The sequence below is a fragment of the Acinetobacter sp. YH12134 genome (assembly GCF_013418555.1).
Taxonomy (GTDB): Bacteria; Pseudomonadota; Gammaproteobacteria; order Pseudomonadales; family Moraxellaceae; genus Acinetobacter; species Acinetobacter indicus.
On sequence record NZ_VPBT01000005.1, the window covers coordinates 1 to 57671 of the forward strand.

56 protein-coding genes and 1 rRNA gene (1 of these 57 running past the window's edge) are annotated in these 57671 nt (G+C 45.5%); 24 read left to right on the top strand and 33 right to left on the bottom strand.

The features are described from left to right. Positions 1–7 precede the first annotated feature (7 nt). A 5S ribosomal RNA gene (rrf, locus tag FTU69_RS05010) occupies positions 8–122 on the top strand. 266 nt (positions 123–388) lie between these two features. Further along, positions 389–712: an ankyrin repeat domain-containing protein gene (locus tag FTU69_RS05015; RefSeq protein WP_075166981.1), complete on the top strand. Its 324-nt coding sequence runs from the start codon at positions 389–391 to the stop codon at positions 710–712. A 68-nt stretch (positions 713–780) separates the two neighbouring features. Here the strand turns inward: FTU69_RS05015 and FTU69_RS05020 are convergent, their stop codons facing one another. Together FTU69_RS05020 and FTU69_RS05025 are read right to left on the bottom strand one after the other, a co-directional pair. After that, the gene (locus FTU69_RS05020; RefSeq protein ID WP_016658048.1) at positions 781–1329 is read right to left on the bottom strand and encodes a type 1 glutamine amidotransferase domain-containing protein; all 549 of its coding nucleotides are present in this window, start codon (positions 1327–1329) and stop codon (positions 781–783) included. A gap of 151 nt (positions 1330–1480) precedes the next feature. Beyond that, positions 1481–2023, bottom strand: coding sequence for a lytic transglycosylase domain-containing protein (locus FTU69_RS05025; protein WP_005178276.1), 543 nt, complete (start codon positions 2021–2023; stop codon positions 1481–1483). Positions 2024–2335: 312 nt separating this feature from the next. Here FTU69_RS05025 and FTU69_RS05030 point away from each other — a divergent pair, with 312 nt between their 5' ends. Both FTU69_RS05030 and ybaK read left to right on the top strand, forming a co-directional pair. Next, on the top strand, positions 2336–3961 hold the full coding sequence (locus tag FTU69_RS05030; protein ID WP_127801478.1) for a Na/Pi cotransporter family protein: 1626 nt from the start codon (positions 2336–2338) through the stop codon (positions 3959–3961). A 75-nt stretch (positions 3962–4036) separates the two neighbouring features. Then, complete coding sequence (gene ybaK, locus FTU69_RS05035; RefSeq protein ID WP_005178272.1) at positions 4037–4507, top strand: Cys-tRNA(Pro) deacylase; 471 nt, start codon at positions 4037–4039, stop codon at positions 4505–4507. A gap of 33 nt (positions 4508–4540) precedes the next feature. On the opposite strand, the gene FTU69_RS05040 is transcribed toward ybaK, so the two are convergent. Both FTU69_RS05040 and FTU69_RS05045 read right to left on the bottom strand, forming a co-directional pair. Continuing rightward, a complete protein-coding gene (locus tag FTU69_RS05040) occupies positions 4541–5233 on the bottom strand; it encodes an LrgB family protein (protein ID WP_127800718.1) in 693 nt (230 codons plus the stop codon). 1 nt (position 5234) lies between these two features. Then, complete coding sequence (locus FTU69_RS05045) at positions 5235–5648, bottom strand: CidA/LrgA family protein (protein WP_075166986.1); 414 nt, start codon at positions 5646–5648, stop codon at positions 5235–5237. A gap of 101 nt (positions 5649–5749) precedes the next feature. Here FTU69_RS05045 and FTU69_RS05050 point away from each other — a divergent pair, with 101 nt between their 5' ends. After that, entirely contained in the window at positions 5750–6649 is a 900-nt protein-coding gene (locus FTU69_RS05050; protein WP_035363092.1) for a LysR substrate-binding domain-containing protein, read from the top strand. Positions 6650–6728: 79 nt separating this feature from the next. On the opposite strand, the gene FTU69_RS05055 is transcribed toward FTU69_RS05050, so the two are convergent. From FTU69_RS05055 to tusD, 4 genes are read right to left on the bottom strand one after another with little or no spacing between them, the layout of a single operon-like run. After that, complete coding sequence (locus FTU69_RS05055) at positions 6729–7040, bottom strand: TusE/DsrC/DsvC family sulfur relay protein (protein WP_005178263.1); 312 nt, start codon at positions 7038–7040, stop codon at positions 6729–6731. Positions 7041–7058: 18 nt separating this feature from the next. Further along, positions 7059–7343 carry a DsrH/TusB family sulfur metabolism protein gene (locus FTU69_RS05060; RefSeq protein ID WP_045794818.1) on the bottom strand — a complete coding sequence of 95 codons (285 nt, stop codon included), beginning with the start codon at positions 7341–7343 and terminating at the stop codon, positions 7059–7061. 17 nt (positions 7344–7360) lie between these two features. Continuing rightward, entirely contained in the window at positions 7361–7711 is a 351-nt protein-coding gene (locus FTU69_RS05065) for a hypothetical protein (RefSeq protein ID WP_005178260.1), read from the bottom strand. 43 nt (positions 7712–7754) lie between these two features. Then, positions 7755–8123 carry a sulfurtransferase complex subunit TusD gene (gene tusD, locus FTU69_RS05070; RefSeq protein ID WP_005178259.1) on the bottom strand — a complete coding sequence of 123 codons (369 nt, stop codon included), beginning with the start codon at positions 8121–8123 and terminating at the stop codon, positions 7755–7757. Positions 8124–8194: 71 nt separating this feature from the next. Here tusD and FTU69_RS05075 point away from each other — a divergent pair, with 71 nt between their 5' ends. The 3 genes from FTU69_RS05075 (at position 8195) to FTU69_RS05085 (ending at position 11604) form a co-directional block, all read left to right on the top strand. Further along, positions 8195–9202 carry an SDR family NAD(P)-dependent oxidoreductase gene (locus FTU69_RS05075; RefSeq protein WP_104484100.1) on the top strand — a complete coding sequence of 336 codons (1008 nt, stop codon included), beginning with the start codon at positions 8195–8197 and terminating at the stop codon, positions 9200–9202. A gap of 135 nt (positions 9203–9337) precedes the next feature. Further along, complete coding sequence (gene fumC, locus FTU69_RS05080) at positions 9338–10732, top strand: class II fumarate hydratase (protein ID WP_104488909.1); 1395 nt, start codon at positions 9338–9340, stop codon at positions 10730–10732. Between the two features lie 419 nt (positions 10733–11151). Beyond that, positions 11152–11604 carry a DUF2147 domain-containing protein gene (locus FTU69_RS05085; RefSeq protein ID WP_104505473.1) on the top strand — a complete coding sequence of 151 codons (453 nt, stop codon included), beginning with the start codon at positions 11152–11154 and terminating at the stop codon, positions 11602–11604. Between the two features lie 1586 nt (positions 11605–13190). Here FTU69_RS05085 and FTU69_RS05090 read toward each other — a convergent pair. Next, complete coding sequence (locus tag FTU69_RS05090) at positions 13191–13367, bottom strand: hypothetical protein (protein ID WP_155757084.1); 177 nt, start codon at positions 13365–13367, stop codon at positions 13191–13193. Between the two features lie 703 nt (positions 13368–14070). On the opposite strand from FTU69_RS05090, the gene FTU69_RS05095 reads away from it, so the two are divergent. Continuing rightward, positions 14071–14562: a hypothetical protein gene (locus FTU69_RS05095; RefSeq protein WP_104471392.1), complete on the top strand. Its 492-nt coding sequence runs from the start codon at positions 14071–14073 to the stop codon at positions 14560–14562. 106 nt (positions 14563–14668) lie between these two features. Here FTU69_RS05095 and FTU69_RS05100 read toward each other — a convergent pair whose 3' ends face one another. Further along, complete coding sequence (locus tag FTU69_RS05100) at positions 14669–16456, bottom strand: acyl-CoA dehydrogenase (protein WP_127800243.1); 1788 nt, start codon at positions 16454–16456, stop codon at positions 14669–14671. A 114-nt stretch (positions 16457–16570) separates the two neighbouring features. Between FTU69_RS05100 and FTU69_RS05105 the strand changes: the two genes are divergently transcribed. Further along, the gene (locus FTU69_RS05105) at positions 16571–17551 is read left to right on the top strand and encodes a GlxA family transcriptional regulator (RefSeq protein WP_180103563.1); all 981 of its coding nucleotides are present in this window, start codon (positions 16571–16573) and stop codon (positions 17549–17551) included. 14 nt (positions 17552–17565) lie between these two features. On the opposite strand, the gene FTU69_RS05110 is transcribed toward FTU69_RS05105, so the two are convergent. Together FTU69_RS05110 and FTU69_RS05115 are read right to left on the bottom strand one after the other, a co-directional pair. After that, complete coding sequence (locus FTU69_RS05110) at positions 17566–18774, bottom strand: MFS transporter (protein ID WP_180103564.1); 1209 nt, start codon at positions 18772–18774, stop codon at positions 17566–17568. After that, positions 18771–19214: a MarR family winged helix-turn-helix transcriptional regulator gene (locus tag FTU69_RS05115; RefSeq protein ID WP_127801474.1), complete on the bottom strand. Its 444-nt coding sequence runs from the start codon at positions 19212–19214 to the stop codon at positions 18771–18773. The genes FTU69_RS05110 and FTU69_RS05115 overlap by 4 nt, the downstream gene beginning before the upstream one ends. 417 nt (positions 19215–19631) lie before the next feature. Here FTU69_RS05115 and FTU69_RS05120 point away from each other — a divergent pair, with 417 nt between their 5' ends. The 3 genes from FTU69_RS05120 (at position 19632) to FTU69_RS05130 (ending at position 22249) form a co-directional block, all read left to right on the top strand. Continuing rightward, positions 19632–21077 carry a cytochrome ubiquinol oxidase subunit I gene (locus tag FTU69_RS05120; RefSeq protein ID WP_180088328.1) on the top strand — a complete coding sequence of 482 codons (1446 nt, stop codon included), beginning with the start codon at positions 19632–19634 and terminating at the stop codon, positions 21075–21077. Next, complete coding sequence (cydB, locus tag FTU69_RS05125) at positions 21074–22078, top strand: cytochrome d ubiquinol oxidase subunit II (protein ID WP_180103565.1); 1005 nt, start codon at positions 21074–21076, stop codon at positions 22076–22078. Before FTU69_RS05120 ends, cydB begins: the two co-directional genes overlap by 4 nt. 63 nt (positions 22079–22141) lie before the next feature. After that, entirely contained in the window at positions 22142–22249 is a 108-nt protein-coding gene (locus FTU69_RS05130) for a hypothetical protein (protein WP_005178219.1), read from the top strand. Positions 22250–22289: 40 nt separating this feature from the next. Here FTU69_RS05130 and FTU69_RS05135 read toward each other — a convergent pair whose 3' ends face one another. Together FTU69_RS05135 and FTU69_RS05140 are read right to left on the bottom strand one after the other, a co-directional pair. Continuing rightward, entirely contained in the window at positions 22290–22847 is a 558-nt protein-coding gene (locus FTU69_RS05135) for a thermonuclease family protein (protein WP_180055017.1), read from the bottom strand. Positions 22848–23067: 220 nt separating this feature from the next. Continuing rightward, positions 23068–23985 (bottom strand): LysR family transcriptional regulator, encoded by a 918-nt coding sequence (locus tag FTU69_RS05140; protein WP_180088326.1) that lies wholly within the window; start codon positions 23983–23985, stop codon positions 23068–23070. Positions 23986–24079: 94 nt separating this feature from the next. Here FTU69_RS05140 and FTU69_RS05145 point away from each other — a divergent pair, with 94 nt between their 5' ends. The 6 genes from FTU69_RS05145 to FTU69_RS05170 all read left to right on the top strand — a co-directional run bounded on the left by FTU69_RS05145 (position 24080) and on the right by FTU69_RS05170 (position 29490). After that, the gene (locus FTU69_RS05145; RefSeq protein WP_168408177.1) at positions 24080–25321 is read left to right on the top strand and encodes an acyl-CoA dehydrogenase family protein; all 1242 of its coding nucleotides are present in this window, start codon (positions 24080–24082) and stop codon (positions 25319–25321) included. A gap of 91 nt (positions 25322–25412) precedes the next feature. Then, complete coding sequence (locus tag FTU69_RS05150; protein ID WP_104487283.1) at positions 25413–26534, top strand: phosphotransferase family protein; 1122 nt, start codon at positions 25413–25415, stop codon at positions 26532–26534. Beyond that, a complete protein-coding gene (locus FTU69_RS05155; RefSeq protein WP_016658073.1) occupies positions 26531–27229 on the top strand; it encodes a histidine phosphatase family protein in 699 nt (232 codons plus the stop codon). Before FTU69_RS05150 ends, FTU69_RS05155 begins: the two co-directional genes overlap by 4 nt. Positions 27230–27244: 15 nt before the next feature. Further along, a complete protein-coding gene (locus FTU69_RS05160; RefSeq protein WP_016658074.1) occupies positions 27245–27988 on the top strand; it encodes an SDR family oxidoreductase in 744 nt (247 codons plus the stop codon). A 167-nt stretch (positions 27989–28155) separates the two neighbouring features. Then, positions 28156–28884, top strand: coding sequence for an SGNH/GDSL hydrolase family protein (locus FTU69_RS05165; protein WP_160243115.1), 729 nt, complete (start codon positions 28156–28158; stop codon positions 28882–28884). A 15-nt stretch (positions 28885–28899) separates the two neighbouring features. Next, complete coding sequence (locus FTU69_RS05170; protein WP_171065083.1) at positions 28900–29490, top strand: uracil-DNA glycosylase family protein; 591 nt, start codon at positions 28900–28902, stop codon at positions 29488–29490. Here the strand turns inward: FTU69_RS05170 and FTU69_RS05175 are convergent. From FTU69_RS05175 to FTU69_RS05185, 3 genes are all read right to left on the bottom strand, one after another. After that, positions 29487–29996, bottom strand: coding sequence for a pyridoxamine 5'-phosphate oxidase family protein (locus FTU69_RS05175; protein WP_127801466.1), 510 nt, complete (start codon positions 29994–29996; stop codon positions 29487–29489). The two genes, FTU69_RS05170 and FTU69_RS05175, sit on opposite strands and share 4 nt — an antisense overlap. Before the next feature lie 196 nt (positions 29997–30192). Beyond that, entirely contained in the window at positions 30193–30630 is a 438-nt protein-coding gene (locus tag FTU69_RS05180) for a hypothetical protein (protein WP_005178205.1), read from the bottom strand. A 195-nt stretch (positions 30631–30825) separates the two neighbouring features. After that, positions 30826–32394, bottom strand: a complete 1569-nt coding sequence (locus FTU69_RS05185) for a phospholipase D family protein (RefSeq protein ID WP_180088322.1) — start codon at positions 32392–32394, stop codon at positions 30826–30828. Positions 32395–32517: 123 nt separating this feature from the next. Between FTU69_RS05185 and FTU69_RS05190 the strand changes: the two genes are divergently transcribed. Then, positions 32518–33633: an S-(hydroxymethyl)glutathione dehydrogenase/class III alcohol dehydrogenase gene (locus FTU69_RS05190; RefSeq protein WP_016658079.1), complete on the top strand. Its 1116-nt coding sequence runs from the start codon at positions 32518–32520 to the stop codon at positions 33631–33633. 313 nt (positions 33634–33946) lie between these two features. After that, positions 33947–36055 carry an EAL domain-containing protein gene (locus tag FTU69_RS05195; protein WP_180088320.1) on the top strand — a complete coding sequence of 703 codons (2109 nt, stop codon included), beginning with the start codon at positions 33947–33949 and terminating at the stop codon, positions 36053–36055. A 73-nt stretch (positions 36056–36128) separates the two neighbouring features. On the opposite strand, the gene FTU69_RS05200 is transcribed toward FTU69_RS05195, so the two are convergent. From FTU69_RS05200 to hppD, 3 genes are all read right to left on the bottom strand, one after another. Continuing rightward, a complete protein-coding gene (locus FTU69_RS05200; RefSeq protein WP_180088318.1) occupies positions 36129–37349 on the bottom strand; it encodes an amino acid aminotransferase in 1221 nt (406 codons plus the stop codon). Between the two features lie 14 nt (positions 37350–37363). Next, entirely contained in the window at positions 37364–38746 is a 1383-nt protein-coding gene (locus tag FTU69_RS05205) for an amino acid permease (protein WP_005178192.1), read from the bottom strand. Positions 38747–38897: 151 nt separating this feature from the next. Next, positions 38898–39956 carry a 4-hydroxyphenylpyruvate dioxygenase gene (gene hppD / locus FTU69_RS05210; protein ID WP_016658083.1) on the bottom strand — a complete coding sequence of 353 codons (1059 nt, stop codon included), beginning with the start codon at positions 39954–39956 and terminating at the stop codon, positions 38898–38900. Between the two features lie 874 nt (positions 39957–40830). Here hppD and FTU69_RS05215 point away from each other — a divergent pair. Both FTU69_RS05215 and FTU69_RS05220 read left to right on the top strand, forming a co-directional pair. Then, positions 40831–41886 carry a 3-deoxy-7-phosphoheptulonate synthase gene (locus FTU69_RS05215; protein ID WP_180103566.1) on the top strand — a complete coding sequence of 352 codons (1056 nt, stop codon included), beginning with the start codon at positions 40831–40833 and terminating at the stop codon, positions 41884–41886. 253 nt (positions 41887–42139) lie between these two features. Beyond that, positions 42140–43333, top strand: a complete 1194-nt coding sequence (locus tag FTU69_RS05220; protein ID WP_045794791.1) for a PilT/PilU family type 4a pilus ATPase — start codon at positions 42140–42142, stop codon at positions 43331–43333. A 58-nt stretch (positions 43334–43391) separates the two neighbouring features. Here the strand turns inward: FTU69_RS05220 and FTU69_RS05225 are convergent, their stop codons facing one another. The 5 genes from FTU69_RS05225 to FTU69_RS05245 form a co-directional block, all read right to left on the bottom strand. Next, positions 43392–44573 carry an MFS transporter gene (locus FTU69_RS05225; RefSeq protein WP_180103567.1) on the bottom strand — a complete coding sequence of 394 codons (1182 nt, stop codon included), beginning with the start codon at positions 44571–44573 and terminating at the stop codon, positions 43392–43394. Between the two features lie 255 nt (positions 44574–44828). Beyond that, entirely contained in the window at positions 44829–45203 is a 375-nt protein-coding gene (gene gcvH, locus FTU69_RS05230; protein WP_005178176.1) for a glycine cleavage system protein GcvH, read from the bottom strand. Positions 45204–45271: 68 nt separating this feature from the next. Next, positions 45272–46300 carry an AraC family transcriptional regulator gene (locus FTU69_RS05235; RefSeq protein ID WP_005178175.1) on the bottom strand — a complete coding sequence of 343 codons (1029 nt, stop codon included), beginning with the start codon at positions 46298–46300 and terminating at the stop codon, positions 45272–45274. A 103-nt stretch (positions 46301–46403) separates the two neighbouring features. Continuing rightward, positions 46404–46853 carry a MaoC family dehydratase gene (locus tag FTU69_RS05240; protein WP_180088314.1) on the bottom strand — a complete coding sequence of 150 codons (450 nt, stop codon included), beginning with the start codon at positions 46851–46853 and terminating at the stop codon, positions 46404–46406. A 1-nt stretch (position 46854) separates the two neighbouring features. Beyond that, positions 46855–48708 (bottom strand): ABC transporter ATP-binding protein, encoded by a 1854-nt coding sequence (locus FTU69_RS05245; protein WP_005178171.1) that lies wholly within the window; start codon positions 48706–48708, stop codon positions 46855–46857. Positions 48709–48737: 29 nt separating this feature from the next. On the opposite strand from FTU69_RS05245, the gene FTU69_RS05250 reads away from it, so the two are divergent. After that, complete coding sequence (locus FTU69_RS05250; protein ID WP_155757083.1) at positions 48738–48902, top strand: hypothetical protein; 165 nt, start codon at positions 48738–48740, stop codon at positions 48900–48902. 84 nt (positions 48903–48986) lie between these two features. Here the strand turns inward: FTU69_RS05250 and FTU69_RS05255 are convergent, their stop codons facing one another. From FTU69_RS05255 to plsB, 8 genes are all read right to left on the bottom strand, one after another. Continuing rightward, on the bottom strand, positions 48987–49349 hold the full coding sequence (locus FTU69_RS05255; protein WP_075166578.1) for a NirD/YgiW/YdeI family stress tolerance protein: 363 nt from the start codon (positions 49347–49349) through the stop codon (positions 48987–48989). 204 nt (positions 49350–49553) lie between these two features. Beyond that, positions 49554–50792, bottom strand: a complete 1239-nt coding sequence (locus tag FTU69_RS05260; protein ID WP_016658089.1) for a mechanosensitive ion channel family protein — start codon at positions 50790–50792, stop codon at positions 49554–49556. Between the two features lie 178 nt (positions 50793–50970). Continuing rightward, positions 50971–51504, bottom strand: coding sequence for a DUF2058 domain-containing protein (locus FTU69_RS05265; protein WP_016658090.1), 534 nt, complete (start codon positions 51502–51504; stop codon positions 50971–50973). A gap of 15 nt (positions 51505–51519) precedes the next feature. Next, complete coding sequence (locus FTU69_RS05270; protein ID WP_005178167.1) at positions 51520–52194, bottom strand: YoaK family protein; 675 nt, start codon at positions 52192–52194, stop codon at positions 51520–51522. Positions 52195–52229: 35 nt separating this feature from the next. Continuing rightward, complete coding sequence (sstT, locus tag FTU69_RS05275) at positions 52230–53423, bottom strand: serine/threonine transporter SstT (RefSeq protein ID WP_104470169.1); 1194 nt, start codon at positions 53421–53423, stop codon at positions 52230–52232. A 229-nt stretch (positions 53424–53652) separates the two neighbouring features. Continuing rightward, positions 53653–55377: a SulP family inorganic anion transporter gene (locus tag FTU69_RS05280; RefSeq protein WP_104494982.1), complete on the bottom strand. Its 1725-nt coding sequence runs from the start codon at positions 55375–55377 to the stop codon at positions 53653–53655. Between the two features lie 73 nt (positions 55378–55450). Beyond that, on the bottom strand, positions 55451–55768 hold the full coding sequence (locus tag FTU69_RS05285) for a helix-turn-helix transcriptional regulator (protein WP_005178157.1): 318 nt from the start codon (positions 55766–55768) through the stop codon (positions 55451–55453). A gap of 161 nt (positions 55769–55929) precedes the next feature. Beyond that, positions 55930–57671: the 3' portion of a glycerol-3-phosphate 1-O-acyltransferase PlsB gene (gene plsB, locus FTU69_RS05290; protein WP_180103568.1), read on the bottom strand. 754 nt of this gene lie beyond the right edge of the window; the window shows 1742 of its 2496 coding nt (coding positions 755–2496); its start codon lies off the right edge, out of view — the gene reads right to left on this strand; the stop codon is at positions 55930–55932.

Below are 57671 nucleotides of genomic sequence, written 5' to 3' on the forward strand. Positions count from 1 at the left end.
CAGTTGTGCTGGCGACAATAGCAAGAGTGAACCACCTGATCCCTTCCCGAACTCAGAAGTGAAACCTCTTAGCGCTGATGGTAGTGTGGGGTTACCCATGTGAGAGTAAGTCATCGCCAGCTCATTAATTCAAAATCCCCCGAGCTTAAACAGCAGGGGGATTTTTTTATGGGCGTAATTTCTAGTTTCTACATCTTGTTTAAGGTCGCTTTTGATTTTTTGCTGATCATTCCTGCCTCTATTTAAATAAATGCTTCATCAATCAGAATAATTAATACTCAATTTATTATTCAAAAATTAAAGCTAACAATTTAAATCCATATATATCCCCAGATTCAGCTAAAATCTTAAGATCAATATGATCAAATTACGATTCTAAGAGCACTTTATGAAACTGAATTCATTCTCTCCGATCCCTGAAGATGATGATGAGCTACATCTTCCTGAAATTGTATATTGGGCGTCACTGGGTGAGTTGGAGCAGGTACAGCAAGCCTTACAGCAAGGTGCAGATGCCAATGGTAGTGATGAGGAAGGCTATAGTGCCTTGCAGGCGGCGGCAGAAAATGATCATCTGGACGTGGTGAAACTGCTGATGAGCAAAGGGGCGGATATGGAGCATCGTAGTCCACATACGGCACTGGAGCTTGCTGAAATGGCTGGCAACGAGGAAGTGGTGGCTTATTTAAAACAGCTCAAAGGGCTTTCTTAATCTCCTGATTCTGATAAAAAAATCTCATCCGAAGATGAGGTTTCTTTTATAGATATGATTAAAAATCTTTAGGTTTCAGCTTCCAGTTCTTGCACAATCGCCTGGTTAAATGCAGGAATATCGTCCGGATTACGTGAGCTGATCAATACCCATCCACCGGTATTGCAGCGATGGACTTCTTCATCGACCCATTTCGCGCCGGCATTTTCCAGATCCAGTTTGATGGTTTTATAAGACGTCAGATTTTTATCGCGAATCCGTTCGGCATTAATTAAAACCCACGGACCATGACAGATTGCGGCAATCAGTTTGCCCTGATCAGTAAAGTGCTGGATGATTTTATGCGCTTCGGGGTTGATCCGCAGCGTATCGGCATTGACCGTTCCACCGGGAATGACCAGTGCATCGTAATCTTCCGGATTGACCTTATCTAGCGTTGTTTCCGGTTCGGTACTTAGACCAGGATCTTTATCAGCCTTGACCGTTTGAACTTCTTTTTGTTCTTCTGCTGCATGTATGGCTTCAATGCCTTTAGATTTCAAATATTCAAAGGGTTTGATCAGCTCATCCTGCTCCACACCCTGATTGGACGTAATGAATAATACTTTCTTTGGCATTTTCCCATCCTCGTTTCATGAATTCTTTTGCTACGTTAACAACTGAGGCTCAAGGCACTGTACTGGTTTTGACGGGAATATGTAATTACTTGGCAATTATGTAAAAAAAGCTCCATCAGGAGCTCTAAAAAAAATCGCAGGATAAAAAGGTTTATAGCGCGCCTTTTAAATCATTTTGGTGCTGTTTAACCTGTTTGGCATAGCGTTTGCCTTGGCGTTTCATCTTCCAGCTGGAATGATAACCGGTAGGGCCAACATTATAATAAGCGAGGGCTTTAGGCCAGCTGCCGGCTTTCGTGTTATAGCGATTTAAAATGTAAGAACCGCATTGAATATTGGAAGATTCATCAAACAAATTACTGCCACAACTTTGCTGCCAATAACGCGGAATGACTTGGGTTAAGCCCACCGCACCAGCCGGTGATACCACATGACTGCGGTAGCTGGATTCCTGGCGAATCAGCGCGGCCAGTAACAGTGGATCAATTTCATAACGTTCTGCATGTTGCACAATCATCGGCGCAACACGGTTAGCGGTGTCAGGTGCAACCGAATAGGCTTTTTGGATACCGACTGAAAGTTTAGCGGAACGTTTGGCAACGGAGCCGCCTCCTAAAGGTGAGCAGGCAATCAGGCTAAGAGCACTGAGGCCAATAAAAGAGGTTTTCAATAATAATGGGATGGTCAGTTTCATTTTAAAATCAGAAAAAAGCAGTGATGCTGCACCAGATTAGCCAGTGCTCGCGAATATGTTTAAGGATGTTAGTGAGCTGGGCGATATCCGTCAAGCCAACGGCGGCCTGGAACCGCCGCTGTTTTGTTAAGTTTTCGCTCCAATACTACGTGTTTGAAATATCTTTAGAGTGCATTGGAAGATCATCTTTCTACTTATTGTGCTGTTCACGTTTAGGTCACTATGCAACTTTTAGGGTATAAAGCGGATTTCATCGCATAATCTCTTATATACTTAGATGGTTGAAAATAAAAATATTTATTGGGTAGTTACATGCTAGAAGTGATTGCACAGTTGTGTGGCGGGATCGGTTTATTCCTGATCGGAATGACCTTAATGACAGACAGTCTGAAAGAGATGGCCGGGGAGTCATTGCGTTTATGGCTGTCTAAATTTACCGGTTCACCGATTAAAGCTATTTTTTCTGGCATCGGTCTGACTTTGGCTGTGCAATCCTCAACGGCAACCACATTGGCCACCATTGGCTTCGTTAGTGCCGGTATTCTGACTTTTAGTCAGGCCATTGGTGTGATTATTGGCGCCAATATTGGCACCACCAGCACCGGCTGGATGGTGGCTTTTCTCGGGGTTAAATTTTCCATTGCCCATATTGCCTTGCCACTCATTGGTTTAGGGGCCATCTTTAAATTATTCAGCCGTGGGCGACTGTCTTTATTCGGTTTAACCATTGCTGGTTTCGGCCTGATTTTCTTTGGGATTGACTTGCTGCAGGTGGCAATGTCCGGTTTTGCCGAGCGGGTTGATTTATCGGTTTTCTCCAATAATTCTTTTACCACACAGCTGATTTTAGTGCTGGTCGGGCTGGTGATGACCGTGCTGCTGCAATCTTCCAGTGCAGCCATTACTGCAACCTTGGCGGCTTTGGCCAGTGGAGCGATTGATTTGTCCCAAGCCTTAGGCCTGGTGATTGGACAAAATATTGGTACAGTGGCTACCGCGATTCTGGCGGCCATGGGCTCGACTGCCAATGCCAAACGCACCGCAGCCGTGCATGTGGTGTTTAACGTAATTTCGGCCGTGTTGGCTTTTATCTTGTTGAAACCGGCTTTTTTGTGGCTGGCGGAACATTCACAGGTCGGCACTTGGGATGATGTGATTATTGTCGCTGCGTTTCATACCGCCTTTAGTGTGCTGGGAACCTTATTTTTATTGCCCTTTTTAAAACAGTGTGAACAGTTGATTGTCGGTTTAATTCCAGACCGCACCCCTTCAATTTTATGTTATCTGGATCAGGCCAGTTTTTCGGTGCCGGCTTTAGCGATTAATGCCGCTTCTAAAGTGATTTATTGGTCGATTGGGCATATCCTAATTTTGTTGAAACGCGCGATTCAGGAAGGTCGTTTGCCCTCCAATAGCGAATTACAGCAACTGGATGAAATCTTAAAACGGGTGCAGCAGTATCTGGAAGATTTATCGGTTAGTGAAAATGAGCTGGATCAGCAGCGTTTAATGGCGATGCTGCGCCTGATGGTGTATTTACGTGTGCTGCGCAGCGATCTGGAAGCGGTGGAACATGCCGAGCATATCCGCACCCAGCCGACTATTTATCAGATGGGGCTGGATTATATTCATGTGCTGGACAATCACTTTCAGTATGTCGATGAGTTTAACCGTCTGACCGAAGTGGCATCTTTAAATCGTGAGCTGTTAAACCTGAAACAATGGGTGGAAGAGCAGCGTGCCGAAGCGCGTGAAAAAGTGATTGAATATGCCACGGTGCAGCATCTGAGTGCGGCACGCAGTCTGGAATTACTGGCCGCACAGCGCTGGCTGGACCGTTTGATTGCGCATACCCAGCGTTTGGCCAATGTCTTGCAGGAAACCGAGAGCATGCTGGATGATGTGGAAAAGCGGAAATATCATGCTGCCACTCAATAGCCTAAGCTATACAGTGATTAACTTCTGCAGCAGAAGCTTTTATACTGCGAGGATGTTTATCACTGGGCAACTAAAATGACACCGGCCTGTAAAATTTTAAAATCCAATAAAATTGACTATAGCATTCATGAATATGAGCATGATCCGAACGCCAAAAGTTTTGGGCTGGAAGCAGCGGAAAAGCTGGGTTTAGCCCTGGCCGAAGTATTTAAAACCTTATTGGTAACTGATGATAAACAGTATTATGTGGCGATTTTACCGGTGCATGTGCAGTTAAATTTAAAGAAAGTTGCTACCGCGGTGGGCTGTAAAAAACTGCATATGGCAGAGCCTAAAGATGCTGAACGTTTAACCGGTTATCTGGTTGGCGGAATTAGCCCGATTGGGCAGAAGAAACGTTTAAAAACCGTGATTGATCAGAGTGCGCAAAGTCTGGCAAAAATCTATGTCAGCGGTGGCAAACGTGGACTGGACATTGGTTTAAAGCCGGATGATCTGGCCCGGGTGTTAAATGCCCAGTTTGCCGATGTGGTGGATGAGTCTTAATCTGCACTGATTTTATTTTAGCAGCGGATTCAGTTATAAAAACCGGACCACGCCATGAATCAGGGCAGGTCCAAAAATCACCATAAATATGCCAGCCAGTACCATACTTAAGCAGGCGGCCACACCTTCTTCACGATGGCGCATAAAGGCTTTAGAAGTACCAAAACCATGCGCGGCATTACCTAAGGCTGCACCTTGAGCAAAATGTGAATTCAGTTTGAGTGCGAGTAAGACGGCATCTGCCATAAAACCGCCGGCAAAGCCGGTCATCATGGTGAACAGGATTACCAGTTCAACCGAGCCGCCCACCTGTGTACTTAACTCCATCGCAAAGGGTGTAGAGATAGAGCGCGCCATCAGGCTATATGTGGTTTCCTGATTCAGCTGAAACAGCTGCGCCAGATAAAAAGCACTGATAATGCCGACACACATACCGATCACAATACCCATGCTGATGGCCAGCAGATGGCGTTGAATCAGCGCGCGATATTCATAAATCGGAATGGCAAAAGCCACCGTGGCTGGCCCGAGCATCCAGACAATCCAGTGGCTGTACTGCATATAGCTGTCATAGGAAATCCCGAAATAGAGCAGCATGCAGATTAATCCAGCCGGAACCAAAATGGAGGGCAAAAACAGCAGCACCCGATAACGACGATACAGCTGTTTGGCCACGATATAGCCCAGCAGGGTGAAGATGAAGCACAGGCTTGCGATCAGGTTCATCTTAATCTCCTGACACATATGTGGTATTGTTGGTATTTTTCCTGAGCCGCTGTTCCAGTTTAAAACCCCAGCACACGCTATAGGCTGTGGCGACCATTACCGCACAGGTGCCGAGCGTAATCGAGAGCAGCAGTTGCCAGCCTTGGCTTAGCAGTAAGTCTAGATCATTGATAATGCCGACCACACAGGGAATAAACAGCAGCATCAGCTCGGCCAGCATAAAATCGGCGCCTTGCTTGATCCATTGCAGTTGAAATATGCCACTTAACAGCGCCAGCAGTAACAGGATCAGGCCAATCACACCCGCTGAAACCGGCAGCTGGAATATCTGTTGGATCAGCGCACCGAGCCACCAGATCAGGATCAGCAGCGCAATTTGTATGCTGAGGACGGCAACACGGGAAAGAGACCACATCGCTGAATTGCCCTAAAGGTTAAACACGACTGTATTTTAGATTTGACCTACCAGGATGATTATGAATAATAAAAAAATAATTATGCTTATTGGGAATGATGGTGGATTTAAAAAGTCTGAAAATACTGGTCAAACTGGTGCAATTGCAAAGTTTTACCCGCACAGCAGATGCTTTGTGTCTGACCCAGCCTACAATTAGCAAGGCCATTCGTGGGCTGGAAGATGAGTTAGGCACTGCGCTGTTTCACAAAGGTGAAGCTGGGCGTAAACGTGAAGTGCAATTGACTTACCTGGGCGAGCAGATTTATCAGCATGCGCTACAAATGCTGCAACTGGAGCAGGCGATTTATGATTCGGTGGCGGAAGTTCGTGCGCTAGAACGTGGTAAATTGACACTGGGTTTGCCGCCCCTGGGTTCGGTGCTATTAAGCCGGTTAATTGCCAAGTTTCATCAGCAGTACCCGGCTATTGAACTGAGCTTTTTAGAGGTAGGTGCCAGCGGGATTGAAGCCGCTATTCTGGATAAACAGATTGATGTCGGGATTGTACTCGGTCATTTAAAACCGGCATTGGGCGGAATTCCAATTATGGATTCGCCACTGTGTTTGTTATCTGCCCGAAATTCTGCATGGCAGGGACGCGAAACGGTGTCGTTGCTGGAACTGAAAGATGAGTCTTTTTTACTGTTTGCCGACAGCTTTACTTTAAACCAGATGATTCTACAGGCCGCACAGCAGCTGGGTTTTGAACCGAAAATTGTCTGTAAAAGCAGCCAGTGGGATTTTATTGCCAAAATGGTGGATTCCGGCATGGGGATTGCGCTGTTGCCTCAGGTTTATTGTGAGCAGTTGCCTGCCGAGCGTTATCAGATCAGCCGTTTGTGCCAGCCTGAGCTGAACTGGACCTTGCGAATGGCCTGGAATACGACAGTCGCCATGAGTCCAGCCACCCGGGCCTGGTTAAGAATTATTGAAACGCATCCTGATGAGATTCATTTCTAAAGTAAGAATTAAAGGATTATCGTGTGAAATCAGATTCATCTACAGCGCTAAACCTCTGAACAGATGAATCTTCCTCCAATTACAGGCAATTCGCCGGTTTGGGAATACCGGCCAGACGGCTTAAATGCCGCGCCACCAGTCCGGTGTTAAAACGCTCTTGCAAGAGGGCATTATTAATCTCAGGGCTGACCGTTTTCATCAGAAACTTGATTAACGGGCGAGTCGCCGGAGAATGACCAAACTGCTGATAAAACTGGCGCACAGCCTGCAAAATTTCAAAATGCCAATCTTCCAGTTCCAGCTCCAGGCTTTTGGCCAGCTCTTGCGCCACAGTTTCATTCCAGATGGTGTAATCGACCAAATGACCATCTTGGTCCAGTTCAAGATTCATAACACACTCAAAGCTTGTTTATTTTAAAGAGATACAACGGCTATAAGCCAGACACAGCTCGGCAAAGGTAGCATAGTTTAAACTGTGCAGATGGGCAGGCAGTGGCTGGGCCAGCAGCTCAAGATCATGCTCCAGTGCAAACAGGGTGCTGCATTGCTGGCAAAATGGATGTTCAATGGCCAATACTGCATCACCCATCAGCACCACTGCATCGCCTTCACTATACAGACGTGAAACTTTGTCCAGCATGGCCGGGGTAGTATGGAAGCCGGATTGCAGCAAATATAAAGTATTTTGTGACATAACAGATTCCTTCCGGCTTACCAGTACAGCACGTGGTCAAAACGCTGGATAAAGTCCGCATTCAGTTCAATAAACTCGATTTCCTGCTGCGACTGGCTGACATAAGCTGAATGTTGATGCTGGTGTTCTACCAGAATCGGGCTTAAATCATAAAACTCAAAACTTTCGACCATATTCGAGGCCAGCTTGAAGGCGTGTTTGAGCTGGTCAAAAGCCAAATCGCTTTTGAGCAGACTTAGGGCAGCATCCTGTAATAACACTTTGACTTCACAGCCAAAAGTGGCCAGTACCATAGTCGCAGACAGGCTTTCATGTACCTGCTGGCTGCTTAAATTGGCTTGGCTTAAAATGACGAGTACAGTTTTCACACAATTTACCTTTTAAATGCAACAAATTCTCAAATAGAACCACTTAGAATTGAAGAAGGCGATCTGCAGATTGCACTGCATCGGCAAGTTCGCCCAGACCAACCAATTCAAAGCCCGCGGCTAAATTGTGTTGATGAAGTTGATGACGTTTGGCATTGTCCTGATCGGTAATCCCGCGTAACAGTGCCGCACTGACACAAACCGGCAAACGAATCGACAGTTTTTGCCATTCCGATTTTAACTGTCGCTGATCATCGGGTAGCCATTGTAAATCGTTAGCGACCATAACAGCGTCCTGATAGAAGAACACCCGGAAATCTTCATTCTTGCTCTGCAAGGCTTGAGCCAGACCCAACGCATGCCAGGCATGAATCGAGGTCGGCGCGGAGGTAATTAGTAATAAGGTACTCATCAAAATTCACTAATGAAATGTTCCCGCAACACAGGGGGCATTCAGACTTCATAAGAAAAAGGTAGTATACAATGATTTTAGTGACTGGTGGTTTAGGCTTTATAGGCTCGCATATTGCATTAAGTCTGATGGCTCAAGGGCAAGAAGTCATTATTGTCGACAATTTATCCAATGCCAATTTACAAACCTTAGAACGACTTGAATATATTTCGGGCATGTATGTGCCTTTTGCCAAAATTGATATTCGTAACACCCCAGCCTTAAATAAAGTCTTTGAACAGTATTCGGTCGATGCAGTGGTGCATACGGCCAGCTTTAAATCGCTGGAAGAATCGGTCCTGAAACCGCTTGAATATTATAATGATAATGTCAGCTGTATCATGAGTCTGCTGCGTGCCATGCAGCGTACCGGGGTACGTGTGCTGGTGCATTTATCCAGCTTAACCGTGTATGGCCAATCTAGCCTGCAACTGAAAGAAGATCTGCCATTTCAGTATGCCTATCCGAATCCGTATATCAAATCTCAGCAGATGGCTGAGGAAATTATTCAGGATACTTTTAAAACCGACAATGAATGGAAAATTGCCTTATTGCGCTTGGGCAATATTGCTGGTGCCTTTGAACATGGGGTACTGGGTGAGATGGTACCGCCACTGCCAAAAAATATTGTACCCCTGGCGATGCAGGTCGGGGCGCGGCAACGCGAATTTATCGAGCTGCGCAAGCAGGCCCAAACTGAAGACAAGACTGTAGAGCGTAGTTTCCTGCATGTACTGGATTGTTGTGAGGCCGTATCTTTAACCCTGCAATGGCTATTCCAGCAACAGCATGTTTGTGAAGCCTTTAATATTGCCGGCGAGGCGATTTCGATCCAGCAACTGTTAAATGAAATTTCGAGCGTCACCGGCACTGAAATTAAAACGGTCGATGCTGATGTATATCCCTATGCTGAACTGGATCAGGTCGCGGCCGATATTAGTAAAGCCAAAGAGGTACTAGGCTGGCAACCGAAACGCTCGATTCAGCAGATGCTAGAAGATGAATGGCGCTTTTATCAGCATACCTTACGCGGGCAATGATATATCTAAATATGATAATAATTATCATTTACAATTTTATCCGCCTGACCTAAGATGACTATATTCGCCATAGCCGCTGCCTCAGGGCAGCGTTATAACAGCATTGAGAACAGTAAGAATAGATAGAGGTTGAGTATGCAAACACGTATCGAACACGACACCATGGGCGAAGTTGAAGTCCCGAGTGAGGCCATGTGGGGTGCACAGACTCAGCGCAGCTTACAGAATTTTAAAATCGGGCAGGAACGTTTGCCTCGTCCCATGATTCGCGCTATGGGCTTGGTAAAAAAAGCCGCGGCCATCACCAATGCTGAACTGAACCAGATTCCTCAAGAACTGTCGCACTATATTGTTGATGCAGCTGAAGAAGTGATTGAAGGCAAATGGGATAGCCAGTTTCCGCTGGTGGTATGGCAGACTGGTTCGGGCACGCAAAGCAATATGAACTGTAATGAAGTGATTGCCAATATTGCTAACCAGAAACTTGGCAATCCGCTGGGTGCACAAAAGCCAGTCCATCCGAATGACCATGTGAACCGTGCCCAATCAACCAACGATTCTTTCCCGACCGCGATTCATGTGGCTGCCAGTTTACAGATCAATGAACTCTTAATTCCGGCAGTGACCCGTTTAAGAGATACCTTGCAGGCCAAAAGCGATGCCTTTGCCGATATTGTGAAAATTGGCCGTACCCATTTACAGGACGCAACGCCTTTAACCCTAGGGCAGGAATTTAGCGGCTATGTCTCGCAGCTCGATCATGGTTTAAAACGTTTGCATCAGGCCCTGGACGGTTTATATGAACTGCCGTTGGGCGGTACCGCTGTCGGTACCGGTTTAAATGCCCATCCGGACTATGCGGAAAAAGCCGCACAGCAACTGGCCAGCCTGACCGGTTTGGCTTTCGTTACTGCGCCGAACAAGTTTGAAGCTCTGGCTGGACGTGATGCTGCAGTATTTGCTTCCGGTGCCTTAAAAACTCTGGCCGTGAGCTTAAATAAAATTGCCAATGACATACGCTGGCTGGCCAGTGGGCCGCGCTGTGGTTTTGGTGAAATCCGCATTCCGGAAAATGAACCGGGTTCAAGCATTATGCCGGGCAAGGTCAATCCGACCCAGAGTGAAGCCATGACCATGGTGGTGGCGCAAGTGCTGGGTAATGATACGACAATTAATGTGGCTGGGGCTTCAGGGAATTTCGAGCTAAACGTATTTATGCCAGTGATTGCCTATAATCTGTTACAGTCGATTCAGTTATTGGGAGATGCCTGCAACAGCTTTAACGATCACTGCGCTGTCGGAATTGAACCGAACCGTGACAAGATTGATCATTTCCTGCATAACTCGCTGATGTTGGTGACAGCACTGAATCCGGTAATTGGTTATGAAAATGCTGCCAAAGTCGCGAAAACGGCCTATAAAGAAGGGAAAACCTTAAAACAGGTGGCGGTGGAGCTGAATCTGGTCACTGCTGAACAGTTTGATGACGTGGTACGACCAGAAAATATGGTTTCACCGAATGCGAAATAAGTGTTGCATCTACCGGGATGGAATATGAGCAGCCATCCCGGTGGGCTAAAAAATTTTGCTTCATCACAACTATTTTTCCATCAGAACCTGTGCATGAAAGTGCAAAGTACCTATAAAAGAAAACCCAACATATGGATTGCTATATGCTGGGTTAGTTTGCGCTACTTAGTTATTACAGGCCATCTTCTCGTTTTTAATGACCTTGACTGCATCATAAGCCCTGAATGTGACAATAAAAAGAATTGCTAAAATTCTGGAAAAGAAATGTGAAGTATCTAGCAAAAATTGGATCTAAATACCACATAGATATTTAAAATTTATGAAATTATTATGATTTAGTTTAGGAAAATGAATATAATTCAGGCCGCTGGGAAGCGTATCTCATTTCTTTATTGACTCTTTTGAAACTCTTTTTGCTTATGAATTTTAGATTGTTGGGGGCTGCGGCTCTATTGGCGGGTTTAACCAAAACTGTAGTGGCAATGCCGTTTGATCCTTTAATCGGGACATGGAAAGTGATTGATGATCGAACCGGGTATTATGTGTCGGAAATTGTGATTCGTAAAAACTCCAAAACACAGCAGTATAGTGCAGTAGTGAGCAAGCATTATCCGGCGGCGGGAGCGGTGAATCCGGACGTTTGTGGCAAATGTGAAGGGGCTTTAAAGAACCAGCCGATTTTTGGTATGGAAGTGCTGAAAGGCATGACCGGCAACCATAAGCAGTTTAAGCAAGGTCAATGGCTGAATACCCAGGATGGCCGGACCTATACCATTGAAGCGCAATTGAATGATGGCAAAGACCAGATGAAAGTATTTGGTAAAGCGCAACAGAGCAATACAACCAGTGCCATGACCTGGAAAAAGCTCTAATGAGCTTTGGCTGTTGAGCTGATTCTAAAAACCATTTAACTTCGTGTTAGATGGTTTTTTCTTTTTTTAAGAATCTAAGAATTCAAAATATTTCAATTCCCCCATTTTTCTTCCTCTCAATTGAGTTGCTGCATTTTCTAGATCTGCCAGAAAAACCAGAATAATTTTTTAAATAGACATAAAGTTATGTTATAACATAACACTTTTTAAAAGGGGGCTCGCATGAAATACAGCACACTCATGACTTTAATTTTATTGGCGATACAACAGGCACAGGCTGAAGAGCCGATTACAATTCTGGAAGGCTTTGTTGCATAAATATGTAAGCATCTGATTTAAATAAATTTAATTTTGGATCAAAAAATAATCAAAAATTTTAAAATCATATAGTTATGAAATCTTTGTGCAACAAAGCCGATTAGGTTCACAAAACCAGCTTTGTCATTAGGTTTGCAGTATAGCTCAACTCCGGTTTAACAACTATGCGTTGAATATTGGGTTTGGGTGGTTTTTCTTAAATTGCACTTTACAATGACAGCGAGGCAGTCGATTCGAGGTTGAGGATGCCTCCGAGTTTTGAATACTATTAAACTTATCTTAAAATTATAATAATTTTCTATTAATAATTCATTTAAAACGGCTTGGGTTGGCTAATTTTTGGCATAAAATATGTAATATTATGCAAATATATAAATTATAAATTTATATATAATTTCCAGCAGAATCTATCGCTGTAGTTTCTTTCTTTTTTTACTGCCTCCTCCTCTAGGGAGGCATTTTTTTTGAGGAGAAAATTATGCTCCATCTTCTATTCACTTTATTTGGCCTGCATGAGGTGACTGAAATCGACTACCTGCTCGATGAAGAAGAGAATGAAACGTGTAGCAATGGTTTAGATCAAGAGTATTAACAGCGCTCATCCCTATTGCTTCTTTCTCTTGGTCAAGACCTAAAAAGCTCAACCCACTGGTGGGCTTTTTTATGGCTTTATACATTGCTCCGGAAATTACAATCTGTACAAAAAATGATCAAAATTGAATGTGAAAGCTACAAATTTGAATGATAGTTTAAATCCAGATCTTCCAATAGGTGAGGTGAGCAATGAAACTATTAGCTTTGATTGGTGTAGGACTTGCAGCAAGTTATTGTTATATCAATATTAAGAACAAAAACTTAAATCTATCCAATACGGATTTCGATGAAAGCATCCACAAAGTCGTTATTCAGGACTTCTGGGTTTAGTGGGTAATTTTTTATTTAGATTATCGAAATGAGATAATTTAAATGAATGTTAATTTTTATGAATGTCATATTATGACAACTTGTAAAATTTCTATTTATATAAAATTTGTATCAGGGCTAACTTCTGATTTTCTCCCAACGCCGTCCTCCAGAACAGGAGGCAGATTATTAAGAGTAGAATATTATGATCCAGTTCCTTCTTTGTCTGTTTAGCTTTCATGGCGCAACTGAAGTCGAATACACGGGTGATGATGAAGAAATTCGGCGCTGTCAGGATTGTCTAAAAGAGCGTGAATAGGCGCTATACCCGCATCCATAGAGCATAGAAAAATTGCCGGCTTGGCTTAGAACGGATCTTTTTTGACTTTTTTAATTTCAAGGGCAATCAAGATTGATGCAAAAACAAGCAGTCCGCCAATGATCAATAATAATGAATCATTTGCCTTGAATCCAACCCAGAAACTCAGGCCACTGCTGACTACACAGCTTAACAGTAGAACAATTAAAATTCCGTATTTCACGATACATCTCACATTAATTTTTTTAATCCCGTGATGATATACCTGTACTGTGAACCGCTTGTGAAAGGAAAAATATAGGTGTAACTGGACGGTCACGGTATATGCAGTTTTGTGACCGCTGGGAGATGAGAAGGTTTTTTTAATACTTACTTGCTACTTAAGTCAACACACGCCAAGCGTTCACGATGCAGAGGATGATTAAGGAAAGGCAAAGGTAGAACACAAACTCGCTGCTCGTCGCGCTGGCCTGATCAGGTGTGTAGTAATAGAGAATAAAAACTAAAAATAGGATCGCAATAAGAAAAAGCATCGTTATTCTTTAGGTCTGAGATATCTCAGCATAATAGAGGAGAGTGCATTGAAGGCAAAACAGCGTGTCATTTTAATTTGGAGCGTTCGTGCTTATTGAACTACTAGATATTGATTAATATAAGATTCAAACTCAAGAACCCAATAAAGAAAAGAACCATCCATTAACCTTGAATCAATGTTCTTAAAAAGAATTACAAGCCGTCGAACCGTTTAAAGCCATCTTTTCAGATTGAAGAATTTTAGAGCTAAAGCCGTCCTCATGTAGACGCATGGCTTAAATAACATTGAATAAGATGTCATAATTGCTAAAATGCGATTCGTTTTTTATTACAGTTTTACAAGCTAAGAAATAAAGCTTTGTAAAACAGCAATCTATCTAGGAAAATTTTCAATGCTTGATATCTATTTAACGGATGTTCAGAAAAAGGTGCAATTTACCGATTATCCGGGTGAGCATCCTGTTAAATTTATTTTAAATTTTAAGAAAATTTTCCCAAGTGTGATGGAGCTGCTGCTGCCGGTGCTGCCTGAAAATGAAAACCTGGAAGACATGACCTGGGAATCAACCACGGCAGATCTGGAACTGTTTAAATTGCTGCTCAGTGGTTGGGGCCTGATTGAGCTGCGTTTAAATGCTATTGCAAAATATAAAGATCGCGCTTTTGCAGACCGTTTGGTGAAGCAAGCACAGCAAAAACGTCAGGACTATAAAAAATCACAAAGCCAATTGGCGACGGTAGAGCTGGACTATCTGTTTATGCATGAAGTTCATGCACAAATTGATGCCGAGCTGGTCGAGCTGGGTGAAAAATTCTATTTACCGACCCTACGTGAATTGTGGCAGGGTAAAGTGGCGGCCAATGTCTTGAATGCACAATTCTAAACGGCATCTGCATTCTAGAAGTATATAAAAAATCCCCATGTAATAAACTACATGGGGATTTTCTTTAGAAGGTAGATATTTAAAACCTGCTTTCCATCATCCGGTTTTAAAACCAGTCACTGTGCATCGACAGGCAGGTATCATCAAATTCACTCAGTAATTTGGCCTGATGTTCAATTTCCGGTAATTCCCAGCGAATGAAATAGCGCGCCGCTTGCAACTTGCCTGCTAAAAATTGCTGATCTTCTGCCAACTCAGACTGGCCAAACTGCTGTTGCGCCTTGTTGGCCATATCCAGCCATAACCAGGAAATAATCACTTTAGCCATCATATCTAAATACAGTGCAGAATTGGCCAAAGCCTCATTGGTTTGACCTTGCATAAGCGCCTGTCCCAGTTTTTGTGTGGTGCTTTGTACCGTAGCCAGATGTTTGCAGAATTTGCTGGACAGATCCAGAATGGCCGGATGCTGAATCTGTTCCAGCGTGGTGTTGATGCGTTGCATTAGCAGATTTAAGCCTTTGCCATTGTGCTGCCATAATTTACGGCCGAGTAAATCCAGTGACTGAATACCAAATGTGCCTTCATGAATCGGATTTAAGCGATTATCCCGATAATACTGTTCTACCGGATAATCACGGGTATAGCCGGCACCGCCGAGCACCTGAATTGCCAGATCATTGGCTTTCGGGCCATAGGCAGACGGGAAGGACTTGACCACAGGCGTGATCAGGTCGAGCAGAATGGCGCTATCTTCCAAGCCACCCGCCTGATGTTCATCAATCAGTCGCGCGGCAAACAGGCACAGTGCCAAAGCACCTTCTACATAGGCCTTTTGCGCTAATAGCATCCGTTTCACATCGCTATGTTCAATAATATTGACCGGTTTGCTGTCGCTATTTTTTTCACTGGCCAGTCGGCCTTGCGGACGGTTTCTGGCATATTCCAGCGACTCCAAATAACCGCGATAACCAATCATTGCGGCGCCCAGTCCGACACCGACACGCGCCTCGTTCATCATTTTGAACATATATTTCAGGCCCTGACTGGCTTCACCAATCAAATAGCCTAAGCATTGGTTATTTTCACCAAAATTCAGCACAGTCGATGTTGTCCCGCGATAGCCCATTTTATGTAACAGGCCAGCCAGTTTGACATCATTGCGTTCACCCAGCGTGCCATCTTCATTGGTCAGGAATTTCGGCACAATAAACAGGGAAATGCCTTTGACACCTTGTGGCGCATCCTGAATCCGCGCCAGCACCAGATGCACAATATTTTCAGTAATGTCCTGATCACCCCCAGAAATAAACATTTTCTGGCCTTTAATTTTGTAGCTGCCATCAGCTTGTGGAATGGCTTTGGTGGTCAGATCACCCAGAGAGGAACCGACATTCGGCTCGGTCATGGCCATGGTGCCGGAAAAGCGGCCATTGAACATCGACGGGACAAAGGTCTGTTTCTGCTGCTCGGTACCGAAGGCCTGAATCAGATTCGCTGCGGCGGCGGTTAAAAATGAATAAGCCACGGTGGCAGGATTGGCCGACATAAAATAGGCATTGGCAGCCATATTAATCAGTGTGGGAAGCTGCATACCACCCTGATCATAATCATGCTGGGCACATAACAGACCGGCCTGGGCAAACTGTTGCCAGGCCTGTTTCACTTCGGCAATGGTATGTACCTGTGTACCATCAAAATGCGGTTCTTGCGCATCGCCTTTGGCATTGTGCGGGGCAAAATAGTCTGCTGCAATGCCGCGCGCCGTATCTAAAATACTGTCGAAGGTGGCTTTGTCATGTTCCTGATAACGTTCCAGCTGGGTCAGCTGTTCGGCTGAAAATACCTGATAGAGTAAAAAATCCAGATCTTTTTGATTGATGAGTGCGGTCATGGGATGCCGTTACCTGTTTTTATTGATTGCTCTTAGCTTAACAAGACTTGTATTGGCAGATAAATTGTCAATAATGACACTCAAGGAGCTAAAAACGACATTTGGGAAGAAAGCATGAAGCGGGTTTTTATTCTGGCCTATGATGGTGCACTGGCTTCGGCCATAACCGGTGTGGCCGATTTATTCAGTCTGGCCGGCATTAGCTGGAACCGGATTCAGAAACAGGACATCCAGCGTTTGTTTCAGGTGCAGATTGCCTCGCCACAGGGAGAAACGGTGCAATGCAGTAATGGTTTACGCATTGAGGCGCATCTGGCCTATAGTGAAATCCAGCAGGCCGATTTGCTGGTGATTCCGACTTTGGCCGGTTCCATCGAGCAGATTCTGGAAAAAAATCAGTCTCTCATGAATGTTCTGCAACAGGTCGATCAAGCCCAATGCCTGATTGCCGGAAACTGTACCGGGAATTTTTTTCTGGCCGAAGCCGGAATTTTACAGGGCCGCAGTGCCACCACGCATTGGGGTTTTAAAGATCAGTTCCAGCAGCGCTATCCGGAGGTCCATTTGCAGGCGGATCGCCTGATTACCCAGTCCGATCATGTCTATTGTGCCGGTGGCGGGTTGGCCTGGTTCGATTTGGGGCTACATTTAATTGAACGTTTTTATGGCTTTGAAATTGCCATTCAGACGGCCAAATCCTTTGTGCTGGATTTTCGCCGTGACAACCAGTTGTCCTATTCCTTGATGCGTATGAGCAAGCCACATCAGGATGGTTTGGTAAAAGAAATCCAGCATTGGCTGGAGCAGCATTTTAGTGAAAACTTGAATATGGAAGATGTGGCGGCGCGCTTTAATATCAGCCCGCGCACGCTCATTCGCCGTTTTAAAGCAGTGTTAGATGTGGCGCCGAATCAGTATGTGCAGGCTATTCGTATTGAAGCTGCGCAAAAACGGCTGGAAGAAACCGAGCAGCCGATTGACCGGATTATGCAAATGGTGGGCTATGAAGATCCGAGTTCATTCCGGCGTTTATTTCGCAAGAAAACCGGCCTAACCCCAATGGAATACCGCCAGCGCTTTGGCCGGCGGTTTTAAGCGTGTTGCTTTCGTTAGCGTGATAACTGTGGCTGCACCTGCTGAGCATGACGACCATGTAGCAGATAATACAGGCCTAAACACAACAGCGCGGCGATGGCACTATAGAAATACATCTGCGCATAACTAACCGATTTCAGCGCGATTCCGATCAAATACGGCCCGAAGCCCAGCCCTGCATCCAGACAGATAAAATAGGTCGAGGTCGCCAGTCCCATACGTTCCAGTGAGGTACTTTTGACCGCAATAGTCTGACAGACCGATTGAATATTGCCATAGCCCAGACCGAGCAAGCCGGCACAAAGCAGTAGCATACTGGAGTTATGCGCCTGACTTAGTAAAAACAGGGCAATCGCCATCACAATAAAGGCGGGATACATAATGATATTTTCACCTTTACGATCCATAAGCCGCCCGGTAAACGGACGCGAAAACAAAATGGCGATTGCATACATTAAAAAGAATAAGGACGCGGCTTCGACCAGATCAATTTCCTTGGCGTAAAAGTTAATAAATGACAGCACGCCGGAATAACAGATGGAAGCAAACAGCATAATCAGGGAAATGGGCAGCGCATTCTTTTCCAGATACTGGGTCCAGAAGCCAAAACCTTTGCCTGCTGTCGCGGTGGCTGCAGGTTTAGGCTGTGCCAGGTTTGGCATCCGGATAAAACAGGCCACCACCAGACAGCCCAGCGCCAAGACACTGGATAAGCTAAAAATCGTCTGGTAACTGGTGTGCAGCATCATCCAGATCGCGACAAAAGGACCAATCGCCGTACCCAAGGTGCTGCTCATGCTGTAATAGCCAATACCTTCACCGCGGCGGGTGGGCGGTAGGGTTTGTGCGATGACTGTGCCGAGTACGGTAGAGGCGACTCCCATCATAAAGCCATGAATAAAACGGATGCCGAGCAGGGCGGTCACCCCCATCTCTATAAAATAGCCTAAGGAAAGCAGCAAGAAACCGGTCAGCCCAAAAAGCAGGGTGCTACGATAACCGAAACGCTGTAGGCATTTGCCTATCAGCAGACGACCAAATAAGGTGCCGACAATAAACAGTCCTGAAATTAAACCGGCTTCGGCAATGCTGGCATTTAATTCCGCCACGGCATAACCGACAATCACAATCACCAATAGATAAAAAATCAGTACCAGTTGAAAATTGATCAGGCCGACCAGGATAAAGTTTCTGGTCCATAGCGGTGCTTGTGCTGAACTCATTTGTCTTCACCTTGTAGGGTCGGTTGTAACTGTTCACTCAGCTGATTAAGGATCTCGCGGGTATGGGCGATGTCCGCAACTGCAAAAGACTGCAGCAGCTGCTGTTCAAACTGATCAATCTGGCTTGAACAATGCTTGAAAAGTTCCTGCCCGTGAGAGCTAAAAGTCAGGCATTTCTGCCGTTTATCGCTACTTTCAAGCTGATGGATTAAACCCAAGTCCAGCAACACCCGAATACGTTTGGTGATGCTCGGTTTGGACACCTTTAAATAGGCGGCAATATCTACCTGGGTACATTGCTGTTTTAAATGAATGACATATAACACCTGCCACAAGGAATAATTAAGCTGATGCGGCAATAACAGAGCATTAACTTCATCGCTGAACAGACGTGCGCAGCGTAATAAGGCGGTACGAAATTTTAAGGGAGAGCTTGGCATAAAAAAATAGTTAACTAGGGTAACTAAAACAAAGTCAATGTACGCCTGTTCGGAATTTTTTTCAAGTAGGGAAGCCAGCGAAGGATTCAAAAAAACAGATGATAAAAGATGAGGGGGCAACGTGTATTGCTATAGATTTGTTAAGCAGCGTTAAGGTCAATCAACTGAACTACAAAAATTCCTCTCATCCAGTCCTGTCTATCCAGCTGATAAACCGCAAGAATAAAAAATCAGCGCTTCTATCTTCCAAAAAAACTCATCAGTTGCAGAAATTACTCGCTTAAAGATTCTTGATCAAAAGCCTACACAAGGCCTATACAACTTCGTCCTATGCTGAAGCGCGATGAGAAAAATTCAAAACGCTATATTTAAAACTCTACACCCTGAGCGCAGCTCGACCTTTTGAAAGGTGGCATGATGACCCTCGGTTTTACCGCGCTGGAACTGGCCCGGATTCAGTTTGCCTTTACAGTTTCGTTTCATATCATTTTTCCGGCCATTTCCATTGGTCTGGCCAGTTTTCTGGCGATTCTGGAATGGCGCTGGTTACGCAGTCGTAATCCGATTTATCAGGACCTGTTTAAATTCTGGGTCAAGATTTTTGCGGTCGCCTTTGCCATGGGGGTGGTTTCTGGCATTGTCATGAGCTATCAGTTTGGCACCAACTGGAGTGAATTTTCCCGTATCGCCGGCAGTGTCACCGGACCATTATTGGCCTATGAAGTGCTCACCGCTTTCTTTTTGGAAGCGGGTTTTCTTGGCATCATGCTGTTTGGTTGGGGACGGGTGGGACCTAAAGCACATTTTTTCTCGACTTTAATGGTCGCAATTGGCACCTGTATTTCCATGTTCTGGATTTTATCAGCCAATAGCTGGATGCAAACTCCGCAAGGTTTCAGCATCGAAAATGGCATTCTGGTGCCACAGGACTGGTGGGCCATTGTCTTTAATCCGTCATTCCTGTATCGGCTGGCGCATATGGCCATTGCTGCCTTTTTGGTCTCTGCTTTGCTGGTGGCTGCCACGGCCGCTTGGCATTTACTTAAAGGCCGTCGGGATGCATTGGTAAAAACCTCGTTTTCAATGGCCTTGTGGCTGATGCTGATCTTAACTCCCTTACAGGTGCTGGTGGGCGATTTACATGGCTTGAATACCCTGCAACATCAACCAGCCAAACTGGCAGCGATGGAAGGGCATTGGGATACCAATCATGAGAAAGGCATGCCGCTGTATCTGTTTGGTATTCCCGATATGCAGGCCGAAGAAACCAAATATGCACTGGCGATTCCCAATTTAGGCAGCGTAATTCTGACCCATTCGCTAGATGGCACCGTCACTGGCTTAAAAGAATTTGCCCCGGAAGATCGGCCCAATTCGACCATTGTGTTCTGGAGTTTCCGGATTATGGTCGGCTTAGGCGTGTTGATGCTAATTTTGGCGCTGTGGGGATTGTGGCTACGTAAACGGCAGCGTTTATATGAACATCGTCGTTTTCAGCGTTTTGCCCTATGGATGGGACCCTCTGGTTTTATTGCCTTATTGGCCGGCTGGTTTACCACAGAAGTCGGCCGCCAGCCGTGGGTGGTCTATGGGGTGGTACGCACCGAAGATGCCTTATCGCCAGTATCTGCAGAGCAGGTTGGCCTGAGTTTGATGATTTTTGTACTGGTGTATTTTGTGGTGTTTGGTATGGGTATTTATTACATGCTCAGACTGATGCACAAAGGGCCGGAACTGATTCATTCAGCGCCATCATCAGCCTCTGATGCTGAGCTTACTCAAGCCTCCAGACGGCCATTAAGCAGTGTCACCGAGCAGATCAACCCGCCCGTCGAGCGTCCCAAACAGGAGCAGGAGCCATGATGGATTTATCTTTGCTGTGGATCGGGATTATTGCCTTCGCGGTGCTGATGTATGTGGTGTTAGATGGCTTTGATTTGGGCATCGGGATTTTATTTCCATTTTTTCCCGAGCAGGCAGAGCGGGATGTGATGATGAATACCGTCGCGCCAATTTGGGATGGCAATGAAACCTGGATGGTGCTGGGAGGCGCCAGCCTGTTTGCTGCTTTTCCCTTGGCCTATGCCGCGGTACTTTCGGCCCTGTATTTACCGGTCATTTTAATGGTGATTGCCTTAATTTTTCGCGGTGTTGCCTTTGAGTTTCGTTTTAAGGCCAACAGCAGCAAACACTGGTGGGACAAAGCTTTTATTGGTGGCTCTGTTTTTAGCAGCTTTTTACAAGGCGTAATTTTGGGCGCTTATATTCAGGGTATTCGTACCGAGCAGGGGGTATATGCGGGCCATGGCTTGGACTGGTTAACGCCGTTTAGCCTGTTTACTGGTGCTGGCGTGGTAATGTTGTACGCCACTTTAGGTTGTGGCTGGCTCATTTTTAAAACCGATCAGGCGCTACAGCAGCGTATGTACCGTTTAATGCCGAAGATGCTGATCGGCCTATTGATTGTTTTAGCAGCCGTCAGTATTTATACCCCGATAACCCAGCCGCACATTGCCGAGCGCTGGTTTAGTCTGCCGCAGCTGCTGTATTTCTCTCCGGTGCCGATACTGGTGCTGATCTTTACTTATCTGGCTTTAAAAGCCTGCCGGCAACAGCAACAGTTTCGCCCATTTTTGTATACGCTGGCCTTGGTATTTCTGGCCTATAGCGGTTTTTTAATCAGCTTATGGCCTTATATTATTCCGCCCTCGGTCAGCTTCTGGCAGGCTGCTGCACCGGAAAGCAGTCAGCGTTTTACTCTCATTGGCGCGCTGATTTTAATTCCGATTATTCTAGGTTATAGCGCGATGTCCTATTGGATTTTTCGCCATAAAGTCCGGGTCGGGGATGATGGCTATCATTAAAGAAAATCGACATGAAGCACATCATCCCAGCTCAATTATTCCCTTAGTCATCAAGGAGCCGCAATGAAACGTACACAGCTGCTGTGGTTTATTGGTCTCTGGCTGGCCGGTTTTGTGGCGTTGGCGCTGATTGCCGGAGCTTTTCGTTTGCTGGTGCAATGGGCTTATTAAGCTGAATCATCTTCGGACTTTAAAAATTCACCTGAGCATTTTATTTACGGTTCTGTTTGCGATAGACACTTGGCCGCACCGGGCGGCTACTTTTCCAGAGTCCTTTTTTCCGCGCTCTGGCCTGAGTCTGTAAGGCACGCATACGCGCTAGCTGCTTGCGATCACGAATATAATCTTCATAGACCCAGGCGGCACCACGTTTGACCAGTTCTTCATTGACATTTTTACGGTAGCGATAAATCACCCCAACATGGCGGCCATAGCGGTCAATATCGGTAATTTTGACCCGTACCACCTTCTGATGCAGCATGGTTTTCACCAGACGCCGGGTTTCCGGACCATAACTTTGACTCGATTCTGGCGCATCAATATAGGCAAAGCGGATGCGGGTTTCTGAACGTCTTAAATTAAAACGGTACAGGGTGAGGGTATCGCCATCGCTGACCGCAGTGACCCGCGCCCAATAGGTTTTGCCTTTTTTAAAAGGTCGAAACAGTTGCTGCACAAAGCGGGAAATCTTACCCAACAGCATAAACGCAACAAGACAGCATCCAGCGGCCAATGCCAGCAGCCAGAAAGGGGAGAGTTCAGTCAACATAGACGCTTTCAATTCAGCTGAACAGACCAGCCAGCTGTAAACCGTGAAAAATAAAAGTGCTAGTGTAAAAGAAATGGCGCAATTCGCCGGTCGATTAAATCGCCAATTAGCTAGTTTTTAACAAATCAGCTACGCTGCAACGCCTGATCTGGCAAGGGCTTGAGCGATGTTTGAAATTTAATGAAGATAAAGCGCCTTGAATTTGAGTGATCTAAATAGCCTAAGCAAAAATTTTATAAATCTCCGCTCTTAAAAATGCATGACGTGCATTCTCCTGCATCTCCTTATACCAGAACATCCCCAAATCAATTTTCGGCAGGTCGACAGGCGATTCAAAAATATGCAGCTTCGGGTCAATATGTAAATGTCGCAAAATACTTTCCGGAATAGTCAGTATCGCGGTGTCATGCTGCGCCAGAATTTGCAGGGCAGTGGAATAATGCTGACAGCGTAATAATAGGGTTCGAGACAGCTGATTGCGCTTTAAATAAATATCTTCCAGCAGCAGGCCACTACGGCGTGAAGAAACACCAATATGCGGCGCAGACAAATATAATTCTTTATCTATGGATGAACGCTGGCTACAGACCACGAAACGGTCTTGGACCAGCGCCTGAAACTGGATTTTATCGCCCAGCTTGTGTTCCAGATCAATCACAAAATCAATTTGCTGGGTGGCCAGATCATTAATCATGGTTTTACGGTCCAGCTTGCTGCTTAGAAACTGAATCTCCAAGTTCAGCTGCTGAAAATGCTGCACCAGTTTGGGAAAAATAATCGGTTCAATTTCATCATGTATGGCAATTTTCAGAGTATGTACCATCGCCGGTTCAAACTGCTGTTTTTGCCGGGCGATATGCTGAATAGACAGCAGCGCAGTTTTAATGGTCGGATAAATCTGCTCGGCAAACGGCGTTGGTAACATCTGATGGCTGGTGCGAATAAACAGATCATCCTGTAACTGTAACCTAAGCCTTTGTAAAGCGTGACTGGTGGCCGACTGGCTGATACATAAGAGCTGCGCCGCTTTGGAAATATTTTTCTGTTCAAAAATCGCAATAAATAGCGGGTATAAATTAATATCAATACGATGAAAAGCACCCAGATCCATTGGGCTATTATTATGAATATTGTGCATAGTCTTTAATTCAATAAAATCATTTCATGCATAATAATTTTTAGGTTAAGGTGTTGTAAAGCCAATATAACAACAGATTGAGGAAGCTACAGTCATGTTTGAATTGTCAGCACGCGCACAGGATTATCTTGAAAGAACCAAACAGTTTATTCAAACAGAAATTGAACCAATTGAGGCCGACTTTTGGCAGCAGGTACATGAACTGAATCAGGGCAGTGACTGGACGCAATGGCAGTGGCCGGCGCAATTAGAAAGTTTAAAAGCCAAAGCCAAAGCCGCGGGACTGTGGAATATGTTTTTGCCTTGTCCTAATTTGGGCCAGGGCCTGTCAGTGCAGGAATATGCACATATTGCCGAATTGTCTGGCCGTAGCCTGATTGCCCCGACCGTATTTAACTGTAACGCGCCAGATAGCGGCAACATGGAAGTGTTATGGCGTTATGGTTCAGAACAGCAAAAACAGCAATGGTTGATGCCGCTGCTCGAAGGCAAAATCCGCTCGGTGTTTTGTATGACTGAACCGGCAGTCGCCTCTTCTGATGCGACCAATATGCAGGCTACGGCGGTGGTAGAAGGCGATGAGATTGTCCTGAACGGACGTAAATGGTGGTCATCGGGTCTGGGCGATCCGAATGCCAAAATCATTATTTTTATGGCGCATACCCCGGACGAAAGCAAAGACCGTCATCATCAACATTCGATGGTGCTGGTCCCGGTCGATACCGCAGGGGTGAAGATTGAACGCATGTTACCGGTGTTTGGCGATTACGATGCGCCGCATGGGCATGGTGAAGTCAGCTTTGACAATGTCCGCGTGCCAGTGGCCAATTTTATTGGCGGTGCCGGTCAAGGCTTTGAAATTGCTCAAGGCCGTTTAGGACCCGGCCGTATTCATCATTGTATGCGTTGTATCGGCGCGGCAGAAAAATCACTGGAACTGATGATTGACCGCGGCATGAACCGGACTGCCTTTGGCAAGGAAATCCTGAAACTGGGTGGCAACCTGGAGCGTGTGGCCGAAGCGCGTGTGGCAATTGATCAGGCACGCCTGTTAACGCTCTATGCCGCCTATAAAATGGATACTTTAGGCAATATGGCCGCGCTCACAGAAATTTCTGCCATTAAAGTGGTGGCGCCAAGCGTGCTGGAAAAAGTGGTGGATATGGCCATGCAAATCCACGGCGGTGCCGGGCTGTCCCGCGATACGCCATTGACCGGTTTCTTTGCCCAGGCGCGTGCTTTACGTTTGGCCGATGGTCCCGATGAAGTGCATAAAGGCATGATTGCCAAACTGGAACTGGCCAAACGTGGCTACAGTACCCGTCGTAAAAAATAAGTGGCAAAACACCAGAAACAGTGTGGGTCTTTACAGCTGAAAATGCTCTAATAGGGCAAGACCTAAAAAAGTGAAAAATCAGGAAAATAACATGTCAGTGATTGATGTTGGCGGTCAGGTTCGTGAAGGCGAGGAACTGGATATTCAGGCGGTAAGCCAGTGGTTAAAGGCGCAAGGGGTTGATGTTCAGGAACCCGTTGAAGTGACCCAATATTCAGGCGGTGCCTCTAACTGGACCTATCGTCTGAACTATCGCAATGCCGATTTAATTTTACGTCGCCCACCTAAAGGCACCAAAGCCAAATCTGCGCATGACATGGCGCGTGAATATCATGTACAAAAAAATCTGGCACCGTATTATCCGGTATTACCGCAGATGGTGGCGCTGTGTCAGGATGAATCGGTGATTGGCTGTGATTTTTATATCATGCAGCGCGTGGAAGGTATTATCCCGCGGGCCAAACTGCCGCCGGAACTGAACTTTGATGAAACCCAGGTTCAGGAACTGTGCATTAATGTGATTGATAAATTAATCGAGCTGCATCAGGTGCCGTATCAGGGCACTGAACTGGAAAAACTCGGTAAAGGTGAGGGCTATTGCCGTCGTCAGGTGGAAGGCTGGGACAGCCGTTATGAAAAAGCCAAAACCCTGAATGTGCCGTCATTTAAATATGTACGTAAATGGCTGCACGAGAATATTCCGGCAGATTCCACCACCTGCATTATTCACAATGACTGGCGTTTTGATAATGTGATTTTAAATCCGCAGCATCCAACCGAAGTGATTGGCGTGCTGGACTGGGAAATGGCAACTCTGGGCGATCCGCTGATGGATCTTGGTTCGGCTTTGGCCTACTGGGTAGAAGAAACCGATAACCAGATTTTTAAAGCCACCCGCCGTCAGCCGACCCATTTAAAAGGCATGTTCACCCGTAAACAGGTGGTGGATTACTATCTGGAAAAAACCGGCCTGCAACCGGAAAACTGGACTTTCTATGAAGTGTTCGGGATTTTCCGTCTGGCAGTGATCGCCCAGCAGATTTACTACCGTTATTATCATAAACAGACCAATAATCCGGCCTTTAAAGATTTCTGGATTGTGATTCATGCCTTGCACATCCGCGCCTTAAAACTGATTGGGCTGCAAAAAATTGAAGCCAATGAGCTGGCACAAAAATATATGGCCAAATTTAAGGAGCTGCTGCCGAAATGACGACTATTTATTTAATCCGTCATGGCCAGGCTTCTTTTGGTGCAGAAAGCTATGACCAGCTTTCGCCGAATGGGGAATTGCAGGCCAAACTGCTGGGGCAGTATTTTGACAACATCTTAAAAGAAGAACCCTATGTGGTGGCCGGCTCCATGCAGCGCCATCAGCAGACTGCACAGATCGCTCTGGCCGAATGTTTCCCTGAAGCTCATCTGGTCACCAATCCGGACTGGAACGAGTTTAATCATCAGCAGGTGTTTGCCCAATACGAACCGCGCTTTAATGAACCGCATTTATTAAAGGCCGATGTAGCCAAAGAGCTTAATCCGCGGGCGTATCTGGCAAAAATTTTTGAAGGTGCCATTGAACGCTGGACTGGCGGTGAATATCACCATGAATATGAAGAATCCTGGCCGCATTTCAAGGCCCGGGTCGAAACCGCCTTGCAAAACCTGTGTGATGAACTGGCCCAAACCAAACCGCGTTACGCGATTGTGTTTACTTCGGGCGGAGTCATTTCGGTTGTTGCTGGAAAAATTCTGGAACTGAATCCTAACCGGACTTTTGCACTGAACTGGGCCATCGCCAATACCAGCATGACCACTTTGCGTCTGGTCGGCAATGAGCCGCAACTGTTAAGTCTGAATGAACATCATTTTATAAAAGCACAACATCCAGAATTATTAACCTGGATTTAATCAAGGAATAGACAGATGACCAAAACAATTTTAATTACCGGCGCAAGTTCCGGCATTGGTGCCGGTATGGCCCGCGAATTTGCACAAAAAGGCTATAACCTGGCCATTTGTGCGCGTCGTATGGAACGTCTGGAAAGCTTAAAACAGGAACTGGAAAGCAAGTACGGCGTGAGCGTGGCCGCAAAAACCTTAGATGTGACCAATTATGATCAGGTATTTGAGGTGTTTCGTGCCTTTAAAGAAGAGCTCGGCACAATTGACCGGATTATTGTCAATGCCGGGGTTGGTGAAGGCCGCCGGATCGGCAAAGGCAATTTTGCGATTAACCGCGCCACGGTTGAAACCAACTTTATTTCAGCGCTGGCGCAATGTGAAGCTGCGGTAGAAATTTTCCGTGCCCAAAACTCTGGCCATCTGGTGATGATTTCTTCCATGAGCGCAATGCGTGGTATGCCAAAACATCTGACTGCGTATGGCGCCAGTAAAGCCGGCGTTGCGCATCTGGCTGAAGGCATTCGCGCCGAACTGATTGATACGCCAATTAAAGTTACCACCATTTTCCCGGGGTATATCCGTACCGAAATTAACGAAGGCGCGAAAAAATTACCATTTGAAGTAGATGAACAAACCGGTTCACGTTTACTGGCCGCAGAAATTGAAAAAGCACCGGTAAAAGCTTATGTGCCAAAATGGCCATGGTTACCACTGGGCTTGGCCATGAAAGTCTTACCATTAAAACTGGTCAATAAACTCGGTTAATTCATATTAATAAAAAGTGAAAAGTTCCATTTGGCGCTTTTCACTTTTTATTTTAAATGTTTGTTTTAAATATTTGAAAATTTAAAAATATTTAAGAGAAAGACAAAAATACGGGGCTTATTTTGGTTAAAATAGGCCCGATTTTTTTGAAGATGATCGACAACGCGATGTTTCTGAAGCTTGCAACCTTGGGTTTAATTCCCGCCCTGATTATTCAAGGCCGCCGGGTCAAGAAAAATACCTTAAGACTGGCAGAGCCAGAAGGCGAACGTGAAGGCACGAGCGGTCAGGGACAGGCCTTATCCATTTTGATTCTGGGTGATTCAGCCGCTGCCGGTGTTGGCGTTAGCCATCAGGAAGATGCCTTGCTCGGCGCGATTCTGGCCGGACTCACTTCCGAATTTCAGGTCAGCTGGAAACTGCATGCCAAAACAGGCAATACCACGGGGCAGGTCATTCAAAGCGTTCAGCAGCTGGACACTGAAAAGTTTGATGTAGTGGTCACCTCGGTCGGGGTGAATGATGTCACCAAATTGATGCCAGCCGATATCTGGATTCAAAAGCAGGCGCAGTTGTATCAGCTGATTGCAGCTAAATTCCAGCCACAACTCATCCTTGCAGCAGGTGTACCACCGATGCAGCTTTTCCCGGCTTTACCGAACCCGCTGGCATGGCTGTTTGGCCAATATGCCAAGCAGATGAACCGTGAACTGCATAAATTTATTCAAAAACAGCCAAACATGGACTGGATTGAATATGACATTGCGCAATATCAGCAGATGCAACTGGAAATGGCCGAAGATGGCTTTCATCCGAGTAAAGAAATTTATCAAATATGGGGCAAAGAAGTAACACTCAAAATTAAACAACGGCTTAAGATGAATAAAGTGAATTGAGTTTGCTGCCTTATGATTGATGATCTTGAAATTGAAACCCATCCCTTTGAGCCTTTTTTACCCTCCAATGCCAAATTACTGATGATGGGCAGTTTTCCACCGCCCAAAAACCGCTGGAAAATGGAATTTTATTATCCGAATTATCAGAATGATATGTGGCGGATTTTTGGTATCTGCTTTTTTCAGGATAAAAACTATTTTTTAGACCTGCCGAATAAAAACTTTCAGCTCGAACTGATTCAAAACTTTTTAAAAGATACCGGTATTGCACTGTTTGATACTGCCTACCGGATTAGCCGTTTAAAGGGTAATGCTTCAGATAAATTCCTGCATATTCACACCCCGACCGATTTAAATCGGCTGCTCCAGCAAATGCCGCTGTGCCAGTACATTATGACCACGGGTGATAAAGCTACTGATACCTTGATGGAATCAATGCCGGAAGGCACGCCGAAACCGGTAATTGGCCAATCTTCACAGGCGATCTTTGCTGGTCGAGAGCTGCATTTATACCGTATGCCATCTTCATCTCGCGCCTATCCCTTAGCGGTGGAGAAAAAGGCTGAACTTTATTGCGGTCTGTTTAAGGATGTCGGCCTGCTTTAAAAAAGAGAGGATGTCTTTGGCATCATTGATGGATATTCTACCCATCTAAATGCATGAATATGCACCTCCCGGACCTGGGTGAAATCCGACCAGATCAGCTTGCTGCCGCGTGTCCATTTTAACGGCGCAATTCTACGGCGCACCTGATGCATTTCCTCGGCAGTGGCCGGGCGTAACTCACCAATCTTGGCATATAAACGCACACCCGGATAAGTGCGAAATTGACCTGACATCATTGATTTTAGCCAGAACGCGCGGCTACTGTTTACGGCCTGAATACAGGCCTGCGCATTATGTTTGAGATGCGGTTGCAGCGTGGCAGAGTAGGTGTCAAAAAAGAAACCGGTGGGAGAGCTGTCATTTAAAAATAAGGTGCCAATCGGGGTGATATTCGGGATACCTTCCGGACTCACACTGGCGATGGAGCAGTGCATACTGGCGCGCTGCGCCTGCGCAACCACTTGTCGTATTTGCCCCCAGGTTTGAGCATCCATATTCTTGTTCATTTTTATACTCATTTTATAGTTAAAACCAGCATAATAAAGACCAGAACTATTGTTATGCGTGAAAGCGCAACTGCATATTCATCATAAATTGGATTTAAAAATAGAACGAGAGGAAATCTGACGAGCACAGCTCAGAAAAGAGCGAAAAACTTCGCTCTTTTTTCATGTTTCAGCAGTAAAAGCAGAATAAAAGGACTTAAGCTCCGTATTCCACATAATCCCATAAATTCAGGCGGGCTTTAATTTCCTTGCGGATTTGCGGCAACATCGGTAATAAAGTGCCATCAATCCATAAGCTGAGGGCTTGGGCTGAGAGCGGTTGCTGTGCATCATCCACCAGTTGTGCACCTTTGACCATCACTAAGGTTTCCTGTTCAGCCGCAGTTTCTACACCCTTAAACAACACCTGCAATTCAAAACCGGTGTCCTGAATCAGCCATTCCAGTTCCAGCTGAATATTCTCATTCGATTGCAACACTACCTGACCTTCAAGCTGCTCCGAGTCGGACAGGCAATCATGTTCGACCCGCACTTTGGCCAGAAACCACTCTTGCTGGCCCAATTCATTCAGGGTTTTAGTCGGGCTGAGAATATCACTTAATTTAAATTGACGGCTTAAATCAAAAAATTGCATGAGGAGAGATCTAAAAAAGAAGAAAAATAAAGCGTGAATTTTAAAGTAATGTAGCAGAAGAGTAAAACCTTCTGGCGATAAATACGAAGTGAGAGATCACACAATCTCTCCGGGTATCGGGTTTGCTGCAAACCCATAGAGCAACTCGTATTCAATTATCTTGGTCAATGTATATTTACTGTAATGTGGATGTCATTACATCATCCACTCGATTGGGACATGGGTCATTAAATTCATCACAAAACGCTGGAAACTGGTGGTTTCCGGATCAACCTTGTGCTGAATCACTGAACCATCTTTTTGATAATCCAGCCAGATAATATGTCCTTTCTCATCCAACCTTAGTTCATAGGCAATTTGCGGCAGGTACTGATTCAATGAATCTGAAATTTCATCTTGAAGCTCATCAGATTCCAAGACCAGCCCAACTTCAGTATTTAAAAAGGCCGAGCGCGGATCAAAATTAAAAGAGCCAATAAACACCTTGCCATCAATATCAAAGAATTTGGCATGCAGGCTGGAAGCACTGCGGCCTTTGGCCGGAATCACGTTACCGGTAATAATTTCATACCAGGTGCGTTCTTCGCGCTGAATATCACGCTTGAATTCATACAGTCGAATACCACTGGCCAATAGCTGCGGCCGGTATTGCTGATAGAAGGCATGTACAATCGGTACATCATTGGCCATATACGAGTTGGTCAAAACCCGGATATCAATGCCGTTTTCTGCCAGACGGCTCATATAATCCGTACCACGTTGAGTCGGAATAAAATAGGCAGACACCAGTTCCAGATGCTGATCGGGCGTGCCCATAATCTGGATCATCTGATGGTAAATCATCTCTTCATCTTTGGCTTTGCCCTGGATTTTTTCTGGCGGGTCAGCCACAAAATGCGCTTTGGCCCAATGATAGGAACGCTGTTTTAAATACTGCGCCACCTGTTGCTCGGCAAAACTGATCCGACGTTGCACCTCCTGTTCATCCAGTTGCTGGCTGGCATATTTTTCCCGCAGCAAGGTCAAGCTATTACGATGGTATTTATTGCTGTTCTGGTCCATCAGCTGGACCAGATTAAAACTCAGTTCATGGTTCCAGAAAGCACGGAAATTATCGTTGGCTTTTTTGACCGCATTACCGGCAAAGAGAATATCTACATCGGTAAACTGAAAGTCATCACTGGCATCAAAATATTCCCGGCTGATATTGCGGCCACCGGTCACGGCAATCGCGCCATCGGCAATAATCAGTTTGTTGTGCATGCGGTGATTCACTGCCTGCATCCGGAAGGCATAATCCAGTGCCCGAAAATGACGGAATTTATAAGGATTAAACAGGCGAATTTTAAAGTTCGGATGATGGCTGAGTGCCAGCAAGGTATCGTCCAGTTGGGTGCCATTCTGGTCATCAATCAGTAACCGGACCTGTACCCCGCGGTCGGCGGCTTTGAGTAATTCGGCCAGCACTAAATGACCAATTTCGTCATCGGTCCAGATGTAATATTGCAGGTCTAAATGATGTTTGGCGTTATGAATTAAATGTAAACGTGAAGCAATACTGATAAATCCGTCATACAGCGGTAAATAGGCGGTTTGTCCGCGTTGTAGTTGTGCCTGTGCCTCTGGTCGCGGCATCCAGTGTTCAAAATCTGGTTCAATTGGCGCATCCTGCGCAGCATAGTTCTGTTCAAGCGAATTACAACCGGTACATGCCAGAATCAGACAGCACAACCAGATCATGTTGTAATATTTTAATGGCATCATTTTTATGAAGTAGATTTTTACTGATTCATATAGATTATCATGATGTTATAGGTTGAATCTGTTGATAAAAAGCGGTTACTGTAAGACATCTGTTAAAGACGTATCAAAAGGATGATCAATTTCATGAAATCAAGAGCTGCGGTCGCATTTGGTCCGGGTCAACCCCTTGAAATTGTAGAAATAGACGTGGCTCCGCCAAAAGCTGGAGAAGTCTTGGTTAAAATTAGTCATACCGGTGTATGTCATACGGATGCCTTTACCTTGTCAGGTGATGATCCTGAAGGGGTGTTTCCAGCCGTGTTGGGTCATGAAGGCGCGGGTGTGGTGGTGGAAGTCGGTGAAGGTGTGACCAGCCTTAAACCGGGTGATCATGTGATTCCACTGTATACCGCGGAATGTGGTGAATGTCTGTTCTGTCAATCGGGTAAAACCAACCTGTGCGTGGCGGTGCGTGCTACCCAGGGTAAAGGTTTGATGCCAGATGGCACCACCCGTTTTTCATATAATGGTCAACCCATTTATCATTACATGGGCTGCTCAACTTTCAGTGAATATACTGTGGTGGCCGAAGTGTCACTGGCCAAAATTAACCCCGAAGCCAACCATGAACAGGTGTGCTTGTTGGGCTGTGGCGTAACCACCGGTATTGGTGCGGTGCATAATACTGCCAAAGTACAGGAAGGTGACAGTGTAGCCGTGTTTGGTTTAGGCGGGATTGGTCTGGCCGTGGTGCAAGGTGCGCGTCAGGCCAAAGCCGGCCGTATTATCGCAATTGATACCAACCCGGAAAAATTTGAACTGGCCAAACAGTTTGGTGCGACTGACTGCATTAACCCGAATGATTATGAGCGTCCAATTCAGGAAGTGATTGTTGAAATGACCGGTTGGGGTGTTGATCATTCTTTTGAATGTATCGGCAATGTCAACGTGATGCGTTCCGCGCTGGAATGTGCCCATCGTGGCTGGGGCCAATCGGTGATTATTGGTGTGGCTGGTGCCGGTAAAGAAATTTCGACCCGTCCATTCCAGTTGGTGACAGGCCGTAAATGGATGGGCACTGCATTTGGTGGCGTTAAAGGCCGTTCACAATTACCAGGCATGGTCGAGCAGGCCATGAAAGGTGATATTCAGCTGGAGCCTTTTGTTACCCATACCATGCCGTTAGAACAGATTAATGAAGCATTTGACTTAATGCATGAAGGTAAATCAATTCGTAGTGTAATTCATTTCGAGTCGTAATGACCTTATCTAAAAAACACCGGGCTTAGACCCGGTGTTTTTTTGTATCTGCACTCACAGAAACCATCACAACTGATATCTTTTTTCTATCAAAACTGCCCAGTCTCGCTACAAAGTAGAACTAGGCTGCATGCTTAAAGTCAGGAATATGCACAGAAAATTGTATATTTTTAAGCCATTATAATTACAAAAAGAATATACAAAAACTGGGTATTTTTATTTACCGTGGGTTAAAAATAATTTTTATTGCTCTTATAATACATATTTGTATAGAAGTGTGATCTTATTGGCACTATAACTCGGAAAATGCGATATGAGTCATATTAATCTGCTTGAGGTATTAAAAGACAAGTCCAAACAGGTCACGCCTAAACTTGAGAAATCTCCTTTTCAGAAAGACTTTATTCGCGCCATTGAAATGATGCCACAACTGATTTGGGTTAGTTCAGCCGGACATCATCTATATAATTCTAATTTTAAACAGTATCTTGCTTCAGATGAGCAAAGCCTGACTGCTCAAAGCTGGCTGAATGCCATTCACCCGGAAGATGCCGAGCATCTGTGTTTTTTATGGGAAAGTGCGCAAAAAAGCGGCCAGAGTTTTGAAAAAGAATGCCGGATTCGGGATCGTCAGCAGCGCTATCACTGGTTTCTGTTAATTACCCGAAATTCGCATCAGCTCGAGGGCTGTGACCAGTGGATGATCAGCTGTACCAATATTCATGACAGTGCAGTGAAATATAGGGAAACCAAAGATACCTTACGTGCCCACACCCATATGCTGGATGTCAGTGTTGACTGTATCAAGATTGTCAAACCGGATGGCTCTCTGTCGCATATGAACCGTTCAGGTTGCCAGGCGTTGCTGGGCAAAGAGCGGGAAAAGAATTTCGGCATGAAATGGCTCGACCTGTTACCGCCCGAAGCCCGTGAAAAAGGTCAGCAGGCCATTCGTGAGGCGATTAAAGGCAAAAATTCCCGTTTCCCGGGTATGAGTATTAACCAAGATGAAGTGAAATACTGGGACAATATGCTGACCCCAGTGCTGAACGAACACGGCGAAACCACCAGTATTTTATGTGTGTCACGTGATGTGACCTTGCAAAAAATTGCCGAAGATAAATTAAGACTCAGCAGTGAAGTCGATGATCTGACCAAGCTGATTAACCGCCGAACCTTCCGGAAAAAAACCAAACAGGCAATTCAGGTCGCCAAAGAAACCCGCACATTGGTCGGGGTCATGCTGATTGACCTGGATCATTTTAAAAATATTAACGATACCCTGGGCCATCAGGCCGGCGATCATTTATTAAAAGTATTGTCCAAACGCTTTCAAAAATATATTTCAGAACAGGTCAGTATTGCGCGCCTGGGTGGTGATGAGTTTGCCGTGGTGGTGCATTCGGTTGAAAATGAACAGCAGCTGATTGAACTGGCCAAGAAGTTTGCCAAACTGCTGGATGCACCCATTACCTATAGCGGCCGGGTCATTAACTGCGGCATGAGCATTGGCTGTTCGATGTATCCCAAAGATGCCAGAGAAATTCCCGAACTGATGAAATGTGCCGATACCGCGCTGAATGACCTGAAAGCCGGTGGCCGAGGTGGCATCCGCATGTTTGATCATTCTATGCTGGCGGCGGTCCAGAGCAAGGCAGAGCAGTTGCAGACTGCACGCATGATTATTCGTGAACAGCGGATTGTACCGTTTTATCAGCCGAAAGTGTGTATTGAAACCGGTGAGCTGATTGGCTTTGAGGCTTTATTACGCTGGCAGGATGCACAGCAGCGTTACCGTTATCCGAAAGAGCTGCTAGAAGCCTTTAGCGATTATGAGCTGACTACAAAAATCAGTGAATTGATGCAGCAGGCGATTTTTAGTGATTTACAAAGCTGGATCAAACAGGGTCTACAGACGGTGCCGGTGTCAATTAATGCTTCGCCGGTGGAATTGACGCGCGATAACTACGCAGAAGTGCTGTTAAAACGGATGCAGCATTATCAGATTCCGGCGCAATTAATTGAAATTGAAATTACCGAGCAATCACTGGCCGAGCGTGGCTCTGAATGTGTGATTCGTACCATCCATAAACTGAAACAGGCCGGTATTCGCATTTCGCTGGATGATTTTGGCACCGGGCATTCTTCCTTAACCCATTTACGTGATTATCCGGTGGATAGCCTGAAAATTGACTGTGATTTCGTCAACCGCATCAATAGTGATAAATCCATTCAGGCCATTGTCGAGGCGATTATCAAGTTAGGGCCGGTTTTATCTCTGGATATTATTGCCGAAGGTATTGAAACCAAAGAGCAGTTTGAAACCCTGAAACAGTTTGGCTGCCATTTTGGTCAGGGCTATTTGTTCAGCAATGCGGTCAATCAGGATGAAGCCAAGCAGATGTTAAAAGCCGCTATATAAGCTTCAAGTTTCTATGATAGAAAAATATAAAAATGGGCACATGGCCCGTTTTTATTTGCGAGGAAACAGAGGTTTAAGCAGTGAGTGCAGTATCGCTATATTGTAATACCTGTGCCATGGCATGTGCCACTGCATCAACATTGTTCTGGTTTAGTCCTGCCACACACATCCGGCCACTACGCACCAGATAGATACCAAACTCCTGCTTGAGCTGATCGACTTGGGCTGCACTCAAGCCAGTATAGCTGAACATGCCGCGCTGCCGGGTCAGATAGTCAAAAGATTGCCCCGGTAAGGCAAGTTCGAGCTGCTGTTTTAAACGCTCACGCATCTGTTGAATGCGCTCACGCATTTCGGTCAGTTCGTCCTGCCAGCTTTGGTACAGCGCCGGCGTGTGCAACACATGCTGAATCAGCATCGCGCCGGTAGTCGGCGGGCTGGAATAAATCCGGCGTACAGTGGCTTTCAGCTGGCCTAACACACTTTGGGCGGTGGTGGCATCATCACAAACTGCACTTAAGCTGCCAACCCGTTCGCCATATAAAGAGAAAATTTTGGAAAATGAATGGCTGACCAGAAAATTCAGGCCGGCCCTGTCCATCGCCCGGATAGCATAAGCATCTGCGTGAAAATCTTCGGCGAAGCCCTGATAGGCCATATCCAAGAGCGGAATTAGCTGCTTCTGCGCCAGTAGCTCAATCAGCTGATCCCACTGCGCTGGCAACAAGTCGGCACCGGTCGGGTTATGACAGCAGGGATGCAGCAGGACAATACTTTGCGCCGGCAGCTGTTGCAGGCAATCCAGCATGGCAGCAAAGTCCACCTGACCGCTATGCGGATCAAAATACGGATATTCATGGCAACGAATGCCGGCGCCCTGGAAAGTCGCAATATGGTTATCCCAGGTCGGGCGGCTAACCCATAATTCAGAGGCTGGAAAATAGCGTTTTAAGAAATCTGCCGCCACTTTTAGTGCGCCCGAACCGCCCAGCGTTTGTAAGGTCACTACACGGCCGGCCTGACAGGCCGGGCTATCTTCGCCAAAAATTAGCGCTTGGACGGCGCTGTTATAAGCCGGCATGCCTTGCATCGGCAGGTACAGTTTGACCTTCTGCTGCTCGGCATTTAGGTCCTGATAAGCCTGCTGGATGGCACGCAACTGCGGAACCTGCTGGGCCTCGTTATAATACAGCCCGATACTGAGATTAACTTTATGCGGACGCGGATCATGCTGGAATTCTTCCATCAGGGACAGAATCGGATCGCCGGCATAGGTATCGACATGTTGAAACATAAACTCTTCCTGAATTAATAGCTTTTGGCTTTGATGAGCGCAGGATCGCGCGCCAGTTTTTTCTGTTTAAGGTAATAGGCCAGCGATAACAGGCCAATCCATACCGGCAGCAGACCGACTGCAATACGCATCGATGGGGTCTGGCTCATAATCACCAAGATACCGAGCATAAAGGCAATACACAGGTAATTGGTAAACGGATAGGCAATACTTGGGAACAGGGTTTGCTGTTGCTGCGCCAGCATCTGACGTTTAAATTTCAGATGGGTATAGGAAATCACCACCCAGTTAATCACAATGGCTGCCACCACCAGCATCATCAACAGGCTGAACGCCGTTTCCGGGAACAGGTAATTCAGCAGCACACAGAGCAGGGTGAAAAAGGCCGAAACCATCACCGCATTTACCGGAATACCGCGTGAATTGATTTTGCTTAAAAACTTCGGCGCATTGCCTTGTTCCGCAAGACCTAAAAGCATACGGCTGGTACAGTAGTTGGTGCTGTTATAGACCGACACCGCAGCAGTCAAGATCACGAAATTCAGCACGGTAGCAACGCCTTGACTGCCTAAGGAGTCAAACATCATCACGAACGGGCTGCCGCCTTGTGCCATCTGGTTCCATGGATATAAGGCCAGAATAATCAGCAGGGTTAAAATGTAGAATAATAAAACCCGGTATACGATCTGATTGACCGCTTTCGGTAAGGTCTTTTTCGGGTTGTCAGTTTCTGCTGCGGCAATACCGACCAGCTCAATACCGCCAAAGGCAAACATGATCATGGCCATTGCCATCACCAGGCCCATCACACCATTGGGGAAAAAGCCGCCAAGTTCCCATAAATTGCTTAAATGCGCCTGCGGACCGCCGTTACCGGACGCCAGCAGATAGCTACCAAACGCAATCATGGCCACAATCGCCAGCACTTTAATAATCGCCAGCCAGAATTCCATTTCGCCAAACAGTTTGACATGCAGCAGGTTAATCACATTAATAAAAATAAAGAAGCCCAGTGCTGAGACCCAGGTCGGAATCTCCGGCCACCAGTAATGGATATACAGGCCAATGGCACTCAGTTCGGCCATACACACCAGCACATTAAGTACCCAGTAATTCCAGCCCGACATAAAGCCGGCAAACTTGCCCCAGTATTTATAGGCAAAATGACTAAAAGAACCGCTGACCGGTTCTTCGACAATCATTTCACCCAGTTGACGCATCATTAAAAATGCAATCAGGCCAGCAATGGCATAACCCAGAATGACCGACGGGCCGGCCAGTTTAATGGTCTGGGAGATGCCGAGGAATAATCCGGTGCCAATTGAGCCACCGAGGGCAATGAGCTGGATATGCCGGTTGCTCAAGCCCTTATGTAGTTTGCCATCATGTTGTTGCATCTTTTATCATCCATGTAAAATCGACATCACTGTGTTGTTATTGTTTTGGCGCAGGTGATGTGATTGCTGAAATTTAAACATGCGTCGCCCCTGACACATGCCAAATCGCATGTGCAAGAGCGGCGTTGTCGGGATTTAGAACACCTGAAAATCAGGCAGAGACGTCAAGCACGCCACGTTTAATCTGGTCGCGCTCAATCGATTCGAACAGGGCTTTGAAGTTTCCTTCGCCAAAGCCATCATCTGCTTTACGTTGAATAAATTCGAAGAACACCGGGCCAATCATATTTTCCGAGAAAATCTGTAGCAGCAGGCGTTTTTCACCATCTTTGGTATTGCCATCCAGCAAAATGCCACGCTGTTGCAGCTCTGCAGTCGGTTCGCCATGTTCCGGTAAACGTTCTGCCAGCATTTCATAATAGGTTGCCGGTGGTGGAGTCATAAACTTGGCGCCCAAGGCCTTGAGCTTGTCCCAGGTCGCCAGTAAGTCATCGGTTGAGAAGGCAATATGCTGAATGCCTTCGCCGTTAAATTCTGACAGGAACTCGGCAATTTGTCCGTTGCCTTTGTCCGAGTCTTCATTCAGTGGAATACGGATTTTGCCATCTGGTGCAGTCAGCGCTTTTGAGGTCAAACCAGTGTATTCACCTTTAATATCGAAGTAGCGGATTTCCTGGAAATTAAAGATTTTTTCATAGAAATTGGCCCAGTACTGCATCCGGCCTTTGTAGACATTATGGGTTAAATGGTCAATTTCTTTTAAACCGGTACCCACCGGGCGCGGATCAACACCTTCAAAGAACTCGAAATCCTGCTGATAAATATCGCAGTCGACCAGAAAGATCGGTGAGCCACCAATGCCTTTAATCGCTGGAATATTCAGTTCCATAGGACCAATCACGTTTTTGATTGGTTCGGCACCGAGTTCGAGCGCTTTCTGATAGGCACGGGTTGCATTTTTGGTCTTAAAGCCCATGGCACAGGCCGATGGACCATGTTCATTAAAGAAATATGATGCATAGGATTCTGGCTGATAGTTCAGAATGATATTGATGTCGCCCTGACGCCATAAGTAGACATTTTTGGATTTGTGCTTAGCCACTTGGGTAAAACCGAGCGTTTGAAAAACTGAATCCAGAGCGCCATTTTCAGAGACAAATTCAATAAATTCAAATCCGCATAGCTCTAAAGGGTTAGCTAAGTTGTGCATGTTCCATCCTCATGTATGGTGAGCAATCCAATTGCTTCACTTGTTGTTTTTGCAGGAATTTCCTGAAATCAGGGCGTTCCAGATGAAAATATCTTAGCAAGAGTTAATCTTTGTTCAATACGTAATATGATTACGTATTTCGTAATTAATGACTCAAATCAGGCTTAATGATAAATTAAAGTAATGATATTTATAAAATATTGTTTTGTGTTTTATTGGTGAATAGGAAGAAATATAATTGTAACTTTTTGTAAAAGATGGTGGGTGGGCTATGATTTTTAATGAATTAGTTAATGATTTTAAAAGGTTTTTAATGGTGGTGTTTTGACTGTAAATATCCAATAGAAGGTAATTTTAATGCGGATAATTTTTTATCCAAAAGTAATTTGAGTCTTTCGACGTGATTTAACCCGGAAGATAGGAGATCAATTGGAGGAAAGCTGTGTTTTGCTAAATGTGAAAGGAAATCCGGAAGAATGCTAAAAAACATCCAGAAAACTATTGTCAAAGCTGGAAATAGCGCGTATTTTATTTTTCAGACACATACTTTTTTGAAGAAATAAAGATGTTAAAGCAACCTGTAATCTCAAACGCATACTATTACTTCTGGCAGTTTAGATAATTGCCTGAACGCGTTCGGGCAAAATAAGGTTGCCCACCAGTTGATACCTGATCGGCAACCCTGATCAGGTTTTTTTATATCTTGAATTTAATCAATCTTTTGGAGATTCTCATGCGTACATTTAACTATTCATACTTTAGCAACTTTTATTGGTTTTACTTTAGTCAAGCTATGACCAACCTGACCTGTATTAGACCCATATCGCTCAAATAAAAGTTCGGACTGTCAGACCACAGTCCAAAGGAAGAATCAATGAACGCTTTAAATACTGCATTACAACAATCTTCAGCCAAAGAAACAATTTTAAGCTTACCTTATCAGCTCAAGGCGCAATTGCCGCTTTCTGGCGCGCTGGCACAGCAAATTGCCGAGCAGCGTCAAACCATTCAGAATATTCTTAACGGTACCGATTCACGTTTGCTGGTGATTACCGGCCCATGCTCCATCCATGATCCTGCGGCAACACTAGAATACGCACAAAAATTACAACAACTGCAAAGCCAGGTGGCAGACCAGATTTTCCTGGTAATGCGCGCCTATATTGAAAAACCGCGCACCACGGTTGGCTGGAAAGGCTTCTTATACGATCCAGAATTAAACGGTTCATCCAATATGCAATTGGGACTAGAAAAGTCACGTGAACTGTACTTGCAAATTATTGAAATGGGGTTGCCTATTGCCTCTGAAATTCTAAGCCCGATGGCAACAGCCTACTTTGACGATTTACTGGCCTGGGGTGCGATTGGCGCGCGTACCAGTGAATCTCAGATTCACCGTGAAATTTCTAGCCACATGCCGTACAGCATTGGCTTCAAAAATGGTACCGATGGTTCGGTACAAATTGCTTTAGACGCGATTCAATCGGCTTCACATCCGCATCAGTTCTTAGGCATGAGCCAGCAAGGTTTACCGTGTATTTTAGAATCACAGGGCAACCCGAAAGCACATCTGATTTTACGTGGCGCCAATGCTGGCCCGAACTACCAGCTGGCTGAAATTGAAAAAATCAAAGCCAAAGTCAAAGGCGAGATGCCAGCGCTGGTGATTGATTGCAGTCATGGCAACAGCAGTAAAAATCCGTTATTACAACCAGAGGTGTTAAAAACCATTGTGGCAGAGCGTGCACAGACTCAGGTTCGCGGTGTCATGCTGGAAAGTCATCTGGTCGATGGACAACAGAAAATCTCGGATCAGATGACCTATGGCCAGTCCGTGACCGATGGCTGTTTAGGCTGGAACAAGACTGAACAGTTATTGTTTCAGGTCGCACAAGAACTGGTCTTACGACCGTTAAAACGTAGTGCTTAAACTGCAATTGTATTGAATGAATAGCCCCTGAACCTCAGGGGCTTATTTTTTATCAGCACCTTAAAATTAAAATAGAAAAGTTTGATGAAATTGGCAGATTATCTTGAATTTTTTGAATAAGTTGAAATTTTTATTGATTGTGAAATCAGGATGATTGATGCAATATCGACAACATGCTTAGCGCTGCCAATCGGTTGAATACCGGCGCGTTGGGGCCAAAAATGATGACAGAACAGATAGTGAATAATTGATGATGTACAGTGCAGAATTACTCGAAGATGCGCGTAAGTTTATGTTTCATATGCTCAGCAAAGTGGTTGAGTTTGGGGGATCAGATTTATTTATTACCGCGGATTTTCCACCGAGCATTAAACATCAGGGCATGATGAAAGCGCTGGGACAACAGGCGCTGACCGCAGAAAAAACCAAGCTGTTTGCCTACAGCCTCATGAATGAAAAACAGCGTAGCGAGTTTGAAACTGATCTGGAATGCAACTTTGCCATTAGTGTGCCGGAGGTATCGCGTTTTCGGGTCAATGTGTTTCAACAGCAGCTGCATGTCGGGATGGTGATTCGAACCATTAGCGCGGAAATTCCAAACTTTAGCCAGCTGAAACTGCCGGAATCGCTGAAGCATATTATTATGGAAAAGCGCGGTCTGGTGCTGGTGGTGGGGGGAACCGGTTCAGGTAAATCGACCTCTTTGGCGGCGATGATTGATCATCGTAATGAAAATTCAGCCGGGCATATTATTACCGTGGAAGACCCGGTGGAATATGTGCACAAGCATAAAAAGTCGATGATTACCCATCGTGAAGTCGGGGTCGACAGCCATTCCTGGCACAATGCGCTGAAAAATACCTTACGTCAGGCACCGGATGTGATTTTAATTGGCGAGATCCGCGACACCGAAACCATGGAACATGCGATTGCCTTTGCTGAAACCGGGCATTTATGTTTGGGCACCTTGCATGCCAATAACGCCAACCAGACGCTGGACCGGATTATCAACTTTTTCCCGGAAGAGCGCCGTAACCAGTTGCTGATGGATCTGTCGTCCAATATGAAGGCCATTATTTCCCAGCGTCTGGTGCGTACCGAAGATGGTAAAGGCCGCCGTGCGGCAGTCGAGATTATGCTGAATACGCCGCTGATTTCTGAACTGATTTTAAAAGGCCAGTTCCATGAGTTAAAGTCGATTATGGGCAAATCGCGTGAACTGGGCATGCAGACGTTTGATCAGGCTCTATTTGATTTGTATAACGAAGGCGCGATTTCCTATGAAGAAGCAATTCGTAATGCCGATTCGATGAATGAATTGCGCTTACAGATTAAATTGAAAAGTAACCGGCCAAGCGAAGCTTCGGCAGCTATGAGCTTTAGCATGCTGGAAGAGCCAAAACCGGAAGATGAAGATACGGAATCTGCTCCTCAACAGAGTGCTTAAGCTGCAATTTATCTAGCATCACTTAAAAAATAAAACGCCCAATTTGGGCGTTTTTTATTTAGGCCGTGGCTGGGTGATTAACCACAAACTTATAAAAGAGCAGACTCGACAACACCACTCCGGCACAGACCAGATAGGTGATACTATAGCCTTGCCAGCTAATCAGTAAGCCGACCAGCAGCGAACCGAGGGCAATCCCAATATCGTAGCAGGTGAAGAAAGTTGAGGTGGCATGGCCAATCCGCGATTTAGGCGCACGCTGAATCGCCAAGGTTTGTAAACATGGTTGCAAGGTGCCGAATCCCATCCCAATAAAGATCGCAGAGACCATAAAACTGACCACACCCTGCATCTGGCTGAGCAATGCCAGACCTGCGGCAAACATTAAGATTGAAGGATAAATCACATAGCGTGGACCATAACGGTCATAAATTTTCCCGGTAATCGGGCGCAGGCTCATCATGGAAATAGCAAACACAATAAAGAACATGCTGGCATAACTGAGCAGGTCTTTTTCTTCGGCATAGGTGGAAATAAAAGACATGATGCTGGCATAGGAAAAGGCCACCAGCATCGCCATCACTGAAACCGTTAAGGCTTTTTTTTCCATAAAGTCATGCAGCGACAGCTTACGGCGAACAGTTTCAGCAGTCGCATTTTTTTCTGGCTCACGTAGCGGAATCATAAAACAGAAGGCAAAGCCCAGGCTGATAATCACCGCCAGCACAGTCGCGATAATGCTATAGGACCAGGTCTGGATTAAGGAAATGCCCAGCAAAGGTCCGAGGACAATCCCTAAATTCACCGACATAACAAAATAACCCATACCTTCACCTTTACGCTGCTCCGGAATAAAGTCATTGGCAATTGGTACGGTAACGGTGGTTAAAATACTGAACCAGATACCTTGAATAAAACGGATGATCAGCAGCAGGGTCAGGTTGTCAGCAAAAATATAGGCAAAAGACAGCAGGCAGAACATGCTTTCGGACAGGAACAAGGTCTTTTTACGGCCCAGCTTTTCAATAATCAACCCGCTAAATGGCCGCACCAGAATAGAGGACACCATAAACAGGGTCATGGCCAGACCGGCCTGCGCCAGTGAACCGTTCAGCTCATTCAGGATATAAATTGGCAGAATGGTGGTCTGGGCAAAATAGAAAATAAACAGAAACAGGTTATTGGAAAAACACAGAAGAAAAGGTTTGTTCCATAAAGGCTGTGACGCGGTGTTTGACATATTAAACCTTTGTGCTGGGATCAATAGGGCGTTTGTTGTTGTGCTGATCTGCCGCTATTGATATATGGGAGAGACAAGGCCTATCTTTAATTATTTTATGGTAAAAATATAGTATTGCTATAATTTATGTAAATTTTAATGTTATTTAATAAATTTAATTAATAAAATTATCTTATTGTGATAATTATATTCATTTAATAGGGTTTTGAGCTAAAAAAATCAGCCCGTAGGCTGATCTTCTTGCAAGATTATTTTTTATAAACCGGCTTCATATTCGCTGCTTGAAAGCAGTTTTTCGACATCGGCCAGGTTGTCTGGCTTGATTTTATAAATCCAGCCTTTGCCATACGGCTCATCATTCACAAAATCCGGGTCATCTTCCAGCGCAGGGTTAATTTCAACCACTGTGCCGGATACTGGTGCGTGAATGTCAGACGCAGTTTTCACAGATTCCACCACGCCGGCCTGTTCACCCGCGGTCACTTGCTGGCCCACTTCAGGTGCTTCGACATAGACCAGATCGCCCAGTGCATCTTGAGCATGATCAGAAATACCTGTAACAACAAGATCACCTTCAATGCGTACCCATTCGTGTGTACGTGCATATTTCAGTTCTGAAGGGTGATTCATGATGACTCCTTAACTATTTAAATCATTTTTGGCATGTTTATACATGCTTTTGCAGAAAAACAAAAGTTTTATAAATACGGATCTTTACGCCAGTTGCTTGGACTGCGGCCACTCCAGCGCTTAAAGGCGCGGCTAAAATTGGCGACATCGCTATAACCCAGTTCATCGGCAATCTGTTCCAGGGTGTAATCGGTACGTGACAGCAGCGAGGTGGCATGCCGGTAACGGACTTCATCAACCAGGGTAGAAAAAGAGGTGCCTTCGGCTGCCAGCTGGCGTTTCAGGGTGCGATCTGACATATGCAGCTGGTCGGCGACATGCTCGATACTTAAATAATGCTGTTCGGAATTGGTCAGAATATCGCGCACGCGCATCGACAGGCGGCGCCGTTCACCCAAGGCAGAAAGTTCGGCTTCGCACTGGTTAATGGCAATCTGGCTGGCAATAGGATCGGCATGAATCATTTTCAGCCCCAAATACTGCTTGTCAAAACTCAAGATCAGATAGGGCTGGTCAAAACGGAAACTGTGATTCGGGAATTTGGCTGCATATTTTTCAAAGCCCAGCGGTTCCGGGAAATCAAAATCGACTTCACCAGAAAGATGCTCCATGCCGGTAATGGCTTTGGCCATGGTGATCATGCCAATAATCAGTGCAATCGCAATTTCGGTTCTGAGCGGTTCCAGATCAATTTCACCTTGCAGCTGCAGGGTGGCTTTTTCACCAAAGGTAGAGAAAAACAGCTGTAAAAAGGGCATCCGCAGCTGAATAAAGCGGTTGGCCAGCATTAAAGCATCACTAATATCATTGGCAGTCATAATCGCATAGCCGATAAAGCCATGAATCGAGATGCGCATTTGCGTGCCTAAATGATAGCCCAGCGTCGATTCACCGGTGAGATACAGCGCATGTTTGACCATGTCATTGGCCATGCTGGTCGGAATCCGAAAGTCAGGATCGGCCAGTTGTTCAGTGGTCAGATGGAAGGGAGCAAAAAAGGTTTCAGCGTTATATCCCCAACGGGAAACAACATCCAGAATAAGTAAGCCATAAACACCAGGAACACCCTGATCCTGACGCGGTAAAAGTGTTTTCATGCACGGTCCATTGCACTAATGAGTATTATTTTTTAAATTTGCTTGCCTATATTGGCATGAAAAAAACCGGAAAACTAGAAAAATTGTTTGACAAAATGACTGCTTAGGCCACCTGTGCATCCCGCCGGAACACCACAATTTTGGTGGTCGAAATCAGTAAAACTTCACCATGCTGGTTTAAGGCCTGTGTCACATAACTGACCAGACCACGGTCCAGCTTGGTTTTTGATGGACTGATGGCGGTAATTTCAACATCAACATGAATCAGGTCACCCGGACGGGTCGGACGCGGCCAGCGCAGACTGGATTCTGAACCAATCAGGCCATGTGCCACCGGAAAACATTCGGTCCATAAACGCATGGTTACCGCGGCAGTATGCCAGCCACTGGCGGCAATGCCTTGAAATACCGGATGCTGCGCGGCTTGCTGCACATCGGTATGGAAAATTTGTGGGTCATACAGGTGGGCAAACTGCTGAATTTCTTCGAAAGTCATTTCGTAGTCACGACTGACAAAGTGATCACCCACCTTCAAATCTTCCAGATACAACATATCAGGTTCCTTGTTTTTGCTTTAATTGTTGTTGCTCAATCAGAAAGCCACCAGTTTGGCGTTGCCACAGCTGAGCGTAAATTCCGTTCAGTGCCACCAGTTCATCATGCGTGCCTTGTTCGGCAATCTGACCCTGATCCAGCACAATCAGGCGATCCATCTGCGCAATGGTCGATAAACGGTGAGCAATCGCAATAACGGTTTTACCTTGCATCAGTTCATCCAGACTGGACTGAATTGCGGCTTCAACTTCAGAATCCAGCGCACTGGTGGCTTCATCCAGAATTAAAATGGGCGCATCTTTTAAGAATACCCGGGCAATCGCAATCCGCTGACGTTGTCCGCCCGACAGTTTCACGCCGCGTTCACCCACATAGGCTTCATAACCGCGTTTGCCACGTAAATCGGTCAGCTGCGGAATAAATTCTTCAGCCTTGGCTTTGGCCACTGCAGCATACATCTCTTCATCGCTGGCATCAGGGCGGCCATATTTAATATTTTCAGCCACGGTACGATGCAGCAGCGACGTGTCCTGTGTTACCAGCGCGATATTCTTACGCAGGCTGTCCTGGGTGACATCGACAATATCCTGACCATCAATCAGAATCCGGCCCTGATTAATCTGATAAAAATGCAGTAACAGCTGGATGAGGGTCGATTTCCCGGCACCGGAACGTCCGACAATCCCGATTTTTTCACCCGGACGGATGGTCAGGTTAAACTGCTCAATTACGTTTTTGTCATTATAGGCAAAGCTGACATTTTCAAATTTGATTTCACCTTGCGCGACATTCAAGGTTTTGGCATCCGGTTTATCTTCAATTGTGATCGGGCGGCCGAGGGTTTTCATCCCGTCTTGAATGGTACCGACATTTTCAAACAGCGCCGAGGTTTGCCACATCATAAATTCAGCAATGCTGTTCAGCTTGAGAATCATGGCGGTGGTGGCGGCAATAATGCCGAGTTCTGCCTGGCCATTCATCCATAACCACAGCGCCGTACCCAGCACACCGACATACAGCACAACCGTCAGCAGGTTAATGCTGATTTCATACTGTGCGCCCAAGCGCATCTGTTTATAGACCGTGACCATAAATTCCTGCATGGATTCTTTTGCATACTGGCTTTCGCGGCCGGCATGGGCAAACAGTTTCACGGTCTGGATGTTGGTATAGGCATCGGTCACGCGGCCGGTCATGACGGCGCGGGCATCAGCCTGGCTATTGGAGATTCTGCTTAAACGTGGAATAAAATAACTGGCTGCGGCAATAAACAGGCCCAGCCATACCAGCAACGGGATAATCAGCATAGGTGAAATGGCGCCTAACACCACGCTGATGGTAATAAAGTAAATCACCACATAGGCCAGCATATCGCCCAGAATAATCCAGAATTCTCGTACCGCCAGTGCTGTTTGCATGACTTTGGCCGATAGCCGCCCGGCAAAATCATTATGGAAAAAATCCAGACTTTGACGCAGCAGTAAGTTGTGAAAACGCCAGCGCAGGCGCATCGGGAAATTACTATATAAAATCTGATGTTTGATAATGGATTGCAAACTAGCAAAGAAAATATTGGCCAGCAGGATAAAAGTCAGAATAGTCAGATTGGTTTGATGTTCGGCCAGAAAGGTATCTGGCTGACTTTGACTGAGCCAGTTCACCAGCTCGCCAATTTTGGCATAGAGCAGGGCTTCAAAACTTGCCGCACCTGCGGTACACAGCACCAATAGCAATAAGTACGGACGAACACCGCGCGCGGCCTGCCAGACAAAAGGAAAAAAACGGGTAGGTAGTGGTTTATTTAAACCTTTGGTGGGGTATGGATTAACCAGGCTCTCGAACCACTTAAACATACACAATGTCCTTTTGAGCAAGCAGATTGATGATCATCATTGGTATCGGCCATGCGGCTTGTACAGACGAAGAGCATGTTCTATTCAATGCGCTACTGATCACGATTACCGCTTGCGAGATAAACAACAGATTTATTGCCAAGAATACCCAGTTTAAAAGAAAAGTAAAACTTTTCAGGGCGGTGCTGCTTTAAAATCAGGCAGATAAATAAGGCTTTGCAGTTGAAAGAAACCTCATATTTTTTGCGAGCTTCGATCAGAAAATATCTGCCTGAAACTTACAGAATTTCAATCTCGACTACATCAATATCGGTTGGTTTATAACGGTGTGTATCCACTTCACCGACCACCCGGACTTTTTTACCCGGATTCAGCAATTGCGCCGGTGTCGCCAGATCATGATCAATTTCGACATGGATGATGCCGGTCTGATCCTGAAGCTGGTACATTTCATCTTTAATATGTTTATGAATAGTGCCATACACCGTAACTGGTGTTTCATCTGCGGCTTTCAGTGCCTGCGCAGTGGTCATAATATTTTTTGCTGCTTGCGCAATAATTTTCTGGTCATCATCCGCAAAGGCAGGAGCTGAAAGTGCAAGCAGAACACTGGCGAAGATTAACGGCATTTTAATTTTCATGCAGGATGTACCTCTTTCTTTTATAAGCTTAATTTCAGTATACGTAAAAACAGCGTGCTGCAATGCTGTGTCATTGTAAACATCAGCGGGCAGTGTTTAGGTAAGAAAGAACAGGGAAATGAGTCTGATACATTCGAAAGGGAAGATGAAAAAGAAAACCCACCAAGCGGTGGGTTCTCATGTGTTTAGTTTCAGTCTAAAAACTTAAGATGCTTTAAATGACTCTTTAAAATCGGTTCCAGATGGCGCCTGATACACCTGTAAACCAAACTCCGGAATAATTGCCAGTAAATGATCCATAATATCTGACTGGATATTTTCATACTCTTTCCAGACCGTGGTATTGGTAAAAGCATAAATCTCCAGTGGTAAGCCTTCGCTGGTCGGTTGTAGCTGACGTACCATCAGGGACTGGTTTTTGCTAATGCCCGGATGCTGCTGAAGATAAAACTCAACATAGGCACGGAATGTCCCCAGATTGGTCAGACGACGATGATTGTACTGAGCATGGTTGTTTAGCTGCTGGTTAAACTTCTCCAGTTCTTCCGCTTTGGTATTTAAATACTGATCCAGCAAAATAAACTCTTTCAGCTTGGCCTGTTCCTCAGCGCTCATGAAATGCACGCTGCTCTGATCAATATGAATCGAACGTTTAATCCGGCGTGCACCGGCTTCCTGCATACCGCGCCAGTTTTTAAAGGTGTCAGTAATTAATTTGTTGGTCGGAATGGTGGTAATGGTCTTGTCAAAGTTCTGTACTGTGACGGTATGTAATGACATATCAATGACATCACCATCGGCATTTAAAGATGGCATTTCAATCCAGTCCCCTAAACGCACCATGTCATAAGAGGCAATCTGTACCGAAGCCACCAGCGATAAAATCGTATTCTGGAACACCAGCATCAGCACCGCAGCCATGGCACCAAAACCGGCCAGCAAGGTGAATACATCTTTTTTCAGGAAAGTGCCCAGAATCATCAGACCGCAGACAATAAAGATAATCAGCTTGACCAGTTGCAAATAGCCCTTGATTGGTTTATTGCGTGACTTGGGATTGCGCTGGTAAATCAGGTTAAAGATATTCAGCAATTCGCCAATGGCCAAGGCAATGGTCAGGAAGATAAAGGCCTGCGCACCCATCTGTACAAAGGTGATGGCTTTATCAGACAAATGTGGAACGGTGGTAATCCCGTTCATGATTACAATCGCCGGTACAATATTGGCAATACGGCGGATGACGCTGTGTTCGGCAATAATTTCGTTGTGGGCAAAAGGAAGTTTGGAAATAAGCTTGCGAATGCCACGTACCACCACCTGCTTGGCAATAAAATTGGCAATAATTGCCAATAAAATCACAATACTGAGAGATGACAGCATTTCTAGCCATGGGTATTGATCTATCCAGTCTTGCAGATTCTGGATGACGTCAAACTGTTCCAAGTGATCCTCGCTTAATTCATTTTAAAAATGTGATAGAGTTTAAAGGTTTATGTTTAAATTTATAACCTCTAATAAAATTTTTATACATATCCTGTGCATCTGCTTACGTTCAATCGGGTCTGAATCACATGAAACAGCCCATAAAAAAACCGGCCCAAGCCGGTTTTCTTTGTAGTGCTTACCACATCAGGTCATCAGGAATGACATAAGCAGCATACGGATCTTCTTCATCGGTGGTATCCGCGTTGCTTTGTGAATTATTCACCAGAATAAAGCCTTCCATTTTCTGGTTAATACGCTCCGCCAACGCTTTTGGCAAGAAGGCATAAGCTTCATTTTCCTTGGCAATCACCAGACTTCCGGCCACCAGTGCATTATAAATCTGCTGGTTGATGTAGACTTTTTTAATGGTGCCATCAATAAACTGATACACGCTGTCGCCATCGGTGTCGCGGATTTTATGCTGGTTGATCATTTGCATGATGGCAGCTTTCAGCTCTTTTTCCTGCAAGGCGGCTTTTTTCTCTTGTTCCAGCGCCTGATCACGGGCCATTTTCTGCTGTTTGTCCTGCTCGATTTTGGCTTTTACTTCAGCATCTTTACTCACACCTGTGCGCTGCTCATGTACCGCCTGTTTAGACAGTTTTTTAGCCTTTTTATTATCGACTAAACCTGCTTTGAGTAACTGTGCCTGTAATGCATTTTTGACCATGAGAAAATGTCCGAACTATTTCTGAAAATGTCGATAACGAAAATAAATCACCCAGTACACCAGACTTAAGCTAAAGCTTAAAGCCACCGGCACCAGGAAAGAGTTTAATTGTAATAAAGGATAAACCGCTGTCGCAACCAGACCGCCAATAAAGAAGCCAATTAAAATCAGCAGGTGCAAAATCACCCGGCGTTTGCCAACATGCAGGCCACGCACGCGATAGCCCAAGGCCAGACCCAAATCGGTCAGTACCCCGGATAAATGCGTGGTCCGGATGATGGTGCCTTTGTAATAGCTGATCATGGCGTTTTGAACGCCCATCGCTACACAGGCCCAGAGCAATGCATAACGCGGGAAGTACGGCAGTAAAATCCAGCACAGCAGAATAAAAATAGCCACTAAACTCAGCGGCAGCCCATAACGGCGTCCGAGGAGAAAGTGGCTATTTCCCAGGATGAGTCCACTATAAAATGAACCAATCACATAACAAACAACGACCAGAAACAGATAAATTACCTGTGACCATTGCCAGTCTAAAAGTGCCATTGCCAACATGCTGACATTACCGGTCATGTGGGAAACAGATTGGTGCAATACAGTCACCAGTCCTAGAACATTAATGATTCCTGCATTCACAGAAAGAAAAAATGCACCCAGCTGAACCCAGAGCGGTAATTTTTGAAATGGCATAATTCATTGATTAATCAACAGACGTAGTGCATATATTAACGCAAACTACGATCAACTGCGGCAGTAAATAATACATCGGTAGATGAGTTTAGTGCAGTTTCAGTTGAATCCTGCAACACGCTAATCACCATACCAATAGCCACCACTTGCATAGCGATGTCCGATGAAATTCCGAACAGGCCACATGCTACCGGAATCAGCAGCAATGAACCGCCGGCCACACCTGATGAACCACAAGCCGAAACTGTTGCGACCACGGATAAAATCAGCATGGTGCTAAAGTCAACCTGAATGCCTAAAGTATTCACCGCCGCCAGTGACAGCACAGTAATGGTTACAGAAGCACCAGCCATGTTAATCGCAGCACCCAATGGAATGGCGACACTGGCAGTTGATTCCTGTACGCCTAAACGTTTGGCCAAATCAAGGTTCACCGGAATGTTAGCGGCAGAGCTGCGGGTAAAGAAGGCGGTAATACCACTTTCACGTAAACATTTGAATACCAGTGGATACGGATTTGAACGGGTGACAAAGCCCACCATCATCGGGTTAATCACCAGCGCCACAAAAATCATGGTACCAATCAGCACAGTTAATAATTGTGCATAGCTAACCAGCGTACTCATACCCGATTCGGCAAAAGTCACCGCCACCAGACCAAAAATACCAAACGGCGCAAAGTTAATGACCAGACGGATTACTTTATTCACAGCATCTGCAGCATCGGTCAGGAAGGCTTTGGTATTGTCTGTTGCATGACGGAAGGCCACACCTAAAGCCACAGCCCAGGCCAGAATACCAATAAAGTTGGCTTCACTAATTGCTGTTACCGGGTTAGCCACAAAACTTAATAGCAGATTCTTTAAAATCTCAGCCAGACTGCCCGGTGGTTGCATGTCGGTATTGGCCGGAATATCCAGGAACAGCGTGCTTGGGAACAGGCTGCTGGCAATTACTGCAGCCAGGGCAGCCAGGAACATACCTGCGGCATACATCAGCATAATCGGGCGGATATGCGCACTATGGCCAACTTTGAAATTGGCAATAGAGGATAACACCAGGACAAACACCAGAATCGGTGCCACGGATTTAAGCGCTTTAATGAATAAATCGCCGAGCAGGCTTAAGTAGGGCGCAAATTGTGGAAAAGCCACCGCAACTATCACACCTAAAATGATAGCGATCAGAATTCGAGTGACTAAGCTCAAGCGCAGAAATGCTGAGAACATAGGAAGGCCTTGTCTGAATTACGGACAATATAGGGAAAAATTAGCGATGTATTTTATACCGAAAATTTAAATAGCTTACAAAAAAAATCATATAAAAATCAAATGGCTGTTTTTAAATAGAATATTCGAAAAATTAAGCTATGCAAAAGTCATGATTTTTTCATGTTTTTATGCTTATGCCTGCTTTTTAGGGCGAATAATTGCCTGAAAAGCAGACAGGATCGACATTTTAGGTGATGTCCGGACTCAGCTCACGAATGGCCTGATAATGGGTCAGAAAAATTTTACCGCTTAAATGATTCAGTAATTTAGAGCGTTGCAGTTTGTCCATGACCGGCCCTTTGACCTCGGAAAAATGCAGCTGGATATTCAGTTTTCTCAGTTCATTGTCCAGATCTTCCAGCATTTCCAGCGCACTTAAATCAATGGCACTAATACTGGAACCGTTAATTACCACATGCTCCAGTTCCGGTTTCTGGCTGACTGCATTAATCAGGAAACCTTTTAAGGTATTGGAGTTTAAAAAGGTCAGGTCTTCATCAATCCGGATTGAGAGCACTTTAGCTGAAGTAATGACCTGATGACGCTGGATATTACGGAAATGCTGGGTGCCTTCGACCAGTCCAATTTCGGCAATATGTGGCCGGCTAATACGCCACAGCAGCAGAATAAAGGTTGAAACAATCCCGATAATCAGCCCGGTAGAAATATCAATAAATAACACACCGAAGAAGGTAATCCACATCGCCAGGCCATCGGCCTTGGAATAACGCCAAGTGTCGATAAACGGTTTTAGCTCGACCAGTTTCCAGATTGACACAATAATGGTTGCCGCCAGTACAGTCAGTGGCAGATCACGGAAAAAACCGGTGAAATACAGACTGACCAGCACAATAAACAAAGATGACAGCACGCCAGCCATAGAGGTTTTGGCGCCAGCATCGGCATTGACCACGGTACGTGATAGGCTGCCGGTCACCGGAAAGGCTGAACTGAGGCCGGCCCCAATATTGGCTGCACCCAAGGCAATGAGTTCCTGATTGCTATTCAGCTGGCTACGTTGCTGCAAGGCGGTGGCCTGGGCAATGGATAATGACTCCACAAAGCTGATCATGGCAATCATCGCGGCGCCGGGTAACAGTTGCAGTACCAGCTCCAGATTCCAGAACGGCATCGACAGCGCCGGGAAACCGGAAGGAATTTCACCGACAGTTTTAATGCCGACCTGTTGCAGATTGAAGAAATAGACCAGGGCAATGGAGACCACCACCAGCACCAGCGGTAAAGATTTAATAATAAATCCGCTGGCCCCGAGACGCTGTTTCACTGCTTCCAGATTAAAAAACTTCGGCATGAAGACCAAAAACAGAATGGATGCGATACCAAAGATCAGGCTTTCCCAATGCATCAGGCCGATATATTCAAAGACACTCAGCACAAATTCCGGAATATTGTTGGCTTGTAGCGGCACATTAAACAGAAACTTTAACTGGCCCAGTGCAATCAGCAGTGCCGAAGCAATAATAAAGCTTTTAATAACTGGATGGCTGATCAGCTGGATCAGGAAGCCAAAGCGCAGCATACCGAGCAGCAGGGAAATGACCCCAACCATCAGCGCCAGCAGACAGGCAGCCTGAATATACACCGGAGAGCCGACTTCAAATAAAGGATTTAAAGTGGCAAAGGTCATCATGGAGATGATGGCCACCGGGCCAATCGAAAGCGTAGGACTGCTGCCGAAAAAAGCATAGATGATCATCGGCAGTACACTGGCATACAGTCCCATTACCGGTGGAAGACCGGCCAGCATGGCATAGGCCATACCTTGCGGCACCAGCATCGCAATGACAATTAGCGAGGCCAGCAGGTCAGATTTCAGGGTCACGGTATTATAATGTTTTAACCATTGCCAGGCGGGTAAGCGATTGAGCAGGCGTGACTTAAAATCTGACATATAAAAATCTAAATCATAAATTTAGATATATTATGCATAAAAAATGCTAAGAAATCTGCCTATGCAAAATTTATTAAAGTGGGGTAGCAGGACAATACAGTCGATAGAGCGTGCTGAGAACTTCAACCAGTTTCGGATCTTTAATGGTGTAATAAATCTGTTTACCGTCTCGGCGGGTGTTCACCACATCACTTTTACGCAACATCATCAGCTGTTGCGACAGGGTCGGCTGGCGAATTTGAGTAATTTCCTCAATTTGCGATACATTCAACTCTTGTTGGGAAAGATGGCAAAGAATCAATAGACGGTCGGTATTGGCAAGCGATTTTAAAATCGTTACGACAGTTTCAGCAGAATCACGCATTACGTCTATTTCAAGACCATCACTCATAGTTAATTTCTCTAAAACACGTTGCTGCTAGTATAGAGCGAGTCGGGGCAAAGCGCTGAATAAAAGCGCCAAAACCCCATTGTTTTTTGTGAATAAATATATCAAATTAACTGATAAGATCGTGTGATTAGTATCACAATAATATCTGAGAATCTGATACTTTATTTTTTACTATACTCTTTAAACTGTTTGATTTCTTTCTCAGAGAACAGCAGCTTATCTGCAATCTGCTGTTGCAGCTCAGGGGCATACCAGCCCAGATAATCTGATATTTCTGTATCAAATTGTGGTTTCAGTTGTAACTGCTGACCTTGCATCTCCAGCAGTCCAAGCTGTTGTAAACTGCCCATAAAGCTCTTTAACGTGGCACTGTCGAAGTAATAACCGCTGTTTAAATTGCCTGACTCTGCCAGCCGTTTAAATACGGTTTTGGCCATTTTTTCCAGCGCTTTTAAATCTAACTGATACGGCTCGGCATATTCCTGCAATAATTGGCTAATCAACACAAAGTTGTTCAGGCTGCTGCGTGCCAGCGTTGCCAGACTGTGCATTGGATGTGTTGATTGGAGTTCAAGCAGCTGAATGTTCTCCGATACCTCAATCCAGCCCAGTTGCTGCATGCTGTCGAGAATACGGTCAATCTGTGCAGGAAGTTCTGTGGCCGACCATTTTAAAAACAGCTCCGATTTCAAGAATGGATATAAGCGGCTGACGTGCTGCTTAAGCTGCGCTGTGGTGATCGCCGGCATATCCTGCACGAGCAGGGCAATCAGTGCCGGTAAGCTTAAGCAGTGCAGAATATTATTGCTAAAGTAGCTGAGTAAAATACGCTGACTTTCGGCCACACGAATCCAGGTCTGGTTATCCTGCTGATAATGCTCGACCTGTTTCAGCTTCAGCGCATATTCAATAATTTCTGGTGCCGACAGCTGGGTGATAATCATCCGATCATCATAATGGGTGGCTTTAAGCAGCTCACGATACTGTTCAATCTGGCGCAGTAAATCATCCTGGCTTAAGGCATGTTGCGGTGCATTCAGCAAGATGGTGGAAATCAGCGAAATCGGGTTAATCACCACCGCTTTATTGATATTTTCCAGAATTTCCCGTGCTGCCTGATCAACCGTGTTGATGACTGGACGTGGCAATTCATCATGAATTGAAAGCTGGATCTGATCGGCCTGATTCTGTTGCAGAATATGGTCCAGAAACACCGGTTCGCCGAAGTTGACATAGACCTGGCCAAATACTTTTTCAATTTTTCGCGCCGAGTTCAAAATGCCCCATAACGATTCGGCTTCTTTGGGCTTGCCATTCAGCTCATTTAAATAAGAGGTGCCTTCCATCAGCTTTTCATAGCCGAAATAGGTTGGAATAAAGGCAATCGGTTTGGTGGCACCGCGTAAATGGCTTTGTACCGTCATCGACAGCATGCCTTTTTTCGGCGGCAGCAATAAGCCGGTACGGGAACGGCCGCCTTCAATAAAATATTCCAGCGGGGTATTGCGTGACAGCAGGCTGTGCAGATATTCCTTAAATACCGAGGTATACAGTGCATTACCGCTAAAGGTACGGCGAATAAAATAGGCACCGCCACCACGTAAAATCTGCCCGACCACCGGTAAATTCAGGTTAATGCCAGCAGCAATATGCGGCACCATCAGGCCACGGTTAAAAATCACATAGGACAGCAGCAGGTAGTCAATATGACTGCGATGACACGGCGTATAGACAATTTCATAGTCTTTGGCCAGTTCACGCACGGTATCGAAATGATGCACTTCAATCCCGTCATAGAGCTGGGTCCAGAGCTTGGTCAGTGCCAGCTCGGCAAAGCGTAAAGTCGAATAGGAAAAGTCCGATACAATTTCGGTCAGATAGCTTTTGGCACGGTTTTCTGCCT

Bases quoted from the DNA above. Each gene is read 5' to 3' on its own strand.
- FTU69_RS05200 (WP_180088318.1), bottom strand. From the start codon at position 37,349: ATGTTTCAACATGTCGATACCTATGCCGGCGATCCGATTCTGTCCCTG.
- FTU69_RS05150 (WP_104487283.1), top strand. From the start codon at position 25,413: ATGTCAGTGATTGATGTTGGCGGTCAGGTTCGTGAAGGCGAGGAACTG.
- FTU69_RS05055 (WP_005178263.1), bottom strand. From the start codon at position 7,040: ATGAATCTTGAACTGGACCAAGATGGTCATTTGGTCGATTACACCATC.
- FTU69_RS05115 (WP_127801474.1), bottom strand. From the start codon at position 19,214: ATGCCAAGCTCTCCCTTAAAATTTCGTACCGCCTTATTACGCTGCGCA.
- FTU69_RS05095 (WP_104471392.1), top strand. From the start codon at position 14,071: ATGCTTGATATCTATTTAACGGATGTTCAGAAAAAGGTGCAATTTACC.
- FTU69_RS05265 (WP_016658090.1), bottom strand. From the start codon at position 51,504: ATGGTCAAAAATGCATTACAGGCACAGTTACTCAAAGCAGGTTTAGTC.
- FTU69_RS05045 (WP_075166986.1), bottom strand. From the start codon at position 5,648: ATGTGGTCTCTTTCCCGTGTTGCCGTCCTCAGCATACAAATTGCGCTG.
- fumC (WP_104488909.1), top strand. From the start codon at position 9,338: ATGCAAACACGTATCGAACACGACACCATGGGCGAAGTTGAAGTCCCG.
- FTU69_RS05075 (WP_104484100.1), top strand. From the start codon at position 8,195: ATGATTTTAGTGACTGGTGGTTTAGGCTTTATAGGCTCGCATATTGCA.
- sstT (WP_104470169.1), bottom strand. From the start codon at position 53,423: ATGTTCTCAGCATTTCTGCGCTTGAGCTTAGTCACTCGAATTCTGATC.
- FTU69_RS05250 (WP_155757083.1), top strand. From the start codon at position 48,738: ATGATCATCATTGGTATCGGCCATGCGGCTTGTACAGACGAAGAGCAT.
- FTU69_RS05270 (WP_005178167.1), bottom strand. From the start codon at position 52,194: ATGCCATTTCAAAAATTACCGCTCTGGGTTCAGCTGGGTGCATTTTTT.
- FTU69_RS05145 (WP_168408177.1), top strand. From the start codon at position 24,080: ATGTTTGAATTGTCAGCACGCGCACAGGATTATCTTGAAAGAACCAAA.
- FTU69_RS05020 (WP_016658048.1), bottom strand. From the start codon at position 1,329: ATGCCAAAGAAAGTATTATTCATTACGTCCAATCAGGGTGTGGAGCAG.
- FTU69_RS05225 (WP_180103567.1), bottom strand. From the start codon at position 44,573: ATGTCAAACACCGCGTCACAGCCTTTATGGAACAAACCTTTTCTTCTG.
- cydB (WP_180103565.1), top strand. From the start codon at position 21,074: ATGATGGATTTATCTTTGCTGTGGATCGGGATTATTGCCTTCGCGGTG.
- FTU69_RS05205 (WP_005178192.1), bottom strand. From the start codon at position 38,746: ATGCAACAACATGATGGCAAACTACATAAGGGCTTGAGCAACCGGCAT.
- FTU69_RS05240 (WP_180088314.1), bottom strand. From the start codon at position 46,853: ATGTTGTATCTGGAAGATTTGAAGGTGGGTGATCACTTTGTCAGTCGT.
- FTU69_RS05110 (WP_180103564.1), bottom strand. From the start codon at position 18,774: ATGAGTTCAGCACAAGCACCGCTATGGACCAGAAACTTTATCCTGGTC.
- FTU69_RS05085 (WP_104505473.1), top strand. From the start codon at position 11,152: ATGAATTTTAGATTGTTGGGGGCTGCGGCTCTATTGGCGGGTTTAACC.
- FTU69_RS05100 (WP_127800243.1), bottom strand. From the start codon at position 16,456: ATGACCGCACTCATCAATCAAAAAGATCTGGATTTTTTACTCTATCAG.
- FTU69_RS05180 (WP_005178205.1), bottom strand. From the start codon at position 30,630: ATGCAATTTTTTGATTTAAGCCGTCAATTTAAATTAAGTGATATTCTC.
- FTU69_RS05235 (WP_005178175.1), bottom strand. From the start codon at position 46,300: ATGAAAACACTTTTACCGCGTCAGGATCAGGGTGTTCCTGGTGTTTAT.
- FTU69_RS05155 (WP_016658073.1), top strand. From the start codon at position 26,531: ATGACGACTATTTATTTAATCCGTCATGGCCAGGCTTCTTTTGGTGCA.
- FTU69_RS05160 (WP_016658074.1), top strand. From the start codon at position 27,245: ATGACCAAAACAATTTTAATTACCGGCGCAAGTTCCGGCATTGGTGCC.
- ybaK (WP_005178272.1), top strand. From the start codon at position 4,037: ATGACACCGGCCTGTAAAATTTTAAAATCCAATAAAATTGACTATAGC.
- FTU69_RS05185 (WP_180088322.1), bottom strand. From the start codon at position 32,394: ATGATGCCATTAAAATATTACAACATGATCTGGTTGTGCTGTCTGATT.
- FTU69_RS05120 (WP_180088328.1), top strand. From the start codon at position 19,632: ATGACCCTCGGTTTTACCGCGCTGGAACTGGCCCGGATTCAGTTTGCC.
- FTU69_RS05105 (WP_180103563.1), top strand. From the start codon at position 16,571: ATGAAGCGGGTTTTTATTCTGGCCTATGATGGTGCACTGGCTTCGGCC.
- tusD (WP_005178259.1), bottom strand. From the start codon at position 8,123: ATGAGTACCTTATTACTAATTACCTCCGCGCCGACCTCGATTCATGCC.
- FTU69_RS05025 (WP_005178276.1), bottom strand. From the start codon at position 2,023: ATGAAACTGACCATCCCATTATTATTGAAAACCTCTTTTATTGGCCTC.
- FTU69_RS05190 (WP_016658079.1), top strand. From the start codon at position 32,518: ATGAAATCAAGAGCTGCGGTCGCATTTGGTCCGGGTCAACCCCTTGAA.
- FTU69_RS05280 (WP_104494982.1), bottom strand. From the start codon at position 55,377: ATGTCAGATTTTAAGTCACGCCTGCTCAATCGCTTACCCGCCTGGCAA.
- FTU69_RS05015 (WP_075166981.1), top strand. From the start codon at position 389: ATGAAACTGAATTCATTCTCTCCGATCCCTGAAGATGATGATGAGCTA.
- FTU69_RS05140 (WP_180088326.1), bottom strand. From the start codon at position 23,985: ATGCACAATATTCATAATAATAGCCCAATGGATCTGGGTGCTTTTCAT.
- FTU69_RS05175 (WP_127801466.1), bottom strand. From the start codon at position 29,996: ATGAACAAGAATATGGATGCTCAAACCTGGGGGCAAATACGACAAGTG.
- FTU69_RS05285 (WP_005178157.1), bottom strand. From the start codon at position 55,768: ATGAGTGATGGTCTTGAAATAGACGTAATGCGTGATTCTGCTGAAACT.
- FTU69_RS05255 (WP_075166578.1), bottom strand. From the start codon at position 49,349: ATGAAAATTAAAATGCCGTTAATCTTCGCCAGTGTTCTGCTTGCACTT.
- hppD (WP_016658083.1), bottom strand. From the start codon at position 39,956: ATGCACAACTTAGCTAACCCTTTAGAGCTATGCGGATTTGAATTTATT.
- FTU69_RS05060 (WP_045794818.1), bottom strand. From the start codon at position 7,343: ATGTCACAAAATACTTTATATTTGCTGCAATCCGGCTTCCATACTACC.
- FTU69_RS05135 (WP_180055017.1), bottom strand. From the start codon at position 22,847: ATGTTGACTGAACTCTCCCCTTTCTGGCTGCTGGCATTGGCCGCTGGA.
- FTU69_RS05030 (WP_127801478.1), top strand. From the start codon at position 2,336: ATGCTAGAAGTGATTGCACAGTTGTGTGGCGGGATCGGTTTATTCCTG.
- gcvH (WP_005178176.1), bottom strand. From the start codon at position 45,203: ATGAATCACCCTTCAGAACTGAAATATGCACGTACACACGAATGGGTA.
- FTU69_RS05195 (WP_180088320.1), top strand. From the start codon at position 33,947: ATGAGTCATATTAATCTGCTTGAGGTATTAAAAGACAAGTCCAAACAG.
- FTU69_RS05165 (WP_160243115.1), top strand. From the start codon at position 28,156: ATGTTTCTGAAGCTTGCAACCTTGGGTTTAATTCCCGCCCTGATTATT.
- FTU69_RS05245 (WP_005178171.1), bottom strand. From the start codon at position 48,708: ATGTTTAAGTGGTTCGAGAGCCTGGTTAATCCATACCCCACCAAAGGT.
- FTU69_RS05215 (WP_180103566.1), top strand. From the start codon at position 40,831: ATGAACGCTTTAAATACTGCATTACAACAATCTTCAGCCAAAGAAACA.
- FTU69_RS05040 (WP_127800718.1), bottom strand. From the start codon at position 5,233: ATGAACCTGATCGCAAGCCTGTGCTTCATCTTCACCCTGCTGGGCTAT.
- FTU69_RS05130 (WP_005178219.1), top strand. From the start codon at position 22,142: ATGAAACGTACACAGCTGCTGTGGTTTATTGGTCTCTGGCTGGCCGGT.
- FTU69_RS05220 (WP_045794791.1), top strand. From the start codon at position 42,140: ATGTACAGTGCAGAATTACTCGAAGATGCGCGTAAGTTTATGTTTCAT.